This window comes from Pseudomonas sp. PS02302 (assembly GCF_029959585.1).
Classification (GTDB): domain Bacteria; phylum Pseudomonadota; class Gammaproteobacteria; order Pseudomonadales; family Pseudomonadaceae; genus Chryseomonas; species Chryseomonas aestiva.
The window spans coordinates 1-57,480 of sequence record NZ_JASCON010000024.1 but is presented as its reverse complement, the minus strand read 5'-3'; the positions used below and the strand labels follow the sequence as shown (position 1 = coordinate 57,480).

Sequence of the window (57,480 nt, the reverse complement as noted above, 5' to 3'; positions counted from 1 at the left end):
CACCCTGGAGCAGCGCCTGGCCAAGGACGGCGTCAAGGTGCAGTGGACCGAATTCCCCGGCGGCCCGCAGCTGCTGGAAGGCCTCAACGTCGGCAGCATCGACTTCGGCGTGACCGGGGAGACACCGCCGGTGTTCGCCCAGGCCGCCGGCGCCGATCTGGTCTATGTGGCCCATGAGCCGCCGGCGCCCACCAGCGAGGCCATCCTGGTGCCCAAGGATTCGCCGATCCGTTCGCTGGCCGATCTCAAGGGCAAGAAGATCGCCCTGAACAAGGGCTCCAACGTCCACTACCTGCTGCTGCAGGCACTGGCCAAGGCCGGCATCCCCTACCAGGACATCCAGCCGGTCTACCTGCCGCCCGCCGATGCCCGCGCCGCCTTCGAGCGCGGCGCGGTGGATGCCTGGGTGATCTGGGATCCCTACCAGGCCGCCGCCGAGACCCAGTTGCAGGCGCGCACCCTGACCGATGCCACCGGCCTGGCCGACAACCACCAGTTCTATCTGGCCACCCGCAGCTTCGCCAAGGCCCATCCCGAACAGGTCGGCGCCATCGTCGACGAGGTGCGCTCGGTGGGCGAGTGGGCCAAGGCCCACCCGGACCAGGTCGCCGCCCAGGTGGCGCCCCTGCTGAATCTGCCGCTGGACACCGCCGAGCGGGTGGTCAGGCGCCAGGGCTATGGCGCCCGCTTCATCAGTCCCGAGGTCGCCGCGCAACAGCAGAAGATCGCCGACGCCTTCACCGCCCTCAAGTTGATTCCCAAGCCGCTGACGATCCGTGACGTGGTGTGGACCCCGCCCGCCAGTCTGCAGACCGCTGCCGCCAAACCCTGATTTCGCCTGCTGGAGAAAGCCCCATGAGTCTCGATATCTTCTGGTTCCTGCCGACCCACGGCGATGGCCACTACCTGGGTACCGCCGAAGGCGCCCGCGCCGTCGACCACGGCTACCTGACCCAGGTCGCCCAGGCCGCCGACCGCCTGGGCTTCGGCGGGGTGCTGATCCCGACCGGCCGCAGTTGCGAGGATTCCTGGCTGGTGGCCGCCTCGCTGATCCCGGTCACCCAGAAACTCAAGTTCCTGGTGGCCCTGCGCCCCGGGATCATCTCGCCCACCGTGGCGGCGCGGCAGGCGGCCACCCTGGATCGCCTTTCCGGCGGCCGGGCGCTGTTCAACCTGGTCACCGGTGGCGATCCGGACGAACTGGCCGGTGACGGCCTGCACCTGTCCCACAGCGAAAGATACGAAGCCTCGGTGGAATTCACCCGCATCTGGCGTCGCGTGCTGGAAGGCGAGACGGTGGACTACGACGGCAAGCACATCCAGGTCAAGGGCGCCAAGCTGCTCTATCCGCCGCTGCAGCAACCGCGCCCGCCGCTGTATTTCGGCGGCTCCTCCGATGCCGCCCAGGACCTCGCCGCCGAGCAGGTGGAGCTCTACCTGACCTGGGGCGAACCCCTGAACGCGGTGCGCGAGAAGATCGAGGCGGTCAAGGCCAAGGCCGCCGCCCAGGGCCGCACGGTGCGCTTCGGCATCCGCCTGCACGTGATCGTCCGCGAGACCAATGAAGAGGCCTGGCGGGCCGCCGACCGGCTGATCGCCAACCTGGACGACGCCACCATCGAGAAGGCCCAGGCCGCCTTCGCCCGCTTCGACTCCGTCGGCCAGCAGCGCATGGCGGCCCTGCACGGGGGCCGTCGCGACAAGCTGGAGATCGCGCCCAACCTCTGGGCCGGTGTCGGCCTGGTGCGTGGCGGGGCCGGGACCGCGCTGGTCGGCGACGGTCCCACCGTGGCCGCGCGGGTCAAGGAATATGCCGCCCTGGGCATCGACACCTTCATCTTCTCCGGCTATCCGCACCTCGAAGAATCCTATCGGGTGGCCGAACTGCTGTTCCCGCACCTGCCGGTCAAGCGGCCGACCCAGGTCGAAGGCGCCAACTACGTGAGTCCCTTCGGCGAGATGGTGGCCAACGACATCCTGCCGCAGAAAGCGGCGCAGAGCTGAGGGAGGCGGGCATGAACAGCACGATCGAACGTCAACTGCAGCGCCTGGCGCCCTGGGTGGTGCCGGTGGCCCTGATCGTCGCCTGGCAGCTGGCGGTCAGCAGCGGCCTGCTGTCCAGTCGCATCCTGCCGTCGCCGGCGGCGGTGCTGGCAGCGGGCTGGAGTCTGGTCAAGAGCGGCGAGCTCTGGCAACACCTGGCCATCAGCGGCTGGCGCGCCGGCATCGGCTTCGCCATCGGCGGCAGCATCGGCCTGGCGCTGGGCTTCATCACCGGGCTGTCGAAATGGGGCGAGCGGCTGCTCGACAGCACCCTGCAGATGGTGCGCAACGTGCCGCACCTGGCGCTGATCCCGCTGGTGATCCTCTGGTTCGGCATCGACGAGTCGGCCAAGTTGTTCCTGGTGGCCCTGGGGGTGTTCTTTCCCATCTACCTCAACACCTACCACGGCATCCGCAACGTCGATCCGGCGCTGGTGGAGATGGCCCGCAGCTACGGCCTCTCCGGGGCACGGCTGTTCTGGCACGTGGTACTGCCGGGCGCCTTGCCGGCCATCCTGGTGGGGGTGCGCTTCGCCCTCGGCCTGATGTGGCTGACGCTGATCGTCGCCGAGACCATTTCCGCCAGCTCCGGTATCGGCTACCTGGCGATGAACGCCCGGGAATTCCTGCAAACCGACATCGTGGTGCTGGCCATCCTGCTCTACGCCATCCTCGGCAAGCTGGCGGATCTCGCCGCCCGCGGCCTGGAACGTGCCTGGCTGCGCTGGCACCCGGCCTATCAGAAGGGAGCCCACGCATGACCAGTCTGCAAGCCGTTCCGCCGCTCTCGCGCGGCATCGCCCTCAAGCTGCAACAGGTGGTCAAGACCTTTGGCGAGCGCACCGTGCTCCATGGGATCGACCTGCAGATCCCGGCTGGCCAGTTCGTCGCCGTGGTGGGCCGCAGTGGCTGCGGCAAGAGCACCCTGCTGCGCCTGGTGGCCGGTCTCGACCGCGCCAGTGGCGGCACCCTGCTGGGGCAGGACGAGCCCCTGGCGGAGCACCGCGAAGACACCCGGCTGATGTTCCAGGACGCGCGCCTGCTGCCCTGGAAACGCATCATCGATAACGTCGGCCTGGGCCTCAGGGGCGACTGGAAGCCGCGCGCCCTGGAAGCCCTGGCGGCGGTCGGCCTGGCCGATCGCGCCCACGAATGGCCCTCGGCGCTCTCCGGCGGCCAGAAGCAGCGCGTGGCCCTGGCCCGCGCCCTGATCCATCAACCGCGCCTGCTGCTGCTGGACGAGCCACTGGGTGCCCTGGATGCCCTGACCCGCATCGAGATGCAGCAACTCATCGAAGGCCTCTGGCAGCGCCACGGCTTCACCGTGCTGCTGGTCACCCACGACGTGGGCGAGGCGGTGGCCCTGGCCGACCGGGTGGTGCTCATCGAAGACGGCCACGTCGGCCTGGATCTCGACGTCAACCTGGCGCGCCCCCGGGCCGCCGGCGATGCCCAGCTGGCCCGGCTGGAAGCCGAGGTGCTGGCCCGGGTGCTGCAGCAGCCGCTCAATCCCGATCTACCCGAAATCGTGCAACCCCTGCCCACGCAACTGCGCTGGGCCTACTGATCGCTCATCCGAGGAGTTCTGCCATGACCATCAAGGCCATCAACGTTCGCAACCAGTTCAAGGGCACCATCAAGGAAATCATCGAGGGCTCGGTGCTCTCCGAGATCGACGTCCAGACCGCCGCCGGTATCGTCACCTCCGTCATCACCACTCGCTCGGTCAAGGAGCTGGAACTGGTGGTGGGCAGCGAGGTGATCGCCTTCGTCAAATCCACCGAGGTGTCCATCGCCAAGCTGTGATGCGGCTTTGGTGGTGAGGAAACCCGCCCTGGTGGCGGGTTTTTTCGTTGTCTGTTGGGCTGCGCTGCGCTTAGCCCAACCTACGGGGTGTCACGTGGGGCGTAGGTTGGGTTGAGCGCAGCGAAGCCCGACGTTTTCCAGGCTCGAGAAGGTAAGCCGCTGCCCAGGGCAAAAACGCCAACGCCCCGGCTGAGCCAGGGAAGCGCCTGGGACCGGGGCATTGTGAAAGATTTGGAAGGGCAGGGATCAGGCCACCCGGAGGCCCTGGGCGGTCCCCAACTTGGTCAAGTGCAGCAGACCTTCTTCCCACTGCCGATGCCCGGAGCGGGTGTTGATATGGCCGGCACCCGGGAGGATGTCCAGGTCGCTGCCCCAGGCCTGGGCCAGGGCTTCGGCCCGGGCGAGACTGATGGCGTGATCGTTGTCTGAGGTCACTATCCTGGAAGGGAAGGGCAGTGGCTGCCGCGGCAAGGGCGCGAAACCCTGGAGTTCCGCCGGACAATCCGGGCGCTCGACGTCGGCCGGCGCCACCAGCAAGGCCGCCAGCACCCGCTGCCGGCGGGCCACCGGGGCACTGGCCGCCCAACGGGCGACGGTCACGCAGCCCAGGCTATGGGCGATCAGCACCACCGGGGCACTGGCTTGGACGATGGCTCTGTCGAGCGCGGCGATCCAGTGCTGCGGATCGGGGCGCTGCCAGTCGTCCTGCTCGACGCGATGGGCGTCAGGCAGCAGCCGCTGCCAGTGGGTCTGCCAGTGATCGGGGCCGGAACCTTGCCAGCCAGGAAGGATGAGATAGCGGGTCATGGCGGAGCTCCGCGGACGAAAGGGAGAGCCGATAGTGCCGATGGATGATCCGCAGGAGAAAGAATAAAAGGCGCTTTGGTTATGCCTGGAGCTTGGGTCGCGGGTTGGCCGCGGTAGAGCGGTAGGTTGGGCTGAGACGGCTCCACCGTCGAAGCCCAACAGGGCCAATGTCGAAGTGCTGTTGGGCTTCGCTGGCGCTCAACCCAACCTACCAAGGCTGGACTATTCGTTCCGCCCCAACCGCTCCACTTCCTGCAACCAGCGCAGCCGCTGTTCCTCGTCCGCCGCTCGCACCGGCGAGTACTCGTGGACCTGCAGCACCTGGATGCCGCAGGCTTCGAGGCCTTCCTGGATGCCCTGGCGATGGGGCGCCTGGTTACGCAGGCGCTGCCAGGGGGAGGGTGGGGTGTCGGAGGTGACCAGCAACTCGGCGCTGCGCCCGGTCAGCAGGGGCTCGCCGCCCCAGGTCTGGTCACGCTGGGCGAAGGCGAAGCCCGGTTGCAGGACGCGTTCGAGAAAACCCGCCAGTACCGCCGGCAGGCCGTTCCACCACACCGGATAGATGAACACCAGGTGCTCGGCCCAGTGGATCTGCCGCTGGGCTTCCAGCAGATCCGGCTCCAGGGGCTGCGAGAGGTCGTAGCCTTCCCGCAGCACTGGATCGAACTGGGCCTCGGCCAGCTTCAGCTGGCGCACCACCTGGCCAGTGGCCTGGGCGCCCTGGACGTAGGCGTCGGCCAGCGACTGGCAGAAACTGGTGCGCTTGGGATTGCCCTGGATGACCAGCAGGCGCCGGCCATCCCCTTCCAGCGGCGTGGCGCCGCGAGCCTCAGCCACGGCCACCGGCTTCCAGCATGGTTTCCGGACGGACCCACTCGTCGAACTGCGCATCGGTCAGATAGCCGAGCTCCAGCGCGGCGGCGCGCAGGGTCTTGTTCTCGCCGTAGGCCTTCTTGGCGATCTCGGCGGCCTTGTCGTAGCCGATGTGTGGATTGAGCGCCGTCACCAGCATCAGCCCCTGTTCCAGATGTTCGGCCATCTTGTGCTCGTCCGGCTCCATGCCGGTGACGCAATGGGTGTTGAAGTTGCGACTGCCATCGGCCAGCAGACGGATGGATTCCAGCACGTTGTGGGCGATCACCGGCTTGTAGACATTGAGCTGCAGATGGCCTTGGCTGGCGGCGAAACCGACGGTGACGTCATTGCCGATCACCTGGCAGGCCAGCATCGACAGCGCCTCGCACTGGGTCGGGTTGACCTTGCCCGGCATGATGGAACTGCCCGGCTCGTTGGCCGGCAGCTTTACCTCGGCGAAGCCCGCGCGCGGGCCGGAACCCAGCAGGCGCAGGTCGTTGGCGATCTTCATCAGCGCCACGGCCAGGGTCTTGAGACCGCCGTGCAGGGCCACCAGCGGTTCATGGCCGGCGAGGGCGGCGAACTTGTTCGGCGCGGTAACGAAGGGCAGGCCGGTAAGTTCGGCGATTTCCTTGGCGATGGCTTCGTCGAAGCCCTTGGGCGCATTGAGGCCGGTGCCCACGGCGGTGCCGCCCTGGGCCAGTTCCAGGACCGCCGGCAGGGCATTGCGGATGGCGCGCTCGGCCAGGTCCAGCTGGGCGACAAAGGCCGACAGCTCCTGGCCGAAGGTCACCGGGGTGGCGTCCATCATATGGGTGCGGCCGGTCTTGACCAGGTTCTGGTAGCGCGCCGATTGCAGCGCCAGGCCGCCGGACAGCTCGGCGATGGCCGGCAGCAGGTCGTTCTGCACTGCCAGGGCGGTGGCGATGTGCATGGCGGTGGGGAAGCAGTCGTTGGAGCTCTGGCCACGATTGACGTGGTCATTGGGATGGACCGGCTGCTTGCCGCCCATGCCATTGCCGGCCAGTTCGTTGCTGCGTCCGGCGATGACCTCGTTGACGTTCATGTTGCTCTGGGTGCCGCTGCCGGTCTGCCAGACCACCAGGGGAAACTGGTCGTCGTGGAAGCCGTCGAGGATCTCGCTGCTGGCCTTTTCGATCAGGGTGGCGACGTCTTCCGGCAACTCGCCAAGACGCAGGTTGACCCGCGCGGCCGCCTTCTTCACCGTCGCCAGGGCATGCACCACCGCCAGCGGCATCTGCTGGTTGCCGATGGCGAAGTTTTCCAGCGACCTCTGGGTCTGGGCGCCCCAGTAGACGTCGTCGGCTACTTCGATGGGGCCGATGCTATCGGTTTCGGTACGGCTCATGGCGGTCTCCGCTTATAAGGTGTGGGTCCAATCAAGTTGGGCAGCAGGTTAGCGCCAGGGTTCCCAAATGGGAAGTGTTCTCAAGTAGTCGACCGTCTTCGATAAGTTCAGGCCAGGTTCAGCCGCTCTGTGGCACACTCGCCGTCCATTTTCAGTCTCCTGAAGGATGCCCATGAAGAAGACCCTCCGTACGCTTGGCGCCGTCGTTGTGCTCGCCAGCGCCAGCAGCTTCGCCCTGGCCGATGCCAAGAGCCACGCGGCCGACGCGGAGCGCTTTCTCAAGCTGGCCAACGCCGACAAGCTGACCACGCCGGTCTACGCCCAGGTCCAGCAGCTCTTCGCCCAGCACTTCGAGCAGGCCAAGTCGCCGGCCAAGAAAGCCGTGCTGGAAAGCTACACCGCCCGCGCCAACCAGGCGCTGGACAGCACCATCGGCTGGGAAAAGATCAAGCCCGAGATGGTCAAGCTGTACACCGACAACTTCACCGAAGACGAGCTGGAAGGCCTGATCAAGTTCTACCAGTCCGATCTGGGCAAGAAGATGATCGCGACCCTGCCGCGCCTGTCGGCGCAGTCCGCCCAGCTGACCCAGGCCAAGCTGGAGCAGGCGGTACCCAAGGTCAACGGCATCCTCGCCGAGATGGACAAGGAGCTGGGCGTGAAGCCGCCGGCCGGTGCCGAGAACGCACCGCCGCCCGCCAAGCGCTGACTCCAGCCTTTGCCACGAAGCCCGGACTTGTTCCGGGCTTCGTCGTTGGTGGGCCGACCGGAATGATTCCGAGCCGGGCGCCAGCCCGTTAGACTAGGGGTTCTCACAGTCGAGGTATCCCCATGAGCATGCGCGAACGTATCCAGTCCAGCCTGGGCCTGTTGCAACCCGAGCACCTGGAGGTGCTGGACGAAAGCCACATGCACAGCCGCGGCCAGGAGACTCACTACAAGGCTGTGGTGGTCAGCGAACATTTCGCCGGCCTCAACGCGGTGAAGCGCCACCAGAAGGTCTACGGCACCCTGGGCGAACTCATGGGGCAGTTCCATGCCCTGGCGTTGCACACCTATACCCCCGAAGAGTGGGCGGCCCAGGGCCAGGCACCGGATTCGCCCACCTGCCGCGGCGGCAGCACGCACGACCTGGCGGGTTGACCCCGGCGAGCCCTGTTCAGCGGCAGTCCGTATTGGTTAAAATTTGATCGGCGCCGGCATCCTTGCCGGCTTTTTCGTCAAAGAACCTGTTTCACGACCTCGCGAGCTAGAGACAAACAAAGCGAAAAGGGCTGAGGAAGCGGATCGGACTCGCGCTCGAGTTTACGAGTGGTAAATGAGCATTCCGACGGGGCTGGCCTTCCAGGACCTTTTCAACGCAGTTTGGCCGACGCGCAGCAGGTTATGAACAGGTTCTAACCGGTCCGCCCTTTGCGAGGGCGACCCCTGGGAACCCGAAGATGACCGACAAGATTGTCGTGGCGGCCTTGTACAAGTTCGTCACCCTGGACGACTACGTTCAATTGCGTGAACCCCTGCTGCAGATCCTGCTGGCGAACGACGTCAGGGGCACCCTGCTGCTGGCCGAGGAAGGCATCAATGGCACCGTCTCCGGTAGCCGCGAAGGCATCGATGCGGTACTGGCCTGGCTGCGCGCCGATGCGCGCCTGGTGGACATCGACCACAAGGAATCCTACTGCGCCGAGCAGCCCTTCTATCGCACCAAGGTCAAGCTGAAGAAGGAGATCGTCACCCTGGGCGTACCCGGCGTCGATCCCAACCATCGCGTGGGTACCTATGTCGAACCCCGGGACTGGAACGCCCTGGTGGACGATCCCGAGGTGCTGGTGATCGACACCCGCAACGACTACGAGGTGGGCATCGGCAGCTTCAAGGGTGCCATCGATCCCCAGACCAAGAGCTTTCGGGATTTCCCGGCCTATATCCGCGAGCACTTCGATCCGGCTCGGCACAGGAAGGTCGCCATGTTCTGCACCGGCGGCATCCGCTGCGAGAAGGCGTCGAGCTTCATGCTGCAGGAAGGCTTTCCCGAGGTCTTCCACCTCAAGGGCGGCATCCTCAAGTACCTCGAAGAGGTGCCCGCGGCCGAGTCGCGCTGGGAAGGCGAGTGCTTCGTCTTCGACAACCGGGTGACCGTGACCCATGATCTCGCCGAAGGGGTCTACGACCAGTGCCATGCCTGCCGCACGCCGGTCTCGCCGGAAGACATGCAGTCAGCGCATTACAGCCCCGGCATCAGCTGCCCGCACTGCTGGGATTCGCTGTCGGAAAAGACCCGCGCCGGCGCCCGCGAGCGGCAGAAGCAGATCGAGCTGGCGCGCCTGCGCAACGAACCCCATCCCATCGGCCGCGATCCGCGGCTGAACGCCATGCCCAACCCCGAGGAGGTCTAGGATGCCCGGTCGCCTGCTCTATGTGATGGACCCCATGTGCTCCTGGTGCTGGGGCTTCGCGCCGGTGGTCGAGCGCCTGGCCGAGCGGGCGGCCGCCCAGGGCATTCCGCTGCATCTGGTGGTGGGCGGCCTGCGTCGCGAGCGGGTGGCCCAGGACACCGCCAGCCGGGTGCGCACCCTGGCCTACTGGCAGGCGGTGCAGGAGACCACCGGCCAGCCCTTCGCCCTGGACCAGGGCCCGCCGGAAGGCCTGGTGTACGACACCGAGCCCGCCTGCCGTGCCCTGGTCGCCGCCCGCCAGCTCGACGAGGAAGCCGTCTGGCCACTGGCCAAGCGTATCCAGCGGGCCTTCTATATCGAGGCCCGCGACGTTACCCAGCCGGCGCTGCTGGTGGAGCTGGCCGAAGCCTGTGGCCTGCCGCGCATCGAATTCGCGCCGCTGTTCGACGGCGAGCCGGCGCACCAGGCGACCCAGGCCGACTTCGACTGGGCCTTGAATCTGGGTATCGCCGGCTTCCCCACGCTGCTGGCCGAGCGTGATGGTCAGCTGGCGCTGGTCACCAACGGCTACCAGCCGCTGGCCGAACTGGAACCGCTGCTGGACGCCTGGCTCAGCCGCGGCGCGCACCTGGCGTGAGTCTGGTCATCGACGAGCGTCTGACGCTGCCCGAGCAGGAAATCCAGCTCACCGCGGTTCGCGCCCAGGGTGCGGGTGGGCAGAACGTCAACAAGGTCTCCAGCGCCGTCCACCTGAGATTCGACATCCAGGCGTCGTCGCTGCCGGAAGCGCTCAAGGAGCGGCTGCTGGCCCTGCGCGACGGGCGCATCAGCCGCGACGGCGTAGTGGTGATCAAGGCGCAGCAATACCGCACCCAGGAGCAGAATCGCGCCGATGCCCTGGAGCGCCTGGCCACGCTGATCGCCACGGCCAATGTCCAGGAAAAGCCGCGGCGTCCGACCAAGCCCACCTATGGCTCCAAGCAGCGCCGCCTGGAAGGCAAGTCGCGCCGCAGCGGCCTCAAGGCCAGTCGCGGGCGGGTGGATTTCTAGGCGGCGCATGGCCTGGGCTAGCGCACCACGATCAGCGCGCTGCCGGCGGCTTCGAGCATGTTGCGGGTGTTGCTGCCCATGAAGAAGTGGCGCAGGCGCGAGTGGCCGAAGGCACCCATCACCACCAGCTCCAGGCCGTGCTGCTTGCGATAGCGCTCCAGGCCCAGTTCCACATCGCCGTCGGTGATGGCGGTGGTGACCGCGCGGCCCCGGGCCCTGAGTTCGTCGGCGGCGCGGGCGAGGGCGGCGCGGCGTTCTTCGCGGTCGCGGCCGACGGTCACCAGGTGGCAGGCCAGGCCGTCGAACAGCCGGCAGTTAGCGACCCAGGTCACCGCCTTGCGCGCGCTGTTGCTGTCGTCATAGGCCAGCAGCACGCCACCGGGTTTGACGAACAGGTGGCCGGCCACCAGCAGCGGGCGATGCAGGAGGCGGATGGCGCTTTCCAGGTGGCGGCCGATCAGCCGCTTGGGCGGGCTGTCCTCGCCCTGGCGGCCCAGCACGATGAGGTCGAAATCCTCCTGCAGACTTTCCAGCGAACCTATCAGGTCACCGTGCTGCAGCACGGCCCCGGCGCAGCGCGCCTGTTGCTCCTCCACCCGCAGCTGGGCCGCATCGAGCAACAGCCGACCCTGGTCTTCCGCCAGGGTGCCGCGCTGGGCATCCAGGGCCGCCAGCTCGGTCAGCAGGTGTTCGCGGTTGACCAGCAGGGGCGATGTAGCCTGGCCCGGCCGTGGAAAGCGGCGCTGATCCAGCACATGCAGCAGGGTGAGCGGGGCATCCAGGGTGGTGCCGGCCCAGGCGGCGAAGTCGCAGACGGCGGCGCTGACGGCCGAGCCGTCGAGGCAGGCGAGGATCTTGGACATGGCCGCGGGTCTCCAGGAGCAGGACATTGCTGGGAGAGACCCGGGCGCGCCGTTGCGGGTTCAATCGCCGAGGGCGAGGTCGTCCGTCATGCCGCCGCGACGCAGCAGCTGCTTGCAGCGTTGGGACAGGTGCAGCACCCGTACCCGCTTGCCGGCCTTGGCATAGCGTTCGTGCAGGGTATGCAGCGCGGCCACGGCGGAGTAGTCGACGAAGCTCAGATGACGGCAGTCCACCACGACCCTGGCGGGGTCGCCGGCCGGATCGAACTGGTTCAAAAAGGTGGCGGTGGAGGCGAAGAACAGGGTGCCGTGCACCTGGTACCTCTTGCTGCCGTCGGCTTCCAGATGGCTGTCGGCGTAAAGGCGCCGGGCGTGCTGCCAGGCGAAGTTGAGCGCGGCGAGGACGATGCCGCAGAGCACCGCGGTGGCCAGGTCGGCGAAGACGGTGATCACGGTGACGGCAATGATCATCAGCATGTCGCTGCGCGGCACCCGGTGCAGCACCCGCAACGAGGCCCAGGCGAAGGTCTGCTGGGCGACCACGAACATGGTGCCCACCAGGGCCGCCAGCGGAATGCGCTCGATCAGCGGCGAGAGAAACAGCACGAACAGCAGCATCAGCACGCCGGCGACCACCCCCGACAGCCGGCCACGGCCACCCGAGCTCAGGTTGATCATGGTCTGGCCGATCATGGCGCAACCGCCCATGCCGCCGAACAGTCCCGAGGCCAGGTTGGCCGCGCCCAGGGCCACGCACTCGCGATTGGGCAGGCCGCGGGTCTCGGTGATCTCGTCGGTGAGATTCAGGGTCAGCAGGGTCTCCAGCAGGCCGACCAGGGCCATCAGCACCGCATAGGGCAGGATGATCTGCAGCGTTTCCAGACTCCAGGGGATGTCGGGCAGCGCCAGTTGCGGCAGGCCGCCGGCGATGTGGGCCATGTCGCCCAGGGTGCGGGTGGGCAGGTCGAGGAAATGCACCGCCAAGCCCACGCCGAGAATGGCGGCCAGGGCCGGCGGCACGGCGCGGGTCAGTCGCGGCAGCAGCCAGATGATGGCCATGGTCGCGGCGGTCAGGCCGATCATCAGGTACAGCGAGGTACCGCTGAGCCAGGTCTCGCCCTGCTTGAAGTGCTCCAGCTGGGCCAGGGCGATGACGATGGCCAGGCCGTTGACGAACCCCAGCATGACCGGGTGCGGCACCATGCGGATCAGCTTGCCCAGGCGCAAGAGGCCGAAGCCGATCATCAGCAGGCCGCCGAGCACCACCGTGGCCAGCAGGTACTGCACGCCGTGCTGCACCACCAGGGCGATGATGACCACCGCCATGGAGCCGGCGGCGCCGGAGACCATGCCGGGGCGGCCACCGAAGAGGGCGGTAAGGGTACAGATGAAGAAGGCGCCATACAGCCCCATCAGCGGATTGAGATGGGCAACCAGGGCGAAGGCGATGCATTCGGGCACCAGCGCGAAGGACGTGGTGAGACCGGCCAGGATGTCGGCGCGGGGAGAGACACTTTTCATGGCGTATCCAGAACGGGCGACAGCGCGGCGGGGGCGCGATCGCGAAGAGACGACAAGCAGCAGGAGACGGGTACTGGCCGCAGGGGCGGTTACCAGGGGAGGGGTGGTGCTATGGCGGCGTTGGCAGGCGCTTGGACATAATGAGGGGGTCCGCAGGCATCGCGAGGAAAGTTAGCGAGCTTAGCATGACTTTTCGGTGCTGCCGAATCGACAGGCTCGCCGGACCGCTCTACTGGATACCTTTCGCCAGGTCCTGGCCTTGCGTGCCCGCTGGCTGAGCGGCGGCTGGCCGGCGATGATCCGCTGCCAACGGGAGGGTACCCGGTGGAGCGAGATCCCAGGCCATTCCTCAGGCCGCCTCGGATCAGGGGACGGAAGGCCGACTTCCATTGATCGGCGACAACAGCCGAGCGCTCGATAAGTCGGAAGGTTGGGTTACTCTCTGTGCAGGGTTCGGCCATGTACCGGACCCAGCCTGAACGAGGATAAGAATCGTGGATATGAACCGTCGGCAATTCTTCAAGGTCGCTGGAGTCGGCCTTGCGGGATCCAGCCTGGCGGCGTTAGGCATGGCTCCCACAGCCGCCTTTGCCGACCAGGTGCGCCATTTCAAACTGGCGCACACCGTGGAAACCCGTAATACCTGTCCCTATTGCTCGGTCGGCTGCGGCCTGATCATGTACAGCATGGGCGACCGGGCCAAGAACGTGGCCCAGAACATCATTCACATCGAGGGCGACGCCGACCATCCGGTCAACCGCGGCACCCTCTGCCCCAAGGGCGCCGGCCTGCTGGATTTCATCCACAGCCCCAATCGCCTCAAGTACCCTGAAGTCCGCAAGCCCGGCAGCAACGAGTGGACCCGCATCAGCTGGGACGAGGCGCTCGGGCGCATCGCCACCCTGATGAAGGAAGACCGCGACGCCAACTTCATCGCCACCAACGATCAGGGCCAGACGGTCAATCGCTGGTTGACCACGGGCTTCCTGGCCGCCTCGGCGTCCTCCAATGAAACCGGTTATCTGACGCAGAAGATCGCACGGAGTCTGGGCCTGCTGGCCTTCGACAACCAGGCGCGCGTCTGACACGGCCCGACGGTGGCAGGTCTTGCCCCGACGTTTGGCCGTGGTGCGATGACGAATCATTGGAGCGACATCAAGAACGCCAATCTCGTCCTCATCATGGGCGGCAATGCCGCTGAAGCCCATCCGTGCGGCTTCAAATGGGTCACCGAGGCCAAGGCGCACAACAACGCCCGGCTGATCGTGGTCGATCCGCGTTTCACCCGTTCCGCCTCGGTCGCCGACTATTACGCGCCGATCCGGACCGGCAGCGACATCGCCTTCCTCGGCGGGCTGATCAACTACCTGATCACCCACGACAAGATCCAGCAGGAGTACGTCCGCAACTACACCGACGCCGGCTTCCTGGTGAAGGAAGGCTTTACCTTCGAGGACGGCCTGTACAACGGCTATGACGCCGAGAAGCGCACCTACACCGACAAGGTGAACTGGGGCTATCAGATCGGTGACGACGGCTTCGTCAAGATCGATCCGACCCTGCAGGATCCGCGTTGCGTCTTCCAGTTGATGAAGCAGCACTACAGCCGCTACACCCTGGAAGTGGCCAGCCAGACCTGTGGCACGCCGACCGACGCGATCCAGAAGGTCTGGGCCGAGATCGCCGAGACCTCGGCGCCCGGTCGCGTCATGACCATCCTCTATGCCCTGGGCTGGACCCAGCACTCCATCGGGGCGCAGATCATCCGCTGCGGCGCCATGGTTCAGCTGCTGCTGGGCAACATCGGCCTGCCGGGTGGCGGCATGAACGCCCTGCGCGGTCACTCCAACATCCAGGGCCTCACCGACCTGGGCCTGCTGTCGATCCAGCTGCCCGGCTACCTGACCATCGGCGGCGACGGCGAGCAGGACTACAACGCCTTCATCGCCCGCCGCGCCAGCAAACCGCTGCGTCCGGGGCAGATGAGCTACTGGCAGAACTACGGCAAGTTTCACGTCAGCCTGATGAAGGCCTGGTACGGCGACAAGGCCACCAAGGACAACGACTGGTGCTATCACTGGTTGCCCAAGGTCGATGTCACCGGCGCCGGCTACGACGTGCTGCGCTACTTCGACATGATGGGCAAGGGCCAGGTCAACGGCTATGTCTGCCAGGGCTTCAACCCCATCGCCGCCTTCCCCAACAAGGGCAAGATCCTGCGTGGGCTGTCCAAGCTCAAGTGGCTGGTGATCATGGACCCGCTGGCCACCGAGACCTCCGAATTCTGGCGCAACCATGGCGATCACAACGATGTGAACACCGCCGAGATCCAGACCGAGGTGTTCCGCCTGCCCACCACCTGCTTCGCCGAGGAAGACGGCTCCCTGGTCAACTCCAGCCGCTGGCTGCAGTGGCACTACAAGGGCGCCGAGGCACCCGGCGAAGGGCGCAGCGACATCGCCATCATGTCCGAGCTGTTCCTCAAGCTGCGCGAGGCCTATGCGAAGGAGGGCGGGGCCTTCCCCGATCCGATCCTGGGGCTGTCCTGGCCCTACGCCAAGCCGGAGGAGCCGGCCCCCGAGGAGCTGGCCAAGGAGTACAACGGCTACGCGGTCACCGATGTCCTGGATGCCAAGGGCGCGGTCTCGGCCAAGGCCGGTCAGCAACTCGCCGGTTTCGGCCAGCTGATGGACGACGGCAGCACGGCGTCGGGTTGCTGGATCTTCTGCGGTGCCTGGACCGAGCAGGGCAACCAGATGGCGCGGCGCGACAACAGCGATCCCTTCCACATGGGGCAGACCCTGGGTTGGGCCTGGTCGTGGCCGAACAACAGACGCATCCTCTACAACCGCGCCTCCTCGGATCTCCAGGGCAAGCCCTGGGACCCGAGCAAGAAGCTGGTGTGGTGGAACGACAAGGCGCAGAAGTGGGGCGGCACCGATGTGCCCGACTTCAAGATCGACGCCAAGCCGGCCGACGGCATGAGTCCCTTCATCATGAACCCGGAGGGGGTGGCGCGCTTCTTCGCCCTGGACAAGATGGCCGAGGGGCCCTTCCCGGAACACTACGAGCCGTTCGAGACGCCCATCGGTGTCAACCCGCTGCACCCCAACAACCGCAAGGCGCTCAACAGCCCGGCAGCGCGGGTGCTCAAGGACGACTGGGCGGACTTCGGCGATCGCAAGGACTTCCCCTATGCGGCCACCACCTACCGCCTGACCGAGCACTTCCACTACTGGAGCAAGCACTGCCGCCTCAACGCCATCATCCAGCCGGAGCAGTTCGTCGAGATCGGCGAGGTGCTGGCCAAGCAGAAGGGTATCGCCGCGGGTGATCTGGTGCGCGTCACCTCCAAGCGCGGCCACATCGTCTGTAAGGCGGTGGTGACCAAGCGGATCCGTCCGCTGCAGGTCAACGGCGAGACGGTGCACCACGTCGGCATCCCCATCCACTGGGGGTTCTCCGGTGTGGCGCGGATGGGTTATCTGGCCAACACCCTGACCCCTTTCGTGGGTGACGGGAACACCCAGACGCCTGAGTTCAAGTCGTTCCTCGTCAACGTGGAGAAAGCGTGATGGCAAGCCAAGATATCTATGCCCGCTCCGCGACCACCACGGCTTACACCTCGGTGCGCACCCAGGCGGAAGTGGCCAAGCTGATCGATGTGTCCAAGTGCATCGGCTGCAAGGCCTGCCAGGTCGCCTGTTCGGAATGGAACGAGTTGCGCGATGAGGTGGGCCACACCCACGGTACCTACGACAACCCGGCGGATCTCACCGCGGACTCCTGGACGCTGATGCGTTTCACCGAGCACGAGGACGAGGCCGGCAAGCTGGAGTGGCTGATCCGCAAGGACGGCTGCATGCACTGCGCCGAGCCGGGTTGCCTGAAGGCCTGTCCGAGTCCGGGGGCGATCGTCAAGTACGCCAACGGCATCGTCGACTTCAACCAGGACCACTGCATCGGTTGCGGCTACTGCATCGCCGGTTGCCCCTTCGATATCCCGCGGATCTCGAAGAAGGACAACAAGGCCTACAAGTGCTCGCTGTGTTCGGACCGGGTCGGGGTCGGCCTGGAGCCGGCCTGCGTGAAGACCTGCCCGACCGGCGCCATCGTCTTCGGCACCAAGGACGCCATGAAGGAGCACGCCGCCGAGCGCATCGTCGATCTCAAGAGCCGCGGCTACGAGAACGCCGGTCTGTACGACCCGGTTGGGGTAGGGGGCACCCACGTCATGTACGTGCTGCACCATGCCGACCAGCCGCAGCTGTATAACCACCTGCCCAAGGACCCGACCATCAGCCCCACCGTGGGCCTCTGGAAGGGCTTCACCAAACCCCTGGCGCTGTTCGCCATGGGCGCGGCGGTGCTGGCCGGCTTCTTCCACTACGTGCGCGTCGGCCCGAACCGGACCGATGACGACGACGAGGTGGTCGAGGCGCCGCCTCGTCCCGAGGGCGATGCGCCCAGGGGCGAGGTCAAGCAGCTGAGTCCGTCCGTGCAGATCTTCGATCCGCACGACAAGCAGCCCTAGCAGGGGTACGCCCCCGGTTTGGCCGGGGGCGTCCTGGGAGATCGAGATGAAACCTGAAATCCAGCGTTACAACGCCAACGAGCGGACCAACCACTGGATCGTGGCGATCCTGTTCTTCATGGCCGGGCTGTCGGGACTGGCGCTGTTCCACCCCGCGCTGTTCCCCCTGTCGAACCTGTTCGGCGGCGGCACCTGGACGCGTATCCTGCATCCCTTCATGGGCGTGGCGATGTTCCTGTTCTTCGCCTTTCTGGTGATCCGCTTCTGGCGGCACAACAAGATCGGTCGCGAAGACGCCCAGTGGCTCAAGCAGATCAACGACGTGCTGAACAACCGCGAGGAAAAGCTGCCGCCGATCGACAAGTACAACCCCGGGCAGAAGATCCTGTTCTGGGTGCTGCTGGCCTGCATGCTGGTCCTGCTGGTCAGTGGCGTGATCATCTGGCGACAGTACTTCGCCCACCTGTTCCCCATCCCGGTGATCCGCCTGGGCGCCCTTGCCCATGCCGTGGCCGCCTTCGTGCTGGTGCTGTCGATCATCGTGCACATCTATGCCGGGATCTGGATCAAGGGCTCGGTGACCGCCATGATGACCGGCTGGGTCAGTCGCGCCTGGGCCAAGAAGCACCACTCGCTGTGGTACGAAAAGGTCACCCGCGAGAAGAAGTGAGGCTGTTGTTGGCCTTCGCTGCGTTCAACCCAACCTACGGCTGAGGGGCACGGCATTTTGCCCCCTCTCCCTCCGGGAGAGGGTTGGGGTGAGGGCCGCGGAGGCCAACATCCCGACCCGCCCGCTATCCTGAATCCTCCATCTTCCACCGTTTTCCTAAGGAGCCCTGCCATGGCGGGCCAGATCCTCGAGCCCGGCGAAATCGAAGCCGCGGCCGTCAATCCCGATTTCATCCTCTTGCCTGGTGGCGAGCTGTTCGGCTATCGCGCCGACCGCCTGCGGCTGCTGGCCACCGGCAATGCGCTGAGTGACTACCTGCTGCTGATGGCCGAGCTCTGCGAGGCGCAGCAAGGGGTTTTCGACCAGCTGGCGCCCCTGCCGCTGGACGAGGCGCGCAGCGCCCAGAGTCTGCAGCATGGTCTGCCACCCCTGGGGCACGACACCCTGGTCCGCGAAGGCGACTGGCTGCCCGCGCTGGATGCCCTGCTGGAGATCCTCACGCTTGAGCAACCGCCGGTGCAGGCCGCCCTGGACGAATTGCGCCAGGCCGATGCCGGCCAGCGCAAGGCCTGGGCCATCGCCTTGCTGGCCGGCAGCTACGAACTGGTGCCAGCCGGCGTCGTGCCCTTCCTCGGCGCCGCCCTGCAGGTGGCCTGGACCCACTGGCTGCAACGCAGCGACTTGACCGCCCTGCGTGAACAGGGCAGCCAGACGTCCTGCCCCTGCTGCGGCGCGCCACCCATGGCCGGCGTCATCCATCACCTGGGCAAGGCCAATGGCCTGAGATACCTCACCTGCTCGCTGTGTGCCTGCGAGTGGCACTTCGTGCGGGTCAAGTGCAGCCACTGCGAGACCGGCAAGGGCTTGGGCTATTACTCGCTGAGCACCGACGACGCCAACGCCCAGAAGGCCCCGCTGCGCGCCGAGACCTGCGCCCACTGCAAGACCTATCTCAAGCACCTCTATCGCGACTACGACGCCCGCAGCGAACCCCTGTCCGCCGACCTCGCCAGCCTGGCGCTGGACGTGCGCCTGGCGGAAGAAGGCTACGAGCGCCACGCGCCCAATCTGCTGTTCGCCCCGGGCTAGACCGGGCAGGGCGGTCGCCGCTTCCGTTTCCGCCTATGGCGGGCAGCCTCGTCCCGGCCGGTGCCGATGCGCGCACCCTGATTCCGCTTCGTGAAGCCGAGCCGCGCGAACCCTGGCGAAGCGGTCGCCAACGCTGCTTATCGCGCCAAGCGTAGGTCGGCAATGCCCTGTCACCGCGGGGTCATCTTGCAGAGCCAGTCTATCGAAGGGCACAAAACCTTCTATCACGCCGAGCGGCGAAGCCGTCTAGTATGGAGACTGCGCCGCTTCGTCGGTGTGCCCATCTGATGAGGGGATAACAATGACCGCAACGTCCGCTTCGCCCATGGTGGGGCTTCCCCCGGAGTCGGCTCGACGCCGGCCTCGGCGCCTGTCGAGCCCCTAGGCCGACGCGACCGGAACCACGCCTTCTGCAGGCCGTGCTGCTGTCGCGGCTGACAACCGGATGAACAAGACCCTGAGGTAGCCAAGAAGATGTCGACCGAATCCAAGTGCCCGTTCAATCACGCCGCCGGCGGCGGTACCACCAACAAGGATTGGTGGCCGAACCAGCTCAATCTCAACTTCCTGCACCAGCATTCCTCGCTTTCCGATCCCATGGGCGAGGCGTTCGACTACGCCAGCGAATTCAAGAGCCTCGACCTGGAGGCGGTAAAGGCCGACCTGCGCGCCGTGATGACCGATTCCCAGGACTGGTGGCCGGCCGACTTCGGCCATTACGGCCCGCTGTTCGTGCGCATGGCCTGGCACAGCGCCGGCACCTATCGCGTCGGTGATGGCCGTGGCGGCGCCGGTCAGGGTCAGCAGCGCTTCGCGCCGCTCAACAGCTGGCCGGACAACGTCAGCCTGGACAAGGCGCGCCGGCTGATCTGGCCGGTCAAGCAGAAGTATGGCCGCAAGATCTCCTGGGCCGACCTCATCGTCCTCACCGGCAACGTCGCCCTGGAATCCATGGGCTTCAAGACCTTCGGCTTTTCCGGCGGTCGCCAGGACGTCTGGGAACCGGACGACGCGGTGTTCTGGGGTTCGGAAACCGTCTGGCTGGGTGGCGACGTCCGCTATGGCGCGCACAAGCAGATGGAGCAGCCCGGTGATGGCGTGCTGACCGCACAGCCCGAGCAGCATCCGGTGGAGCACAGTCGCAACGACAATCCGCAACGCACCCTGGAAAATCCCCTGGGCGCGGTGCAGATGGGCCTGATCTACGTGAACCCCGAAGGTCCGGACGGCAATCCCGATCCGGTGGCCTCGGCCCATGACATCCGCGAAACCTTTGGCCGCATGGCCATGAACGACGAGGAAACCGTCGCCCTGATCGCCGGCGGCCACGCCTTCGGCAAGACCCACGGCGCGGGCCCGGCGACCAACGTCGGCGCCGAGCCGGAAGCGGCCGACCTGGAACAGCAGGGCTTCGGCTGGCAGAACAGCTACGGCACCGGCAAGGGCGCCGATACCATCACCAGCGGCCTCGAAGTGACCTGGACCTCCACGCCCACCCGCTGGAGCAACGAATACTTCGAGAACATGTTCAAGTTCGAGTGGGAGCTGTTCAAGAGTCCGGCCGGTGCCCACCAGTGGCGGCCGAAAGACGGCGCCGGCGCCAATGCCGTGCCCGATGCCCACGATCCCAGCAAGCGTCACCAGCCGACCATGCTGACCTCCGACCTGGCACTGCGCTTCGATCCGGCCTACGAGAAGATCTCCCGCCGCTTCCTGGAAAACCCGGACCAGCTGGCCGATGCCTTCGCCCGTGCCTGGTTCAAGTTGACCCACAGGGACATGGGTCCCCTGGCCCGCTACCTGGGCCCGGAAACCCCCACCGAAGAACTGCTGTGGCAGGACCCGCTGCCCAAGGCCGCAGGCGCGCCCCTGGGCGAGGCCGAGGTCAAGGCGCTCAAGGACAAGCTGGCCGCGTCCGGCCTGAGCGTGTCCGAACTGGTCGGCACCGCCTGGGCGGCGGCCTCCACCTTCCGCGGTTCCGACAAGCGCGGCGGGGCCAATGGCGGCCGTCTGCGCCTGGCGCCGCAAAAGGACTGGGAGGTCAACCAGCCGGCGCAACTGGCCAAGGTGCTGGGCGTGCTGGAAGGCATCCAGCGTGACTTCAACAGCCAGGGCAAGCAGGTCTCCATCGCCGACCTGATCGTGCTGGCCGGCAGTGTCGGGGTGGAAAAGGCCGCCCAGGCGGCGGGCCATTCGGTCAGCGTGCCCTTCACCCCGGGTCGCGTGGATGCCTCCCAGGAGCAGACCGATGTCCATTCCTTCGGGCACCTGGAGCCCTGGGCCGATGGCTTCCGCAACTACGTGGGCGGGGAATTCAAGGTCAAGCCGGAATTCCTGCTGGTGGACAAGGCGCACCTGCTGAACCTGACCGCGCCGGAACTGACGGTGCTGCTGGGCGGCCTGCGCGTGCTGGACATCAACGTGGGCGGCGCCAAGCACGGCGTCTTCACCCAGCGGCCGCAGACCCTGACCAACGACTTCTTCGTCAACCTGCTGGACATGGCCACCGAATGGAAGGCCACCGGTCCGGACAAGGCCACCTTCGAAGGTCGCGATCGCAAGACCGGTGCGGTGAAGTGGACCGGCACCCGGGTCGACCTGGTGTTCGGCTCCCACGCCCAGCTGCGGGCGCTGAGCGAGGTCTATGGCAGTGCCGACGCCCAGGAGAAGTTCGTCAAGGACTTCGTCAAGGTCTGGACCAAGGTGATGGAGCTGGATCGTTTCGATCTGCGCTGATCACTGAGCGGTAACTGAAAACGCCTCCTTCGGGAGGCGTTTTTTTTTGGCCTCGCCAGCGCACCGCCGTCCATCGCCGATCGATGGCGGATCGCTGGAAAGGCGCATTTTAGAGCGGTTCCGGCGTCCGTACGCTGCAGTCTTCCAACCCTTAAGCAAACCCTAAGCGCCCCTTAAGGAGCGCGTAACCCGGGAGATACACACTGCGCCAAACACCCAGAGGCTGTCCCCATGGAAGCGCTTGCCGAACTCTCCCTCAGTCTGGTCGAAGGCCCCATCCGCCCCGATCTGTGCCGCGATGAAGTCCTCGCCGATCTGTTCGAGGCCACCGCGGCGCGGGCGCCGGAGCGGCCCGCCCTGCTCGAAGGCGAGCGCAGCCTGAGCTACGGCGAATTGAACGCCTGGGCCGACCGCGCCGCTTCGCGACTGCTGGCGGCTGGTGCCGGGCCTGGCCGCGTGGTCGGCCTCTGGCTGCCGCGCGGTATCGAGCTGCTGGTGATGCAGCTGGCCATCGCCAAGACCGGCGCCGCCTGGCTGCCCTGCGATGCCGAAACCCCGGCCGATCGCGTGGCCCTCTGCCTGGAAGATGCCCAGGCGGTGGGCGTGATCACCGGGGCGCCCTTCGCCGATCTGCTGGCGCGTCCCGGGCTTGGCTGCTGGACCCCCGACGAGCTTGGCGTTGCCCTGGCACAGGGCGAGGTTCTGCGCCGGCGTGGCCAGGTCTCGCCGGACCACCTGGCCTACCTGATCTACACCTCCGGCTCCACCGGCAAGCCCAAGGGCATCGGCATCCGCCAGGACAGCATCTGCCACTTCCTGCGCAGCGAGAATTCGCTGCTCGGTATCGAGGCCGGCGACCGGGTCTACCAGGGTTTCTCGGTGGCCTTCGACATGTCCTTCGAAGAGATCTGGATCAGCTACCTGGTGGGCGCCACCCTCTGGCTGGCGCCGCGCGAGATCACCGCCGATCCCGAGGCGCTGGCCCGCGCCCTGAGCGCCAATCGCATCAGCGTGCTGCACGTGGTGCCGACCCTGCTGGCGCTGTTGCCGGAAGACGTCCCCAGCCTGCGCCTGATCAACCTCGGCGGCGAGATGTGCTCCGAGCCCCTGGTGGCGCGCTGGAGTCGGCCGCAGCGGCGGCTGTTCAACACCTATGGCCCGAGTGAGGCCACTGTCTCGGCGAGTCTGGCGCAACTGCAACCGGGCGAGCCGGTGACCATTGGCCGGCCGCTGCCCAACTACAGCCTGCTGGTGGTGCACGCCGATGCCAGCCTGCCGCTGGCACTGCTGCCACGCGATCAGGTGGGTGAACTCTGCATCACCGGTCCCGGCGTGGCCGATGGCTACCTGGGGCGGCCGGAACTGACTGCCGAGAAATTCCTGGCCAATCCCTGGAGCACCGGCAGCCACGACCTCAAGCTCTATCGAACCGGTGACCTGGCACGGGTCGACGAACATGGCCAGGTGCATTGCCTGGGCCGGGTCGACGACCAGGTGAAGATCCGCGGCTATCGCGTCGAGCTGGGCGAGATCGAAGCCACCCTGGCGCGGCAACCCGGCGTCGGGACCGTGGCCGTGGTGCTGCGCGAAGAAGGCGGCGTGGAGCAGCTGGTGGCCTTCCTGGTCGGCGATGGCGGTCCGCTGCCGCGCAGCGACCTGCTGCGGACCGAGCTGGCCGGCTGCCTGCCGCTGTACATGGTGCCCAGTCGCTTCGAGTGGCTCGGCGAGATGCCGCGGCTGAACTCCGGCAAGATCGACCGCAAGCAACTGCGAGCCCGGCCCCTGGCCATTGCCGTGGTGGCGCCGGTCACTCCGGCCAGTGGCGCCCTGGGTGCGCTGCTGGCGGCCACCGCCGAGCTGTTTCCCGGTCAGCCCCTGCACGCCGAGATGGATTTCTTCGACGACCTGGGCGGGCACTCGCTGTTCGCCGCCCGCCTGGTCTCGCGCCTGCGCCAGGACCCGCGCTATGCCAGCGCCACGGTCAAGGCGGTCTATGCCGGCCGCACCCTGGGCGCCATTGCCGAGGCCCTGGAGGCGGATGCCGCCGAGGCGGGCACGGCGACGGCTACCGAGGCCTGGACGCCGCCCAGCCGCTGGCGACGCTGGCGCTGTGGCCTGGCCCAGGCGGTGGCCCTGCCGCCGCTGCTGACCCTGCGCCTGGGCCGCTGGCTGGCACCCTTCCTGGCCTTTCCGCTGCTGATCCATTCCGGTACCGCGCTGCCCTTGGCCATGCTGACCGCCCTGAGTCTGTTCGTCCTGGCCATCGGCCTGGAATTCGCCGTGGCCCTGCTGGGCAAGCGTCTGACCGGTCGCCTGCAGCCCGGTCGCTATCCGCTGTGGGGCCTGACCTATTATCGCTGGTGGCTGGGTGAGCGCTTCCTCGCCCTGGCGCCGGCCTACCTGCTCAGCGGTTCGCCCCTGGCCCGTGGCTGGCTACGGCTGCTGGGCGCCCAGGTCGGCGCCGAGGCCTTCGTCGGCACCCTGACCCTGCGCGTCCCCGAGTTGCTGACCCTGGGGCAGGGCGCCAGCCTGGGCAACGGCGTCAACTTCGAAAACGCCCGGGTGCTGCGCGGCGAACTGCTGCTCGGCGCCGTGACCCTGGGTCGCGAAGCCCAGGTCGGCTCCTATGCCATCCTCGAAGGCGACACCGCCCTCGGCGACGGAGCGCGCCTGCAGGCCCAATCCGCCCTGCGCAGCGGCCAGCGCATCCCGGCCGGACGCAACTGGGGCGGCGCGCCGGCCCATGACCAGGGCGCCGCCGGTGCCCGCGTCCTGCCGCCGGCTCCGGTATCCCGTGCCCAGCGTGCCGTGCTGAAAGGGCTCTATGCCCTCAGTGGCCTGGTGGTCTCGGTGCTGTTCTTCATGCCGCTGTTTCCCCTGGCGCTGCTGATCGACGAACTGGAAAGCTTCGGTGGACTGCCCTGGTGGCACACCTCTTCGCTGCTGCTCGATGCCCTGCAATACGGGGTGCTGGCGCTGCCGCTGGGCGTGGTCAGCGTCGCCCTGACCCTGCTTGGCTGCGCCCTGGCACGGCGGTTGATCCTGCCGCGGCTGGAAGAAGGCCAGTGGTCGATCGACAGCCTCTTCTACTGGCGCAAGTGGCTGGCCAACCTGATCCAGGAGTCGGCGCTGCAGAGTCTGCAGGGCCTCTATGCCACCGTTTATTCGGCGCTCTGGTATCGCCTGCTGGGTGCCCGGGTCGGCCGTGATGCCGAGATCTCCACCGCCCAGGGCCCGGTCTCCTCGCTGCTGGAACTGGGCGCCGAGACCTTTATCGCCGATGCCGTGATGCTCGGTGACGAACAGGTGGCCCAGGGCTGGATGACCCTCAGACGCACCTCCATCGCCCGCCGCAGTTTCGTCGGCAACGGCGCCTATGTCGCCGACGGCTGCCACCTCCCCGAAGACGCCCTGATCGGTGTCCTGGGGCGGCTCGACGAAGGCGTGCCCCTGCGCCAGGGCGAAACCTGGCTCGGCTCGCCGGCGGTCCGGCTGCCGGCGCGGGAGACCCTGACCGGCTACCCGGAAAGCCTGACCTTCCGCCCGGCACCCTGGCGCCGGGTGGCGCGTGGCCTGATCGAGGCCCTGCGCATCGTGCTGCCCACCGGCTTCACCGTCGCCGCCGGCTGCGCCATCGCCGAAGCCCTGGTGCCCCTGTGGCAGGCCGGCGCCTGGCTGCAACTGCTCGGCGAGACCCTGCTGGCCGGCAGCGCCTTCGCCCTGGCCAGCTTCCTGGTGGTGCTGGGGCTCAAGTGGCTGGTGGTCGGTCGTTATCGCCCGCGCTCGGCGCCCATGTGGACCTTTTTCGTCTGGCGCAGCGAAGCCATCACCAGCCTCTACGAAACCCTGGCGGTGCCCAATCTGCTCGGCACCCTGCGCGGTACGCCCTGGCTGCCGCTGGCGCTGCGCCTGCTCGGCGCCCGCCTGGGGCGCGGCACCTACCTGGATACCACCGACCTCACCGAATTCGACTGCGTGCGCCTCGGTGACCATGGCGAACTCAATGCATTGGCCGGGCCCCAGACCCACCTGTTCGAAGACCGGGTGATGAAGGTGGGCGAAGTCGAGCTGGGAGCCGGGGTCAACCTGGGGCCGCGCAGCGTGGTGCTCTATGGCGCCCGCGTCGGCGACGACGTGGAACTGGGTCCGCTGTCGCTGGTGATGAAGGGCGAAACCCTGCCGGGTCGCTCGCGCTGGGAGGGCAACCCCGTTCAGCCCCGGCGCTAGGACTGTCACACAACCATAAAGACAGCCCCGGATACTCCGCCCCGTACAACAATGACGGGGCAAGGCGATGACGGCGTGGGTACGACGGATCAGGATTGGACGGACCGGCTGGCTGCTGGCCCTGGCGCTGCTGCTGGCACTGGGGGTGACCCAGGGCCTGCGCAGCAGCCATCTGGATAGCCAATTGCTGTTCTGGCTCAGCCAGCAGTGGCAGAGCGAACCCCGAACCTCCCTGGAACTCGGTCGCTACCGGGTGGCGGTGGAAGGCAAGCCGGTGGCCGGCGTCACCGAGAATCTGTCCGACCTCAGCTATGACCCGGAGCGGGATCGCCTCTGGGCGGTGGTCAACAATCCGCCGGAGTTGCTGGCCCTGAGCCGGGACGGCGAGCTGCTGCAACGCCATCGCCTGGAGGGCTTCGACGACGTCGAAGGCGTGACCTATGTGGGAGACGACCGCCTGCTGCTGGCGGAAGAGGGCGCCAACGCCCTGACCCTGGTAGGCATCCCAGAGGGCGACGACGTGCTCCTGCGCAAGGACTATCGCAGCCTGACCCTGGACCTCTTCCCCCGCGCCAACCAGGGCTTCGAGGGGCTGGACTACGATGCCGCCCGCGATCGCCTGTTCGTGGTCAAGGAGCACTCGCCGCGCAAGCTCTATGAAATCCGTGGCCTGCTCAGGAGCTTCGACGGCGACTTCGCCCTGCGCATCATCGATCGCCAGGCCTGGCTGGACCAGGCACCCAGCACCGGTGACCTGTCCGCGGTCCATGTCGATCGCCGCACCGGCCACCTGCTGCTGCTAAGCGACGAGTCGCGGGTGCTGATCGAACTCGACGACCAGGGCCATACCCTGGATACCCGTTCCCTGGTGGCGCCCTTTGGTGGCCTGTCACGGCGGATCCGCCAGCCCGAAGGCGTCACCCTGGATACCGCCGGCAACCTCTATGTGGTCAGCGAACCCAACCTGTTCTATCGCTACCAGAAACGCTGATCAGACGCCGCCCAGCCGCTCCAGCACGGCGGGGGTATCCTTGGCGCCCATGGCGCGGGCCACGCTCAGCGCCGTGTTGCCGGCGGCGTCTCGGGCCTTGGGATCGGCGCCCCGGGCGACCAGCAGTTCCACCATCTGCACGTGATTGAACATGGCCGCCATCATCAGCGCGGTCTTGCCGTCGGGCATGGCGCCCTCCACGGCGGCGCCGTGCTCCAGCAGCAGTTCGGCCATGGGCAGGTTGTTCTTGAAGGCCGCGCCGGCCAGGGGCGACTGGCCCATGTCGTTGGCCAGATTCGCATCGGCCCGGTGCTCCAGCAGGACGCGACTGGCCTCCAGGTGACCGTGATAGCTGGCCAGCATCAGCAGGCTGTCGCCCTTGTGGTTGCGCAGATTGGGCGTCAGCCCCTTCTCCAGCACCAGGGCCAGCACCTCGGCATTGCCGGTGCGCGCGAGGTTGAACACCTCGGTGGCGAATTCCTGGGCTTCTTCATCGGTCATGCGCTGGGGACCGTCTGCGGTCATGGTGCTCTCCTGGACTAAGGCGGGCGGGACCCTCGGGATCCCGGGCGATAGGAGGGCAGACCCGAACGGCAGGGGGGAGTTCTCTCGCGGCGGCGAAACAAGGCCGCCGCAAAAGCGCGAGTCGGTTATAAAACGTCGCGAGCGGTTGTCAGACAGGTGTGTGCGGCGCGCAGGAACCGGAGTGTACGAGTAGTACATGAGGATTCCGAGCACCGCACGTGCCTGTATGGCGGACGCGCAGTAGTTTTATAAGCAGCTCTCAGCCGAAGGTCGCGTGGGTCTCGGCGAAGGCCTGCAACTCCGCCACGCTGTAGTTGCCGACCATCAGCACCGGGCCATGGGCCGTACCGATCTGCGCGGGCAGGGTGTCGAGAAAACCCCCGGTAGGGGTCACCCCGAGGTTGGTGTATTCGGCGGCCGGCAGATGGAATTCGGCGATCAGGCGCGCCGCTTCGGCAATCCCGGCGGTCACGCTGACTGGATGCAGGGCGGCCCCCAGCGGATTGACGTGGCCACCGTTGTCGCCGTTGAACAGGTGGCCGACCTTGGCTGCCGCCTGGGTCAGGTCGTGCTGGTCGGCCTGGGCGCCGATCAGGAACAGCGAGCCATAGTGCGGCAGGCTGCCGCCGCCCTCGGCCTGGCTGACGAAGCTGGGCGCGAAGGGCTGCTCGCCGCGGATGTCGGAGCTGTAGTTGGCCACCGGATCGCCGAGGGTGACCACATTGACGAAATTGCCTCCCTGGCCCGCCGCGTGCGCATCGCGGGGAATGCCCGAGGCCTCGAAACTGATGCCGCCGAGACCGGTCTGCTGGGCGACGTAGGCCGCCGAGATGCCGCCCAGGGAGTGGCCGGTGACGAAGATGTCCTGGGTGCCATAGCCCTGCTTGGCCGCCGCCTCGATCACCTGGTGGGCGAAGTCCAGCGACTGGCGCTGGGCGCTGGAGACCTGCTGGCCGAGGATCTGCAGATCGCTCAGCAGACCACCGGCGGTGGACAGGGGGTCGATCAGCAGATTCTCGCCGCGGGTCGTGCCGGCATAGCTGATGAGCACCTGGTTCTCGGCGGTGATCCAGGTGTGGGCCGTCGCGCCGTTGAGCGAGTTGTGCAGCGTCAGCTGCTGGCCATCGACCAGGAACGGCCGCATGCCGTCGGGCGTGCCACCCAGCACGTACTCGCTGATGGCGCCGTTGAGGAATTCGCTGACGGTGGGGGTGCTGGCCGAGCTGGTCTGCGCCAGCGGCGTGACCGCGGCGCTCTTCAGCGTGTGCAGGTAGGTGAAGTTGCCGAGGCTGACGATGTCGCTGTTGTCGAGCAGGCCATCGCTGGCCCAGGGGGAGGTTTTCTTGGACATGACGGCACCTTTGTTATTGTCGTGAGGTGGACGTGGTGGCCAGGGCTTTCCACGCCAGGCCCGCGGTGGGCGCCTGGGAAAAGCCCGCGAAAACCATCCTAGGACGGGCTCTGGCACGCGGCAAACCGGGAACCCGGGGGTCATTTCCGGACGCCCCGGGTCCGGGTTCGGGCCACCCCACGCCGGGACGGGCAAGGTCCGCGGCAGCGCGGCGCGCCCTGGTCGACCCGCCGCGGGTTCGGGCTACACTGGGGGTCGAATCGATCCAAGAGGCTCCCATGACCGCCATTCGCCTGCCGTCCATCGACCGCCTGCTGCGCCATCCCGCTTCGCGTCCGCTGGAGGAGCGCCACGGTCGCGAGCTGGTCCTTGGCGGTTATCGTTCGCTGCTGGACGACCTGCGCGATGCCCTGAGAGCCGGCACCCTGACCGCCGTGGAGGTGGAGGAGGGCGTGCTGGCCGGTCGCCTGGGCGAGCGCCTGGCGTTGCACAGCCAGCCGCGGGTGCGGCGGGTGTTCAATCTGACCGGTACGGTGCTGCACACCAACCTGGGACGGGCGCTGCTGGCGGAAGAAGCGATCGCCGCGGTGACCGAGGCCGCGCGCCAGCCGATGAATCTGGAATTCGACCTGGCCACCGGCAAGCGCGGCGATCGTGACGACCTGGTCGCCGACCTGGTGCGCGAACTCACCGGCGCCGAGGCGGTGACCGTGGTCAACAACAACGCCGCGGCGGTCCTGCTGGCCCTGCATGCCATAGGCGCACGCAAGGAAGGGGTGCTGTCCCGCGGCGAGCTGATCGAGATCGGCGGTGCCTTCCGCATCCCCGACATCATGGCCCGCGCCGGGGTCAAGCTGGTGGAGGTGGGCACCACCAACCGCACCCATGCCCGCGACTACGAAGCCGCCATCGGCCCGCGCACCGCGCTGCTGATGCGGGTGCACACCAGCAACTACAGCGTCCAGGGCTTTACCGCCAGCGTGGCCACGGCGGAGCTGGCCGCCATCGCCCGCGCCCACGACGTCCCCCTGCTGGAAGACCTCGGCAGCGGCACCCTGGTGGACCTGACCCGTTGGGGGCTGCCCGCCGAGCCCACGGTGCAACAGGCGCTGCGCGATGGCGCGGACCTGGTGACCTTCAGTGGGGACAAGCTGCTCGGCGGCCCCCAGTGCGGCCTCATCGTCGGTCGCCGTGACCTCATCGAGCGGATCAAGAAGAATCCGCTCAAGCGGGCGTTGCGGGTCGACAAGCTGACCCTGGCCGCCCTGGAAGCGACCCTGGCGCTCTATCGCGATCCGGATCGACTGGCCGAACGGCTGCCCAGCCTGCGCCTGCTATCCCGCCCGGCCGAGGCCATCACCACCCAGGCCGAGCGGCTGCTGCCGGCCTTCGCCGCCGCACTGGGCGCGACCTATGCGGTCAGCGTGGAGCCGGCGCTGGGCATGATCGGCAGTGGCGCCCAGCCGGTGGCACGCCTGCCCGGGGCGGCGCTGTGCTGTCGCCCCCAGGTCAGCAAGCGCCTGCGTGGGCGCGCCCTGCGGCAATTGGAAGAGGGCCTGCGCCAGCTACCCATTCCGGTGGTGGGGCGCATCGACGCCGATGCGCTGTGGCTGGATCTGCGTCAGCTCGACGACGAAGCCGCCTTCCTGGCGCAGTTGCCAGCGCTGCTGCTGCCGGAGATTCGCTAAGAGCCTGTTCAAAGGCTCGCGAGCTAGAGCCAAACAAGGCGAAAAAACCTGAGGAAGCGGACCGGGCTCGCGAACGAGTTTACGAGTAGTAAATGAGCATTCCGACCGGGCTGGCGACCCAGGGTCTTTTCAACGCCGTTTGGCCGAAGCGCAGCAGCCTTTGAATAGGCTCTAACGAACGACCCAGCGCTGCCGGGCCCAGTTACTCAGCAGATCCACGCCCAGCACCAGTACCAGCATGCCGAGGATCACGGTGGCGGCCTGGGCCTGCTGAAACAGGCTCAGGCTGAAGTACAGCTGCTGCCCCAGGCCGCCGGCGCCGACGAAGCCGAGGATGCTGGCCATGCGGATGTTGTTTTCCCAGCGATAGAGCAGGTAGGCCAGCAACTGCGGCCAGACCGCCGGCAGGGTGCCGTAGAGAAAGGCCGCCAGCGCGCCACCGCCGGCCAGGCGAATGGCCTCGGCGGGCGCCTTGGGGGTGTTTTCCAGGGCTTCGGCGAACAGCCGGCCGAGTACCCCGGCGGTATGCAGGGCCAGGGCCAGGGTCCCGGCGTTGGGTCCCAGGCCGGCGGCCAGCACCATCAGCGCCGCCCAGACCAGTTCCGGCACGGCGCGCAGGGCATTGAGCAGCAGCCGCGCCAGCGCCAGGGCGCCCAGGCCCAGGCGACCGGCCGCCGGCAGCGCCAGCAGGATGCCGAGCAGCCCGGCGAGCAGGGTGCCCAGCGCCGACATGGCCAGGGTCTCCACCGCGCCGTGGGCCACGGCCGATAGCTGGGTAACGGAGAAGTCCGGCTTGAGAAAATCGGCCAGGAAGCTGCCCATCTGCGCCAGGGCGCGAACGCTCAGCAATTCGCCGAAGGCGGTGCCCAGGTAGCTGGCGGACGCCACCAGGGCGGCGCCCATGGCCAGCACGGTCAGAGCGCCGCGGCCCCGACCCTGACCGCGCTCCACCTGGCGCAGCAGGCGACTGAGCACATCGGCCAGCAGCACCAGCACCAGGAAGGTCAGCAGCAGGCTGGCCACCTCGCCACCGGCGAACATGCGCAGCGACAGATCGACCTGCTGGCCGAGACCGCCGGCACCGACGAAGCCCATCACCACCGAGGCGCGGATGGCGCACTCCCAGCGGTAGACGCTGTAGGAAATCATCTCGCCCGCGGCATTGGGCAGCACGCCATAGCCGAAGGCCTGCAGGCGACCGGCGCCCTGCAGCAGCAGGGCCCGCGCCGGGCGGGGATCGACTGATTCGAAGATCTCCGCATAGACCTTGCCCAGCATGCCCCCGTAGGTGATGGCGATGGCCAGCACCCCGGCGGTGGGACCCAGGCCCACGGCACGGACGAACAGCAGCGCCCAGACGATCTCCGGCACGCTGCGCAGGACGATCAGTACCCCGCGGACCAGTCCGCGGAGCAGGCGTGGCAAGCGGTCTGGACGTCCGCCGCGGGGCAGGGCGGAGATCGACAGCACGCGAGTGGCGAGCAGGGCGGCGGGCAGGGCGATCAGCGCCGCCAGGGCCATGCCCAGGGTGGCGATGGCCAGGGTTTCCAGGGTGGCGCGCCCGAGCACGGCGAGAAAATCGGCGTCATGGGCGGGCGGCCAGAAGCCGGCGAGAAAGTTGCCCATGGTGCGGGCATTGTCGCCGGTGAAGAGTCCGAAGAGATCGAACTCCGCCAGGCGCAGCGTCGGCCAGGCCAGCAGCAGGGCCAGCAGGGTGAGCAGCAGACGAGGCCGCGCGGCCGGGTCCTGGCGGGGCGACGTCAGCATCGCGGCAGGTCGAGCGGTGTCTCGGCCGGGGCCGGTGCGGCGGGCGCCAGTGTGGCGCTCAGCCCCTCGTTGGCATAGAGCTCGGCGAGATCGGCCGCGGTGACGGCGCTCGCGGGTTTGTCCCACAGCAGCCGACCGGCCCGCAGGCCGAGGATGCGTGGAAAGCGCTGCAGCGCCAGCTCCACATTGTGCAGGCTGGTGACCAGGGTGCTGCCCTGGCGCGCCGCGGCGTCGCTCAGCACCTCCAGGGTATGGCCGGCCAGCACCGGGTCCATGGCCGACACGGGTTCGTCGGCGAGCAGAAGCTGCGGCTGCTGATAGAGCGCCCGGGCGATGCCGATGCGCTGCAGCTGGCCACCGGAGAGCTGATCGCAGGAGGAATAGAGGCGATCGGCGAGATCCAGCGGCGCCAGGGAGGCGGCGGCGCCGTCACGATCCAGGGGATGCACCAGGCTGACCAGGCTGCGCGCCAGCGACCACTGGCCGAGGCGTCCGGCCAGTACCGCGGTGATCACGCGCTGGCGCGCCGGCAAGGGCGGCGCCTGATGGATGAGGCCGATGCGGGCGCGCAACTGGCGCCGCGCCCGGTTGCCCAGGCTCCAGGGCTCCTGGCCGAGCAGCTCCAGCTGACCCGCGACCGGTCGCAGCCCGGTGGCCAGCAGGCGCAACAGGCTGGTCTTGCCCGCCCCGGACGGGCCGATCAGCGCGACCTGCTCACCCTGTTGCAGGCTGAGGTCGAGATCGGCCAGGGCGGGCGAGCCGTCGGCGTGTACCAGCGTCACGTCCCTGAGGGCGAGACTCACTTGAGCAGGCCGGCTGCCAGGGCGGAAGCCTCGATGCTCTTGTAGTTGTCCGGCGAGGTCGGCACGAAGCGGCTTGCCGCCTGCAGGTCGAGGATCGCCTTGTCGGCCGGCTTGGCCGGATCCAGGTCGAGGAAGGCCTGCTTGATCTTGGCCGCCAGTTGCGGATCCAGACTGCCGCGCACCGTCCAGTTGTAGTCGTAGTAGGGCGGGGTGGTGGAGATGACCCGGACCTTGCTGGTATCGACCTTGCCGGCGTCGACCAGCTTCTTCCACACCGAGGCGTTGAGCACGCCGGCATCGGCCTTGCCCGCGGCGACCCAGGCGACGGTGGCGTCATGGGCGCCGGAATAGGCCACCCGCGAGAAGAACTGCTCGGGGACGATGCCTTCCTGCTGCATGAAGTAGCGTGGCATCAGGCTGCCCGAGGTGGAAGAGACCGAACCGAAGGCGAAGGTCTTGCCCTTGAGGTCCTGCAGGGTCTTCACCGCCGGGTCGGCAGTGATGAACTTGCTGGTGAACTTCTGATCTTCTTCGCGCTGCACCAGGGGGGTCATCGGCGCCTTGCGCTGCGCCTGGACGAAGGTGAAGCCGCCGAACCAGGCCAGGTCCAGGCGATCCGAGGCCATGGCTTCCACCACGCCGGCATAGTCGGACACCGGGACGAACTTCACCGGCATGCCCAGGCGCTGCTCCAGGTATTCACCCAGCGGCTTGAACTTGCGGATCAGCTCGGTGGGCGCCTCGTCGGGAATGGCCGAGACGCGCAATTCGGCGGCGGCGTGGGAGAGCAGGGACGTCAGGGACAGGGCCAGGCCTGCTGCCAGGGCCAGCGAACGCTTGAGCATGGGTTTCTCCGGTTCAATAGCGGAAAAAAAGGGGCTGCAGTATAGGGGGTGGCGCTGTTTTGCGCAGCTGTCACGGGGCCTCAGGCCTGGCAGGATGCTGCCGTCGGGTGCCGCAGGGGCTCTAGGCAGTCACTGTGCAGCGGACACGAACAGGCGTCCGAGTCCGCTGCGGTGGTATCAGGACGGGCCGGCGAGCGCTCAGGTCTCGTCGAAGAAGCGCTCGTTCCAGTCGACCAGGGGTTGCGGCGCATTGAGCTTCTGGCCGTAGATTACTGCGTAGGCCAGCACGTTCTGCACGTATTGCCGCGTCTCATCGAAGGGAATGGTTTCCACCCAGACGTCGAAGGCCAGGTGGCGAGCGCCCGTCAGCCAGCGCTTCACCCGCCCCGGGCCGGCGTTGTAGGCCGCCGAGGCCAATACCCGGTTGCCGTTGAACTGGGCATGGACCATCGACAGATAGGCGGTCCCCAGTTGGATGTTCTTTTCCGGGGTCAGCGCCTGCTGCGGCGAGGCCAGGGGAATGGCGAACTTGCTGGCGGTATGACTGGCGGTGGCCGGCATCAGCTGCATCAGGCCCATGGCGCCCACGCCGGAGCGCGCATCGGCCATGAAGCCGCTTTCCTGGCGGGTGATGGCGAACACCCAGCTGCTGTGCAGACCGCGGGTCTGGGCCTCGCGCACGAAGCTCTCGCGATAGGCGATGGGGAAACGAATATCCAGGTCGTCCCAGTACTTGGCCAGGCTGATGGTGCGGATTGCCGGGAAATACCATTGCATGTCATAGGCCATGCGCGCCTGGGCCACCAGTTCGTCGCGGTTGAAGTGGCGGCTGACATAGAACCACTCGCGGCGGGCGTTGATCGGTTCGCCGCGGGCGATGAATTCCAGGGCGCGCTGCACGCCAGGGGTATTGCGCACCTTGCGCTTGAGGGCGTCGCTGAGCATCAGCGGCTTGTTGTTGAGCTGATAGGGCGCCTTGCTGCGGTCGGCGGCAAGGAAACCGTAGTAGTCGCGCTCGCGACTGACCTCGGCGTATTCGCGCAGCACCGCCGGACTCTGCGGCTGCATCAGCTCCAGGGTGCGGGCCCGCCAGTATTCCCAGCGATTGGCCTTGGCCAGACTCGGCGGAAAGCGTTCGATCAGGGCGTGGGCATCGCTCCAGCGACCCAGGCGCAGGAGCAGCCGGGCACGCCATTCGCTGACGTCGTCGTCCCGCAGTTCGGGGTCATAGCGCTCCATCAGCGGCAGCGCGCGCGGATCGAAATTCTTCGCCAGGGTCAGGCCGATCTGGCGGGCGATGGCGACCTTTTCATCGCGGGTGAAGGGCATGCGCTGGCTGTAGACGTCGAGCAGGCCCATGGCCTGTTCCGGGTCCTGGCGCGCCAGCTTGCGCAGGCCCAGGCCGACCACGTCGGCGAGGCTCTCGCTGGCCGGGGCGAAGGCCTGGACATTGGCGATCTGCTGCGGCTTCTGGGCCACGTCGATCAGCCGCTGGGCCTGGCCGGAGAGCGTCGGCAACTGGGCGGACAGGGTGCGCACCAGGCCGTATTCACCCTTGTCGGCGGCCAGCTTGGCGCGCTCCCAGACCCGCTCCTCGGTGAGCTGGCCGCGCGCTGCCCAGGCCTGGAACAGGCCGTCGCAGGTGGTCGGCTGGGCCTTGCCCACCAGCCAGTATTTCTCCGCCAGCTTGAAGCCCTCGCTGGCATTGCCCTGGGCGATCAGGTACTGGCCGTGCAGACAGTCCAGTTCGGTGAAGTTGAAGTCCGGCGAATAGTATTTCTCGAAGCGATTCCAGTCGCCGCGATCGGCGAGGCTGCGCAGCCAGCGCAGGCGCAGCCAGTTGGACTGCGGCAGATCGCCATGCTCGGCGAGAAAGCCCTCGATCTCGGCATCGCTGGCACCGGGGACGCGCTTGATCAGCTCGTCGTAGGCCAGGTAGGGCTCCAGCGGATAGGTCCGCAATTCGCCGCGATTGGCCAGGTAGACGCTGGCATCACCGCGGTCCAGCGCCGCCTTGGCCTGGTCGTAGAGTTGCCGCTGCTGCTCCAGGGGAGCGGCTTGCGAGGTGGTGGAGCCGATCAGGGGAGCGAGGAGCAGGGGCAGGATGACGAACAGGCGACCGCGCATGGGAATTCCGTAAAAGCTGGATGCGGAGGGGGCGGCGCGCCAGGCTCAGGGCAGGCGGCCGACCGTCACGGGGCAGTCTAGCTTACGTGCCGGCGGCAGGTGGCGAAAGCGTCGGCCATGGCCTGCCGTCGGGCGGTCCGGGCGTTTCGCCGGCTCGCACCGACCGGCGCCGGGGTAGGCGTCTCTGCTAGACTGGCTGGCCTTTTTCGCGGAGAAACCCATGGCGCTGCTCAAGTTCACCAACGTATCCCTGGCCTTTGGCGTCACCCCCTTGCTGGACGGGGTGTCCTGGCAGATCGAACGGGGCGAGCGGGTATGCATCATCGGCCGCAACGGCACCGGCAAATCCAGCCTGCTGCGCATCGTCAAGGGCGAGCAACAGGCGGACGACGGCGAGGTCTGGCGCGCCCCGGCGATCAAGATCGGCGAACTGCCGCAGGAATTGCCCCGCGCCGACGACCGCTCGGTGTTCGACGTGGTGGCCGCCGGTCTGGCCGGTGTCGGCGAATTGCTCGCCGAGTACCACCACCTGACCCAGGACACCAGCGGCGAACTGGACATGGAGCGCCTCATGCACGTCCAACAGGAGATCGAGGCCCGCGATGGCTGGCGCCTGCAGCAACTGGTGGACAGCACCCTGAGCCGGCTGCAGCTGCCGGCGGAAAAGACCCTCGCCGAACTCTCCGGCGGCTGGCGGCGGCGCGTACTGCTGGCCCAGGCGCTGGTGGCCGAGCCGGATCTGCTGCTGCTGGACGAACCCACCAACCACCTGGACATCGGCGCGATCGCCTGGCTGGAAGACGCCCTGCGCGGCTATCCCGGCGCCGTGCTGTTCATCACCCACGACCGCGCCTTCCTGCAGGCCCTGGCCACTCGCATCCTCGAACTGGATCGCGGCAACCTGATCGACTGGCAGGGCGACTACGCCAGCTTCCTCGCACACAAGGAGCAGCAGCTGGCGGCGGAAGAGACCGCCAACGCCCTGTTCGACAAGCGCCTGGCCCAGGAAGAAGTCTGGATCCGCCAGGGCATCAAGGCCCGCCGTACCCGCAACGAAGGCCGGGTCCGCGCGCTCAAGGCCATGCGTAACGAGCGCAGCGAGCGCCGTGAGCGCCAGGGCAAGGCCAACCTCCTGCTGGAGACGGCCGACAAGTCCGGCAAGCAGGTCATCCTCGCCGAGCACATGAGCTATGCCCATCCCGGTGGCGAACCCCTGATCCGCGACCTGACCCTGCTGATCCAGCGCGGCGATCGCATCGGCCTGCTCGGCCCCAACGGCTCCGGCAAGACCACCCTGCTCAAGCTGCTGCTGGGCGACCTGCAGCCGACCACCGGCAAGATCCAGTACGGCACCAAGCTGGAAATCGCCTACTTCGACCAGCTGCGCCTGCAACTGGAGCCGGAAAAGACGGTGATCGACAACCTCGCCGAAGGTCGTGAATTCATCACCATCAACGGCCAGGATCGCCATGTGCTGAGCTACCTGGGCGACTTCCTGTTCAGCCCCCAGCGGGCCCGTACCCCGGTCAAGGCGCTGTCCGGTGGCGAGCGCGCGCGCCTGCTGCTGGCCAAGCTGTTCAGCAAGCCGGCCAACCTGCTGGTGCTGGACGAACCCACCAACGACCTCGACGTCGAGACCCTGGAGCTGCTGGAAGAGGTGCTGCTGAGTTTCGAGGGCACCGTGCTGATGGTCAGCCACGACCGGGCCTTCCTCGACAACGTGGTGACCAGCACCCTGGTGTTCGAAGGAGAAGGGCGGGTACGGGAATACGTCGGCGGCTACCAGGACTGGTTGCGCCAGGGCGGCTCGCCGCGCCTGCTCGGCGTGCAGACCCGCGAGGACGGCAAGGCTGCGCCAGTGGCTGCCAAGACCGAGCCCGCACCCGCGGCGGCCCCGGTCGCTGCTGCAGCCGCACCGGCCAAGCGCAAGCTCAGCTACAAGGAGCAGCGCGAGCTGGACGCCCTGCCAGGCACCATCGAAACCGCGGAAATCGAGCTGGAAGCCCTGCAGACCGCCATCGCCGATCCCGGCTTCTACCAGCTGCCGGGCGAAGTCACCCAGGCCAAGCTCGCCCGCATGGACGCGCTGCAGGCCGAGCTGGATCGGCTGATCGAGCGCTGGGCCGAACTGGAGTAATCCAGCCCGGCCGCTGGATCAGGCCTTGTCTTTCTTCAAAGCCACGGCCAGGGTATCGCAGGGCGCGCCGTGCAACAGGTCGTTGGACGTCGAGCCCAGCAGCAGCGCCAGACCGTGACGACCATGGCTGCCGACCACGATCAGGTCGCAGCCCTGCTCCTTGGCCATGCGGTGGATCTCCTGGCGCGGCTGCCCATAGGCCAGCACGCAATTGCCGGCCAGTTCGGCGTACTGGGTAGTGAAGCCATCCAGTCGCTCGCGCGCCTGCTCGATCTGCTGCTGCTGCAGCGACGACAGATCCATGGGCACATCGCCGCCAAAGGCCATGGCCATGGGTTCGACCACGTGCACCAGCGACACCTTGCTGCCACAGCACTGACCCATGGCCACGGCGCGACGGATCACCGGTTGGCAATCTTCGGTCAGGTCGACGGCAACCAATATGTGTTGGTAGGCCATACACATCTCTCCTTCATGATGGGGCGCCAGACCGTACCGTGGCTGGCGCTCGATTCGCAGGCTTCAGGTGCTGGCCGGACAGAACCGGCTGTCGCTCGGCAACTGTTCAGGCAGACGCTTGCCCACTTGTAGTTTCGACTCCAGGAGTCGGGGATAGCTCCACGGCTATCTTGCACAGAAGCGCGCCAAGCTCAAGCTCTCACCACTCGAACCCCCGACCACGCTTTCCCCGTGCGTCCCAATTGACAAGCGCCCGCTTTTGCCAGAAGGTTGTGCGAACCGTTCAAACGGTTGTATGAATTTTCGCCCCGGCCCGGCCGGTGCCCTCCACAGAACAATATCGGGGCTGGCGATTTTCGGCTTCCATCCGAAGCTGCCGCCCGCCTTGCGACCAGGACTCAAGGGAGACCCGCTGATGATTTTCGAAGGCAAAGCCCTTTCGGTGCGCGACGTGGAGGACGGCATCGCCGAACTTCGCTTCGACCTCCAAGGCGAATCGGTCAACAAGTTCAGCGCCATCACCCTGCGTGAATTCCGCCAGGCCGTGGATGCCCTGAAAGCCCACGCCGGTCTGCGTGGCGTCATCGTCACCAGCGGCAAGGACGTCTTCATCGTCGGCGCCGACATCACCGAATTCGTCGAGATGTTCGGCCGGCCGACCGAAGAGTTGCAGGCCGGCATCGCCGAGATCAACCGCATCTTCAACGACTTCGAAGACCTGCCGGTGCCCACCGTGGCCGCCGTGGGCGGCATCGCCCTGGGTGGTGGTTGCGAGATGACCCTGGCCGCCGACTACCGGGTGCTGAGCACCGCGGCGCGCATCGGCCTGCCGGAAGTCAAGCTGGGCATCTATCCGGGCTGGGGCGGCACCGTCCGCCTGCCACGCCTGATCGGCAGCGACAACGCCATCGAGTGGATCGCCTCCGGCAAGGAAAACGACGCCGCCACCGCCCTCAAGGTCGGCGTGGCCGATGCCGTGGTCGCCCCCGAGCACCTGTTCGACGCCGCCCTGGACCTGGTTCGCCGCGCCGCCGCCGGCGAGCTGGACTACCGTGCCAAGCGCAAGCCCAAGCTGGAAAAGCTGCAGCTCAATGCCATCGAGGCCATGATGGCCTTCGAATCGGCCAAGGGCTTCGTCGCCAGCCAGGCCGGTCCGCACTATCCGGCGCCGCTGGAAGCCATCAAGGCCATCCAGAAGTCCGCCAACTACGGCCGCGACAAGGCCCTGGAAGTCGAAGGCGCCGGTTTCGCCAAGATGGCCCAGACCTCGGTCTCCGCCAGCCTGGTCGGCCTGTTCCTCAATGACCAGGCGCTCAAGCGCAAGGCCAAGGTGCTGGAAAAGCAGGCCGCGCCGGTCAAGCTGACCAGCGTGCTGGGCGCCGGCATCATGGGGGGCGGCATCGCCTACCAGTCCGCGCTCAAGGGCACCCCGATCCTAATGAAGGACATTCGCGACGAAGCCCTGGAACTGGGGCTGAGCGAAGCCAGCAAGCTGCTCAACAAGCGCGTCGAGAAGGGCCGCCTGGAGCCGGCGAAGATGGCCGAGGCGCTCAATCGCATCCGGCCGACCCTGTCCTATGGCGATTTCAAGAGCGTCGACCTGGTGGTCGAGGCGGTGGTCGAGAATCCCAAGGTCAAGCAGGGCGTGCTGGCGGAAGTGGAAGGCCAGGTGCGCGAAGACGCCATCCTCACCTCCAACACCTCCACCATCTCCATCAGCCTGCTGGCCCAGGCGCTCAAGCGTCCGGAAAACTTCTGCGGCATGCACTTCTTCAACCCGGTGCACATGATGCCCCTGGTCGAGGTGATCCGTGGCGAGAAGACCAGCGAAAGGGCCATCGCCACCACCGTGGCCTACGCCCGCCAGATGGGCAAGAATCCCATCGTGGTCAACGATTGCCCCGGCTTCCTGGTCAACCGCATCCTCTTTCCGTACTTCGGCGGCTTCGCCGCGCTGCTGGCCCAGGGCGCCGACTTCCAGCGCGTCGATCGGCTGATGGAAAAATTCGGCTGGCCCATGGGCCCGGCCTACCTGATGGACGTGGTCGGCATGGACACCGCCCACCACGCCCGCGACGTCATGGCCGAGGGCTTCCCCGAGCGCATGAAGGAAAGCCGCAAGACCGCGGTGGACGCCCTTTACGAAGCCCAGCGCTTCGGCCAGAAGAACGGCAAGGGCTTCTATGTCTACGAGACCGACAAGAAGGGCAAGCCGAAGAAGGTCGCCGACCCGGCCGTGGCCGAGGTACTGGCACCGGTCACCTACGAACAGCGTGAATTCACCGACGAGCAGATCGTCGAGCGGATGATGGTGCCGCTGTGCCTGGAAGCCGTGCGCTGCCTGGAAGACGGTATCGTCGACAGCGCCGCCGAGGCCGACATGGGCCTGATCTACGGCATCGGCTTCCCCCCCTTCCGGGGCGGTGCGCTGCGCTACATCGACAGCCTGGGCGTGGCCGAATTCGTCGCCATGGCCGACCAGTACGCCGACCTCGGGCCGCTGTATCACCCGACCCCCAAACTCCGCGAAATGGCCGCCGCTGGCCAACGCTTCTTCGGTTGAGCCTGGAGTAAAGAAATGAGTCTGAATCCGAGAGACGTCGTCATCGTCGACTTCGCCCGCACGCCCATGGGCCGTTCCAAGGGCGGCATGCACCGTAACACTCGCGCCGAGACCCTGTCGGCGCGGCTGATCGACGCGGTCCTCGACCGCAATCCCCAGGTCAATCCGGCCGAGGTGGAAGACGTGATCTGGGGCTGCGTCAACCAGACCCTGGAGCAGGGCTGGAACATCGCCCGCATGGCGTCGCTGCTGACCCGCATTCCCCACACCAGCGGTGCCCAGACGGTGAGCCGCCTGTGCGGTTCCTCCATGAGCGCCCTGCACACCGCTGCCCAGGCGATCCAGACCGGCAACGGCGACGTCTTCGTCGTCGGCGGCGTGGAGCACATGGGCCACGTCGGCATGATGCACGGCGTCGACCCGAATCCCCAGCTGTCGCTGCACGCCGCCAAGGCCTCCGGCATGATGGGCCTGACCGCCGAAATGCTCGGCAAGATGCACGGCATCACCCGCGAGGCCCAGGACCAGTTCGGCTACCGCTCGCACCAGCTGGCCTGGAAGGCCACCCAGGAAGGCAAGTTCAAGGACGAGATCATTCCCCTGGAAGGTCACGACGAGAATGGCTTCCTCAAGGTCTTCAGCCAGGACGAGACCATCCGTCCGGAAACCACCCTCGAAGGCCTGGCGGCGCTGAAGCCGGCGTTCAACCCCAAGGGTGGTACCGTGACCGCCGGCACCTCCTCGCAGATCACCGACGGTGCCTCCTGCATGCTGGTCATGTCGGCCCAGCGCGCCCAGGACCTGGGCCTGCAGCCGTTGGCCAGGATCCGCTCCATGGCCGTCGCCGGGGTGGATCCGGCGATCATGGGCTACGGTCCGGTCCCGGCTTCGCAGAAGGCGCTCAAACGCGCGGGCCTGACCATCGCCGACATCGATTTCATCGAGCTCAACGAAGCCTTCGCCGCCCAGGCCCTGCCGGTGCTCAAGGACCTCAAGGTGCTCGACAAGATGGAGGAAAAGGTCAATTTGCACGGGGGCGCCATCGCCCTGGGTCACCCCTTCGGTTGCTCTGGCGCCAGAATTTCAGGCACGCTGTTAAATGTCATGAAACAGAATGACGGCACCTTCGGCCTGGCCACCATGTGTGTGGGGCTCGGCCAGGGCATCACCACGGTGTTCGAACGCCTGCGCTGATCCGCCGCAGCGTGCGTCATCCGACCGGGGCGCCCCCAGGGCTGCCCCGGTTTTCTTTTTTCGAGGTGGAACATGGCATTGCAGACGGGACTCTACCGGCACTACAAGGGTCAGCAGTATCGGGTGCTGGGTCTGGCCCGGCATTCCGAGACCGAAGAAGAGCTGGTCATCTATCAGGCGTTGTATGGTGAATATGGTCTCTGGGCACGTCCCTTGAGCATGTTTCGCGAGAGCGTCCAGGTGGATGGCGAGCAGGTGCCGCGCTTCGCGCTGATCAGTGTCGAAGCCGCTCCCTTGGGTCTGGATGCCACGCCGCAGCCTTGACCTTGCCGACATCGCCACTATATATAGCGTTGCCGCGTTGGCCGACCGCCCCCGGCGCACCAGACTGAAATCGGTCTGGTCCTCCATCCGCCGTTCCGGCGCTCGCCTTTCGCTCGCTCACCGCCTTCAAGCAGGAATCTGACTCTCCCATGGGTAAATCGCTGGTCATCGTGGAATCCCCGGCCAAGGCCAAGACCATCAACAAGTACCTGGGCAACCAGTACGTGGTGAAGTCGAGCATCGGCCACATCCGCGACCTTCCCACCAGCGGCGCCGGCACCGCCAAGGAGCCCGCCGCCAAGACGCGCAAGACCGCCGCCGAGGCGCCCGCGCTGTCACCCAAGGAAAAGGCCCGGCGTCAGCTGTTCGCCCGCATGGGTGTCGATCCGGAGCACGGCTGGAAGGCGCACTACGAGATCCTGCCCGGCAAGGAAAAGGTGATCGAAGAGCTGCGCCGCCTGGCCAAGGACGCTGACACCGTCTATCTCGCAACCGACTTGGACCGCGAAGGGGAGGCCATCGCCTGGCACCTGCGGGAAGCCATCGGCGGCGACGACTCGCGCTACAAGCGCGTGGTCTTCAACGAGATCACCAAGAAGGCCATCCAGGAGGCCTTCTCCCAGCCCGGCGAGCTGGACATCAATCGTGTCAACGCCCAGCAGGCGCGCCGCTTCCTCGACCGCGTGGTCGGCTACATGGTCTCGCCGTTGTTGTGGTCGAAGATCGCCCGCGGCCTGTCCGCCGGTCGGGTGCAGTCCGTCGCGGTCAAGCTGGTGGTGGAGCGTGAGCGCGAGATCCGCGCCTTCGTCCCCGAGGAATACTGGGAAATCCACGCCGACCTGGCCACGCCGAAAAAGGCCCAGGTGCGCTTCGAAGTGGTGCGCGAGAAGGGTGAAGCCTTCAAGCCGCTGAACGAAGCCCAGGCCAAGGCCGCCCTGACCAAGCTGGAGAAGGCTGCCTATCGCATCGCCAAGCGCGAAGACAAACCGACCAGCAGCCGGCCCTCGGCACCCTTCATCACCTCGACCCTGCAGCAGGCCGCGAGCAATCGCCTGGGCTTCGGCGTGAAGAAGACCATGATGATGGCCCAGCGTCTCTATGAGGCCGGCTACATCACCTACATGCGTACCGACTCGACCAACCTGTCGGGCGATGCCATCGCCATGGCCCGCGGTTACATCGAGAGCGAATTCGGCAAGCAGTACCTGCCGGAAAAAGCCAATGTCTACGGCAGTCGCGAAGGCGCCCAGGAAGCGCACGAGGCCATCCGCCCGTCCGACATCACCGTCAAGCCCAACAGCCTGTCGGGCATGGAGCGCGACGCCGAGCGCCTGTACGAACTGATCTGGCGTCAATTCCTGGCCTGCCAGATGCCGCCGGCCGAATACCTGTCCACTACGGTGACCGCCGCGGCGGGTGACTTCGAGCTGCGTGCCCGCGGCCGCATCCTCAAGTTCGACGGCTATACCCGGGTCCTGCCGCAGCAGAGCAAGCCGGGCGACGATGATGTCCTGCCCGAGATGAAGCAAGGCGAGGACCTCGGCCTGGTCAAGCTCGATCCGAGCCAGCACTTCACCAAGCCGCCGGCTCGCTTCTCCGAAGCCAGCCTGGTCAAGGAGCTGGAGAAGCGCGGCATCGGCCGGCCGTCGACCTATGCCGCCATCATTTCCACCATCCAGGATCGCGGCTACGTGACGGTGCACAATCGCCGGTTCTATGCCGAGAAGATGGGCGACATCGTTACCGACCGGTTGAACGAAAGCTTCGCCAATCTGATGGACTTCAGCTTCACCGCCAACATGGAAGGCAATCTGGACAACGTCGCCCAGGGCGAACGGGACTGGAAGAATCTGCTCGACGAATTCTATGGGGATTTCAAGCAGAAGCTGGAATACGCCGAAGCGGGCGAGAAGGGCATGCGAGCCAATCAGCCGACCCTGACGGACATTCCCTGCCAGCTCTGCGGTCGGCCGATGATGATCCGCACCGCTTCCACTGGCGTCTTCCTGGGCTGCTCCGGTTACGCCCTGCCGCCCAAGGAACGCTGCAAGGCCACCATCAACCTGGTGCCGGGCGACGAGATCGCCGAAGACGACGAGGGTGAATCCGAGTCCCTGGTCCTGCGCGGCAAGCACCGGTGCCCGATCTGCAGTACCGCGATGGATGCCTATCTGATCGACGAGCACCGCAAGCTGCACGTCTGCGGCAACAACCCGGACTGCCCGGGATACGAGATCGAGGAGGGCAGCTATCGCATCAAGGGCTACGAAGGCCCGTCGCTGGAATGCGACAAGTGCGGCAGCGAGATGCAGCTCAAGACCGGCCGCTTCGGCAAGTTCTTCGGCTGTACCAACCCGGCCTGCAAGAACACCCGCAAGCTGCTCAAGAACGGTGAGCCGGCGCCGCCGAAGATGGACGCCGTGCCCATGCCGGAGCTGCGTTGCGAAAAGGTCGACGACACCTATGTGCTGCGTGATGGCGCTTCGGGTCTGTTCCTGGCGGCCAGCGGCTTCCCGAAGAATCGCGAAACCCGTGCGCCGTTGGTCAGCGAACTGCTGCCCCATCGCGACGAGATCGATCCCAAGTACCATTATCTGCTCAATGCCCCGGTGAAGGATTCCGAAGGTCGCCCGGCGGTGATCCGCTTCAGCCGCAAGACCAAGGAGCAGTACGTGCAGACCGAGGTCGAGGGCAAGCCCACCGGCTGGAAGGCCTTCTACGACGGCAAGAAGTGGCAGGTGGAAGAGAAGCGCTAGGGCCTCTGGTTCCGGCGCGAGACAGGCGGTCGGCGTGAGTCGACCCGAGGAGAAGGGCATGGCCAACGAGCGTTACACCCGCACCAACCAGAAGCTCTATTTCGCTGGTCTGGCCCTGGAAAGCTGGCGCTCGGCTCAGGCGGTGCCTTCGGCGCAAAGCCAGGGGCGCATCATGGCCGAGCGCGAGGCCTGTCTGTTCCATCTGCATGGCGCCCTGCTGGGCCTCTGTCAGGAGGTGGCGGGCTTCTATCGCCACCCGACCATGGAGGCCACGTCGCTCGCCGTCCTGCTCTCACCCGAAGCCCTGAACGAGGCGCCTAGTCCGGAAATGGGTGAGCTGGTGGAGCTGGCTGGCAATTCGGAGACCTGGCTGGCACGGCTGATCGCCGAATACCAGCGGCTGCTGCAGCCGCCCCAGGCGATACGACGGCCCAAGCAGGACCCGACGCTGGCCTTGATCGAGGCAGTCAGCCTGGAGCCGGCGGAGCCGGAACTGGGTCTTGAAGAAGTGGACGCCTGGCGCGAAAGCCTCAAGCAGACGGCGCTCAGATTCCGCGGTGCCATGACCGAATGGTAGACCTGTTCCACTAGCAACTCATCCGAGGCCGTCAGGATGCTGGCCTTGCAGACCGTCGAAAAAGGCTCAGGCAAGTCAGCCTCTCAGACCCCACGCTGTTACACTATCCGCTTAGCTGTGGAGATACTGAATGACTACTGCCTACCTGGAAATCGTTGAACTCTCCGATGGTCGCATCGTGTTGCGCCGTGCGGACGACGAGGAAGCCCTCGTTACCCTTGAGTTTTCCAGCGATGCCAAGGATTTCCTGCATGGACAGCAGATAGAGGTGGCCAAGGCCATGTTCAATCTGGGCGTGCAGATGGCGGGTCGCCTGGCCGAAGGCGACAGCCTCCAGCGTGATGATCAACCGCGCGTCCTGCACTGATACTTCTCTCGATCCGGCATTCCACGCTGGAATGCCGCCACTACAGGCCCTGTTGGCGCCTGCTTCCTACGCGAACCTGACGTTCAGACTCTGGCTGTTGCCCTGAGCCGCGGCGCGTGCCAGTTGCTGCTTGCCCGCATCGCTCAGGTCGTGCAGCCAGCTGATCACCGTATGACTCTGCCCCTTGCGCAACACCTCGCAGGCCAGTTGCAGGGTCTTGGCAGCGCTCGGCGTCTGCAGCAACAGCACGCGTTCCGGATTCAGATGGGTACTGCGCAGCCAGGCGTTGCTGAGCAGCGACGGCGGCGTGACCAGGGTCAGCCAGCGGGCATCGTCCTTGTCGCTCAGTTGGCGCAGGATGGGGGCGAGCAGTTGCAGGCACTGCTCCTGGCTACCGTGCAGGGACATCTCGCTGAAGGTATCCGGCAGCGGCGCGGCTGGCAGCTCCCGTGCCGGCTTGCCCGGCTTGGGCAGAAAGGCGGTCAGCTCCTGCAGCAGGAGCTCGGGTGCCAGATCCAGCTCTTGAACGGACGAGCGCGGTGCATCGAACATCAGGGGAAATTGCATGGCGACCTCCTGGAGGCGACTCGATCAAATCCACTTGAGGTCATGTACCACGGATACATGACGTCACTGTGCTCAGCCTGGTCTTGAACGCTTTCCGGAGCGCGAACAGATATCCCCGATCAAGACTTCGGCGTAAGGCAAAAGGCGTGATAACGGCTGGCCCGAGGGCCAGCCCTAGACGTTAGCGGCGGATAACGCCAACGCTTAACCCTTCGATGGCGAATTCCTGGGTGGAAAGATCGACTTCGATAGGGGCGAACTCGGGATTCTCTGCCAGCAGGGTGACCTGATTACCCGAGCGCTTGAATCTCTTCACGGTGACCTCGTCGCCCACCCGGGCCACGACGATCTGGCCATTGTGCACCTCACGGGTCACATGGACGGCCAGGAGGTCGCCATCGAGGATGCCGACGTCTCTCATGCTCATGCCCTTGACCCTGAGCAGGTAGTCGGCACGGGGCTGGAAGAAGGCCGGGTTGATGGCGCAGTTCTCTTCGACGTTCTGTTCGGCCAGGATGGGCGCGCCTGCGGCGACCCGACCGATGACCGGCAGGCTCTCGTCGGCTTTGCGCGTGGCATCCAGACCCGGGATGCGGATGCCCCGGGAGGCGCCCGGCGTCATCTCGATGGCGCCCTTGCGCGCCAGGGCCTTGAGATGCTCCTCGGCCGCGTTCGGCGATTTGAAACCAAGCTCCTGCGCGATCTCCGCGCGGGTAGGCGGAAAGCCATTGGCTTCGAGGCAACGCTTGATGAAGGCCAGGATCTCGGCTTGTCGCGGTGTCAGTTTCAGCATGATGCACGTCGCGTCGTCTAATGATGCTGTGATTATATACAGTAACTCCGGGTGGTAGGCAAGACCGCCGGCCAAGCCGTCGGACGACAGGCCGGATTCACCGCAATCTGGCTCCCGGCGTGGATCGCCGGGCCTTTCACGCCCTTCTGCAGACCCCCTCGAGTCCAGCTCACGATTGACTTGGATAGCGTTTGAAACATATGTTTCAAACGGAATTCATCTATCGAGGAAGGTCATGGCGCAGTCGGATACCGTGGAGCGCATTCTGGATGCGGCCGAGCAGCTGTTCGCCGAGCGCGGCTTTGCCGAAACCTCGTTGCGACTCATTACCACCCGAGCCGGGGTCAACCTGGCTGCGGTCAACTATCACTTCGGTTCGAAGAAGGCGCTGATCCAGGCGGTGTTCTCGCGCTTTCTCGATCCCTTCTGCTTCAACCTGGAGCGGGACCTCGATCAGCGGCAGCCGAAGCATGGCGAGGACGTGAGCCTGGAGGCGCTGTTGAATCTGCTGGTGGATCACTCCCTGGCCATCAAGCCACGGCATGGCAATGACCTCTCGGTGTTCATGCGGCTGTTGGGCCTGGCCTTCAGCCAGAGCCAGGGCCACCTACGCAAGTATCTGGAACAGACCTACGGCCGCGCCTTCCGCCGCTTCCTGCTGCTGGTGAATCGTGCCGTGCCCGAGATCCCGCCGCTGGAGCTGTTCTGGCGCGCCCACTTCATGCTGGGCGCGGCGGTGTTCAGCATGTCCGGCATCAAGGCGCTGCGGGCGATCGGCGAAAACGACTTCGGCGTCGATACCCATACCGATCAGGTATTGCGACTGATGGTGCCCTTCCTCGCCAGCGGGATGCGCGCGCCCACGGCGATGCACGCGCCGGAGCTGGCTCAGGCGCAGTATCGGCCACGGCGGCCGGTGGTCGCGGAGACGGCCGAGAGCTACTAGGCTGCGAGGCCGGCGGTGCCTGGGGTAAGCTTGCGTCCCTTTCACGGCGCCGTGCGCCGGAGCATTCGGACGAGGTACCCATGCAAGGCTCTCTGATGGTCGATATCGCTGGCACCTGGCTCACCGCCGAGGATCGCCAGCTGCTGCGCCAGCCGGAGGTGGGCGGACTGATCCTGTTCGCCCGCAACATCGAAACCCCGGGGCAGGTAAGGGAGCTGTGCCGTGCCATTCGCGCGGTGCGCCCGGAGCTGTTGCTGGCCGTGGACCAGGAAGGCGGTCGCGTGCAACGTCTGCGCCGCGACGTGGTGCGGCTGCCGGCCATGGGTCAGCTGGGCGGGCGCGCGGACAGCGCGGAACTGGCCCGCCTCTGCGGCTGGCTGATGGCGACCGAGATCCTGGCAGTGGGGCTGGACTTCAGTTTCGCCCCGGTGCTGGACATCGACCATGGGCGCAGCCAGGTCATCGGTGCCCGTTCCTTCGGTAGTGCCGACCAGGTGATCGAGCTGGGCAGCGCCTTTATCGCCGGCATGGGCGACGCCGGTATGGCCGCCACCGGCAAGCACTTTCCCGGCCATGGCTGGGCCGAAGCCGACTCCCACTATGCCATTCCCACCGACGAGCGCGATCTGGACACCCTGCTGCGCACCGACCTGCGCCCGTTCCAGGCTCTCTTGCCGAGCCTGGGCGCGGTGATGCCCGCTCATGTCATCTATCCCGCGGTGGATCCCCAGCCGGCCGGCTTTTCCCGCCGCTGGCTGCAGGACATCCTGCGCGTCGAGCTGGATTACCAGGGCGTGATCTTCAGCGACGACCTGTCGATGGCGGGTGCCCACGTCGCGGGCGATGCCGGCCAGCGCGTCGAGGCGGCGCTCTCCGCCGGCTGCGACATGGGGCTGGTGTGCAATGACCGCGCAGCGGCCGAGCTGGCCCTGATCCGGGTGCAGCAGCTGGGCGTCTCGCCCGCGCCACGCTTGGCCAGCATGAGAGCCCGCCGTCTCGTCGATCTGGATTACCGCCAGCAACCGCAGTGGAGTCTTGCCCTGCGGCAATTGCGCCAGGCTGAACTTATTTAAAGGACGTATCCATGACTACCTACGCCATCATCGGCGGTACCGGCCTCACCGCGCTCGCCGGTCTGGAGTTGGACCAGGCCCAGACCTTCGCGACCCCCTGGGGGGCGCCCTCGGCGCCCGTGCAGCGCGGCCACTATGCCGGCCGCCCGGTGCTGTTCCTGGCCCGCCACGGCCATCCGCACCGTATTCCGCCGCACCAGGTCAACTACCGCGCCAATCTCTGGGCACTCAAGGAAGCCGGCGCCGAGGCCATCATCGCGGTGAATGCCGTGGGTGGCATCCACGCCGCCATGGGCAGTGGCCATCTGTGCGTGCCCCATCAGCTGGTGGACTACACCTGGGGGCGTGGCCATACCTTCTTCGAAGGCGCCGACCTTGCGCATGTCACCCACATCGACTTCAGCTTTCCCTATGACGAGTCCCTGCGTCAGCGGCTGCTGAATGCCCTGCGCAAGCTGCAGCTGCGGCACAGCGACCGTGGGGTCTATGCCGCCACCCAGGGGCCGCGGTTGGAGACCGCAGGGGAGATCGTCCGGCTGGAGCGTGATGGCTGCGATATCGTCGGCATGACCGGGATGCCGGAAGCGGCCCTGGCGCGCGAACTCGCTCTGCCCTACGCCTGCCTGGCGCTGGTGGTGAATCCGGCGGCCGGCAAGGTGCAGCGGGAAATCACCATGGCCGAGATCGAAGCGGTCCTGGCCAGCGGCATCGACGAGGTGCGGCAGGTGCTGGCCGAGGTGCTGACGGGCTGATAGCGACCGAGCCGCTCCCGGGGATACCCGGCGAGCGGCTCTTCGATCAGCTGGCGGCGGGCGTCAGGCGATCGAACAGGGCTTCCAGGACGGTGAAGCGCTCTTCCGCCCGCTCCATCGGTACCTGGAACTTGAACAGGGTCGCGCCTTCCAGCCGGTATTTCTTCGGCTGCGCCTGGATCATCTTCACCAGCACCAGCGGATCCACCTGGGTATCGGCGGCGAATTCCAGCCGCCCGCCCTGGGGGCCCGCATCCACCTTGACGATGCCCAGGCCTTCCGCGCGCAGCTTGAGCAGCGTCAGGCGTACCAGATTCTTGGTCGGTTCCGGCAAGAGACCGAAGCGGTCGATCATCTCCACCTGCAGCTCCTTCAGCGCGTCTTCGTCCGGCGCCGAGGCGATGCGCTTGTAGAGGATCAATCGGGCATGGACATCGGGCAGGTAGTCTTCCGGAATCAGCGCGGGAACGCGCATGTTGATGTCCGGACCGCCCCCCAGGGGCTTCTCGAGGTTCGGCTGCTCGCCCTTGCGGATGGCCTTGACCGCCCGCTCCAGCATTTCCATGTAGAGGGTGAAACCCACCGCCTGGATCTGCCCGCTCTGGCCTTCGCCGAGCAGCTCGCCGGCGCCACGGATTTCCAGGTCGTGAGTCGCCAGGATGAAGCCGGCCCCCAGGTCCTGGGCGCCGGCGATGGCTTCCAGGCGCTTTTCGGCATCCGGCGTCATGCCCTTGCGGGGCGGCGTGAGCAGATAGGCGTAGGCCTGGTGGTGACTGCGCCCGACCCGGCCGCGCAACTGGTGCAGCTGGGCCAGGCCGAACTTGTCCGCGCGCTCGATGATGATGGTGTTGGCATTGGGCACGTCGATGCCGGTCTCGATGATGGTCGAGGCCACCAGCACGTTGAATCTCTTGTGGTAGAAATCGCTCATCACCTGTTCGAGATCGCGTTCGCGCATCTGCCCGTGACCGATGCCGACGCGGGCCTCGGGCACCAGCTCGGCCAGTTCGCGGGCGCGCTTCTCGATGGTCTTGACCTCGTTGTGCAGGAAGTACACCTGACCGCCGCGCAGGAGTTCGCGCAGCAGGGCTTCCTTGATCACCGCGTTCTGCTCTTCCATGACGAAGGTGCGCACCGAAAGCCGGCGGGCCGGGGGCGTGGCGATGATGGACAGATCACGCATGCCGGCCACGGCCATGTTCAGGGTGCGCGGAATCGGCGTGGCGGTGAGGGTGAGGATGTCCACCTCGCTGCGCAGCGACTTCAGCTGTTCCTTCTGACGCACCCCGAAGCGGTGTTCCTCGTCGATGATGGCCAGGCCCAGGTCCTTGAACTTCACATCGCCCTGCAGCAGCTTGTGGGTGCCGATTATGATGTCGATCTTGCCATCGGCCAGCTCGCGCGCGGCGGCGGCGACTTCCTGAGTCGACTTGAAGCGGCTCATCACCTCGACGCGCACCGGCCAGTCGGCGAAGCGGTCGCGGAAGCTGTTGTAGTGCTGCTGGGCGAGGAGGGTGGTGGGGACCAGCACCGCCACCTGGCGGCCGCCGTGCACGGCGATGAAGGCCGCGCGCATGGCCACCTCGGTCTTGCCGAAGCCCACGTCGCCGCAGACCAGGCGATCCATGGGCGTGCCCGCCAGCATGTCCTTGTGCACCGCCTCGATGGCGGCCTGCTGGTCCGGCGTCTCCTCGAAGGGGAAGCCGGCGGAGAAGGTGGCGTAGTCGACGGCCGGGTCCCTGAAGGCATAGCCCTTGCGCGCGGCACGGCGGGCATAGATGTCGAGCAGTTCGGCGGCCACGTCGCGCACCTGTTCGGCCGCCTTGCGCTTGGCCTTCTGCCAGGTCTCGGAACCCAGCTTGTGCAGTGGCGCCAGGGCATCGTCGGTGCCTGAATAGCGGGCGATCAGGTGCAGGCTGGCCACCGGCACATAGAGCTTGGCGTCGTCGGCGTATTCGAGCAGCAGGAATTCCTGGGGCTGGTCGTCCAGCTCCAGGGTGATCAGGCCCATGTAGCGACCGACGCCATGGTCGATGTGCACCACCGGCGCGCCTTCGCGCAACTCGGTGAGATTCTTGATGACGTTCTCGCCGGCATCGCGACCCTTCTCGCGGCGGCGGCGCTGCATGATGCGCTGGCCGAACAGCGGATTTTCCGGGATCAGGGCGACGCCGGCGTCATCCAGCACCAGGCCTTCGTCCAGCGGCGCCAGGGCGATGGCGATGCGCTCGGCGCTGGCCTGGAAGGCCGCCCAGCCCTCGACCTGACCGGGGCGCAGATTCAGGCGGGCCAGCAACTCCAGCAGCACTTCGCGGCGGCCGGCGCTTTCCGCGGTGAACAGCACCCGGCCGGGGAAGTCGGTGATGAAGTGCTCCAGGGCCGCCAGCGGCTGGCTGGCCTTGGCATCGATGGCCAGGTCCGGCAGGGCGCGGGCGCCGAAGCGCTCACGGCCTACACCCGACTCCAGATCGTCCGCGCCGATGACCACCCGCGGCCAGTTCTTCAGGCGGGCGAAGCAGTCTTCCACCGGCAGGAAGACATCGGCCGGCGGCAGCAGCGGCCGCTCTGGATCGACCCGGCGGTCTTCGTAGCGATTGCGGACATCGGCCCAGAATTGCTCGGCGGCCTGCTCGATGCCGGGCAGGGAAAACACCTGGGTGTTGGCCGGCAGATAGTCGAAGAGCGTCGAGGTCTCGTCGAAGAACAGCGGCAGGTAGTACTCGATGCCCGCGGGCGTGATGCCGCTGGCCAGGTCCTGATAGATGGGGCAACGACGATAGTCCACGTCGAAGCGCTCGCGGAATCGCGCGCGAAAGCCGGTCACGGCTTCTTTATGCAGCGGAAATTCCCGCGCCGGCAGCAGGCGGATGCTGTCGACCTTGTCGATGGATCGCTGCGTTTCCGGATCAAAGGTACGCAGCGTCTCGATCTCGTCGTCGAACAGGTCTATGCGGTAGGGCAGGTTGCTGCCCATGGGGAAGAGATCGATCAGGGCGCCACGCACGGCGAACTCGCCATGTTCGTACACCGTGTCCACATATCTATAGCCGGCTGCTTCCAGCCGTCCGCGGGTGGCTTCCACGTCCAGCCGCTGGCCGACGTCCAGCACCAGGCTGCTGCCGAGCAGGAAACGGGTGGGTGCCAGGCGGTGTAGGGCGGTCGCCAAAGGGACTACCAAAATACCGTGGGAGAGCTCCGGCAACCTATAAAGAGTCGCGACGCGCTGGGAGATGATGTCCTGGTGCGGCGAGAAGACATCGTAGGGCAGCGTCTCCCAATCGGGAAAATTCAGCACTGGCAGCTCGGGCGCGAAGAAGCGCAGTTCCTGCTCCAGGCGATCAGCGGTCTGGCTGTCCTGGGTGATCAGCAGGGTGAAGCGGCGTGTCGCGGCCTTGGCGGCTTCAGCGATGGCGAGGGCTAGCGCGGCGCCGGGCAGATTGCCCCACTGCTGGCGGCCGGCGGTTTCAGGAATTGACGGGGTACGCAAAACTGACACGCGTGCGGAACTCCGGTGGATTTCGGGAGGGTTGGGATTGTAACGACCGGGCTTTCGCGCTGTCAGTGCAGCGACGCGCGTAGATTGCCTGGGAGAGGCAGCGCGGTCATAATGTAGTTCCTTTTTTCAGCTCCTACATAGGGAAGGATTTGTCGTGAGTCAGAAGCCTGAGCAGTGCCTTGAAGAATGGATCGATCGCGAAGCGCTCGCCGAGGCCATGATTCCCCTGATTGGTCAGCTGTACCGTAATAACAATGTTGTGACCTCGATTTACGGTCGCGGTTTGGTCAACCGTTCGGTGATCTCCATTCTCAAGGCCCACCGGTTCGCCCGCCAGATCGACAACGTCGAGCTGTCCGTGCAGGACACCTATCCGCTGGTGAAGGCTCTGAGCGAGCTGGAACTGGGCGCCGCCTCCATCGACCTGGCCCGCCTGAGCCTGAAGTTCAAGGCCGAAGCGGCCGGTCGCGACCTCAAGGACTTCCTGCGCAGCGAGCTGTCCGCCGTGGTCGGCAAGCAGGGCGTCGAGCAGCGCAAGGGCAAGGACGTCGTCCTCTACGGCTTCGGTCGTATCGGCCGGCTGCTGGCGCGCATCCTCGTCGAGCACCAGGGTAGCGGCGACGGCCTGCGTCTGCGCGCCATCGTCGTGCGCAAGGGCGCCGACAACGACCTGGTCAAGCGTGCCAGCCTGCTGCGTCGCGATTCCGTGCACGGTTCCTTCGACGGCACCATCACCGTCGACGAAGCCAACAGCACCCTGTGCGCCAACGGCACCCTGATCAAGGTGATCTACTCCAACGATCCCACCACCGTCGACTACACCGCGTACGGCATCCAGGATGCCATCGTGGTCGACAACACCGGCAGATGGCGCGATGCCGAAGGCCTGGGCCAGCACCTCAAGTGCAAGGGCGTCTCCCGCGTGGTGCTGACCGCACCCGGCAAGGGCAGCCTGAAGAACATCGTGCATGGTATCAACCATGACACCATCACCGCCGAAGACACCATCGTCACCGCGGCCTCCTGCACCACCAACGCCATCGTGCCGATCCTCAAGGCGGTCAACGACAAGTACGGCATCGTCAACGGTCACGTCGAGACCGTGCACTCTTACACCAACGACCAGAACCTGATCGACAACTTCCACAAGGGCGACCGCCGTGGCCGCAGCGCCGCGCTGAACATGGTGATCACCGAGACCGGCGCCGCCAAGGCCGTGGCCAAAGCCCTGCCGGAACTGGCTGGCAAGCTGACCGGCAACGCCATCCGCGTGCCGACGCCCAACGTTTCCATGGCGATCCTCAACCTGAACCTGGAAAACGGCACCAGCAAGGAAGAGATCAACGAGTACCTGCGCGAAATGGCGCTGCACTCGCCGCTGCACAAGCAGATCGATTTCGTGAACTCGCCGGAAGTGGTCTCCAGCGACTTCGTCGGCTCCCGTCATGCGGGCGTGGTCGATGCCGGTGCCACCATCGTCAGCGACAACCGTGTCGTTCTCTATGTCTGGTACGACAACGAGTTCGGTTACAGCTGCCAGGTCGTGCGGGTGCTGGAAGAGATGGCGGGGGTCAATCCGCCGGCCTTCCCGGCCTGAGTCTTGCGCGCTAGGCAAGGCTGACTTGCAAGAAAAAACGGGAGCCCTGGTGGCTCCCGTTTTCGTTTTGACCGGGTTTTGCGCCACAATAGCGGCCCGTGACAAGAGGTCGCAGCCCCCTGGGGGCGATCTCGCGTCGGATCCGGCCTCGCATGAGGCGGTCCGGCTCCAGCCGTCGCCTGCGGACGGCTAACCTTCTGAGGAGAAAGCATGGCGGTCTATAGCTACGACGTGGTGGTACTGGGTTCGGGACCGGCCGGTGAGGGCGCGGCGATGAACGCCGCCAAGAATGGCCGCCGCGTGGCGGTGGTGGACAATCGCCAGGTGGTCGGCGGCAACTGCACCCACCTGGGCACCATTCCCTCCAAGGCCCTGCGCCATTCGGTCAAGCAGATCATCCAGTTCAACACCAACGAGATGTTCCGCTCCATCGGCGAACCGCGCTGGTTCTCCTTTCCCGACGTGCTGCGCAGCGCCGAGCGGGTAATCGCCCGGCAGGTGTCGTCCCGTACCGGCTACTATGCGCGCAACCGGGTCGACCTGTTCTTCGGCACCGCCAGCTTCGCCGACGACAATACCATCGAGATCGTCAACCTGCGCGGTGACCTGGAGCGCCTGGTTGCCAAGCAGGTCGTCATCGCCACCGGCTCGCGTCCCTATCGCCCGGTGGACGTGGACTTCAGCCATCCGCGCATCTACGACAGCGACACCATCCTGTCGCTGACCCATACCCCACGCCGGCTGATCATCTACGGCGCCGGGGTGATCGGCAGCGAATACGCGTCCATCTTCAGCGGCCTCGGCGTGCTGGTGGACCTGATCGACAACCGCGACCAGCTGCTCAGCTTCCTCGACGACGAAATCTCCGACGCCCTGAGTTATCACCTGCAGAACAACAATGTGCTCATTCGCCACAACGAGGAATACGAGCGCATCGAAGGCCAGGAAAACGGCGTCGTCCTGCATCTGAAATCCGGCAAGAAGCTGCGTGCCGATGCCCTGCTGTGGTGTAACGGCCGGACCGGCAACACCGACCAGCTGGGCTTGCAGAACGTGGGCCTCTCGGTCAACAGCCGGGGCCAGGTTACCGTCGACGAGAACTACCGGACCTCGGTCGCCACCATCTATGCGGCGGGCGACGTCATCGGCTGGCCGAGTCTGGCCAGCGCCGCCTACGACCAGGGGCGTTCGGCGTCGGACAACATCCTGCACGACAACAATGGGCGGGTGGTCAACGACATCCCCACCGGCATCTACACCATTCCCGAGATCAGTTCGCTGGGCAAGACCGAGCGCGAGCTGACCCAGGAAAAGGTGCCCTACGAGGTCGGCAAGGCCTTCTTCAAGAGCATGGCGCGGGCGCAGATCTCCGGCGAGCCGGTGGGCATGCTGAAGATCCTCTTCCACCGCGAGACCCTGCAGGTGCTGGGCGTGCACTGCTTCGGCGACCAGGCGTCGGAGATCCTGCACATCGGCCAGGCGATCATGAACCAGGAAGGGGCAGCGAACAGCATCCGCTATTTCGTCAACACCACCTTCAACTACCCGACCATGGCCGAGGCCTACCGGGTGGCGGCCTTCGATGGGTTGAATCGGCTGTTCTGAGTCGGCCTAGGTTGGGCGGACGGAGGCAAATGTCCGCTCGGCTAGCCCCCTCTCCCCTCTGGAGAGGGCTGGGGTGAGGGTACCCCCGTAGCAGCCTCCAGTGGAAAAGGCTGCGCCGTTTTCCACGCTACGGTTCTGCGTCGGCTTATATCGCGGCCATGGCGGTCCGCCGATGCGGCCGCTCCTGCGGTAACGTTCGTGCCTGTAGGAG

Annotated in this window: 45 protein-coding genes, 1 other RNA gene and 1 pseudogene (1 of these 47 only partly in view); 30 read left to right on the top strand and 17 right to left on the bottom strand. The window is 66.5% G+C overall.

Annotated features, from left to right (window positions below):
• The 5 genes in view from QMX82_RS10560 to QMX82_RS10540 are tightly spaced (at most 23 nt apart) and all read left to right on the top strand, a layout consistent with a single transcriptional unit that may run on beyond the window.
• On the top strand, nt 1-832 hold the 3' portion of the coding sequence (locus QMX82_RS10560) for a sulfonate ABC transporter substrate-binding protein (RefSeq protein WP_282283130.1). The gene continues 134 nt to the left of window position 1, outside the view; the window shows 832 of its 966 coding nt (coding positions 135-966); its start codon lies beyond the left edge, outside the window; the stop codon is at nt 830-832.
• Between the two features lie 23 nt (nt 833-855).
• Entirely contained in the window at nt 856-2,004 is a 1,149-nt protein-coding gene (ssuD, locus tag QMX82_RS10555; RefSeq protein WP_282283128.1) for an FMNH2-dependent alkanesulfonate monooxygenase, read from the top strand.
• Between the two features lie 11 nt (nt 2,005-2,015).
• The gene (gene ssuC / locus QMX82_RS10550) at nt 2,016-2,804 is read left to right on the top strand and encodes an aliphatic sulfonate ABC transporter permease SsuC (protein WP_133862827.1); all 789 of its coding nucleotides are present in this window, start codon (nt 2,016-2,018) and stop codon (nt 2,802-2,804) included.
• Complete coding sequence (gene ssuB / locus QMX82_RS10545; RefSeq protein ID WP_282283125.1) at nt 2,801-3,610, top strand: aliphatic sulfonates ABC transporter ATP-binding protein; 810 nt, start codon at nt 2,801-2,803, stop codon at nt 3,608-3,610. Before ssuC ends, ssuB begins: the two co-directional genes overlap by 4 nt.
• Nucleotides 3,611-3,633: 23 nt before the next feature.
• Nucleotides 3,634-3,849: a TOBE domain-containing protein gene (locus tag QMX82_RS10540; protein WP_010795839.1), complete on the top strand. Its 216-nt coding sequence runs from the start codon at nt 3,634-3,636 to the stop codon at nt 3,847-3,849.
• Nucleotides 3,850-4,095: 246 nt separating this feature from the next.
• On the opposite strand, the gene QMX82_RS10535 is transcribed toward QMX82_RS10540, so the two are convergent.
• From QMX82_RS10535 to QMX82_RS10525, 3 genes are all read right to left on the bottom strand, one after another.
• Nucleotides 4,096-4,656: an RBBP9/YdeN family alpha/beta hydrolase gene (locus QMX82_RS10535; protein WP_282283098.1), complete on the bottom strand. Its 561-nt coding sequence runs from the start codon at nt 4,654-4,656 to the stop codon at nt 4,096-4,098.
• A gap of 222 nt (nt 4,657-4,878) precedes the next feature.
• Nucleotides 4,879-5,499 carry an NAD(P)H-dependent oxidoreductase gene (locus QMX82_RS10530; RefSeq protein ID WP_208692335.1) on the bottom strand — a complete coding sequence of 207 codons (621 nt, stop codon included), beginning with the start codon at nt 5,497-5,499 and terminating at the stop codon, nt 4,879-4,881.
• Nucleotides 5,486-6,880, bottom strand: coding sequence for a class II fumarate hydratase (locus QMX82_RS10525; RefSeq protein ID WP_133862823.1), 1,395 nt, complete (start codon nt 6,878-6,880; stop codon nt 5,486-5,488). The genes QMX82_RS10530 and QMX82_RS10525 overlap by 14 nt, the downstream gene beginning before the upstream one ends.
• 172 nt (nt 6,881-7,052) lie before the next feature.
• Between QMX82_RS10525 and QMX82_RS10520 the strand changes: the two genes are divergently transcribed.
• The 5 genes from QMX82_RS10520 (at nt 7,053) to arfB (ending at nt 10,326) form a co-directional block, all read left to right on the top strand.
• The gene (locus QMX82_RS10520; protein WP_133862822.1) at nt 7,053-7,589 is read left to right on the top strand and encodes a DUF2059 domain-containing protein; all 537 of its coding nucleotides are present in this window, start codon (nt 7,053-7,055) and stop codon (nt 7,587-7,589) included.
• 122 nt (nt 7,590-7,711) lie between these two features.
• On the top strand, nt 7,712-8,023 hold the full coding sequence (locus tag QMX82_RS10515; RefSeq protein WP_282283092.1) for a BolA family protein: 312 nt from the start codon (nt 7,712-7,714) through the stop codon (nt 8,021-8,023).
• A 299-nt stretch (nt 8,024-8,322) separates the two neighbouring features.
• Nucleotides 8,323-9,276, top strand: coding sequence for an oxygen-dependent tRNA uridine(34) hydroxylase TrhO (gene trhO / locus QMX82_RS10510; protein WP_282283090.1), 954 nt, complete (start codon nt 8,323-8,325; stop codon nt 9,274-9,276).
• Nucleotide 9,277: 1 nt separating this feature from the next.
• Nucleotides 9,278-9,913, top strand: coding sequence for a DsbA family protein (locus QMX82_RS10505; RefSeq protein WP_282283088.1), 636 nt, complete (start codon nt 9,278-9,280; stop codon nt 9,911-9,913).
• A 2-nt stretch (nt 9,914-9,915) separates the two neighbouring features.
• Nucleotides 9,916-10,326, top strand: a complete 411-nt coding sequence (gene arfB, locus QMX82_RS10500; RefSeq protein WP_133862845.1) for an alternative ribosome rescue aminoacyl-tRNA hydrolase ArfB — start codon at nt 9,916-9,918, stop codon at nt 10,324-10,326.
• A 17-nt stretch (nt 10,327-10,343) separates the two neighbouring features.
• On the opposite strand, the gene QMX82_RS10495 is transcribed toward arfB, so the two are convergent.
• Both QMX82_RS10495 and QMX82_RS10490 read right to left on the bottom strand, forming a co-directional pair.
• Entirely contained in the window at nt 10,344-11,189 is an 846-nt protein-coding gene (locus QMX82_RS10495) for a universal stress protein (RefSeq protein WP_208692331.1), read from the bottom strand.
• A 60-nt stretch (nt 11,190-11,249) separates the two neighbouring features.
• The gene (locus QMX82_RS10490) at nt 11,250-12,710 is read right to left on the bottom strand and encodes a SulP family inorganic anion transporter (RefSeq protein WP_208692330.1); all 1,461 of its coding nucleotides are present in this window, start codon (nt 12,708-12,710) and stop codon (nt 11,250-11,252) included.
• A gap of 494 nt (nt 12,711-13,204) precedes the next feature.
• Between QMX82_RS10490 and fdnG the strand changes: the two genes are divergently transcribed.
• The 7 genes from fdnG (at nt 13,205) to QMX82_RS10455 (ending at nt 26,957) form a co-directional block, all read left to right on the top strand.
• Complete coding sequence (gene fdnG / locus QMX82_RS10485; RefSeq protein WP_208692329.1) at nt 13,205-16,285, top strand: formate dehydrogenase-N subunit alpha; 3,081 nt, start codon at nt 13,205-13,207, stop codon at nt 16,283-16,285.
• The gene (gene fdxH, locus QMX82_RS10480; protein WP_133862816.1) at nt 16,285-17,244 is read left to right on the top strand and encodes a formate dehydrogenase subunit beta; all 960 of its coding nucleotides are present in this window, start codon (nt 16,285-16,287) and stop codon (nt 17,242-17,244) included. Before fdnG ends, fdxH begins: the two co-directional genes overlap by 1 nt.
• Before the next feature lie 46 nt (nt 17,245-17,290).
• On the top strand, nt 17,291-17,914 hold the full coding sequence (locus QMX82_RS10475; RefSeq protein WP_282283081.1) for a formate dehydrogenase subunit gamma: 624 nt from the start codon (nt 17,291-17,293) through the stop codon (nt 17,912-17,914).
• Nucleotides 17,915-18,085: 171 nt separating this feature from the next.
• The gene (gene fdhE / locus QMX82_RS10470) at nt 18,086-19,003 is read left to right on the top strand and encodes a formate dehydrogenase accessory protein FdhE (RefSeq protein WP_208692327.1); all 918 of its coding nucleotides are present in this window, start codon (nt 18,086-18,088) and stop codon (nt 19,001-19,003) included.
• A gap of 474 nt (nt 19,004-19,477) precedes the next feature.
• The gene (gene katG / locus QMX82_RS10465; protein ID WP_282283078.1) at nt 19,478-21,739 is read left to right on the top strand and encodes a catalase/peroxidase HPI; all 2,262 of its coding nucleotides are present in this window, start codon (nt 19,478-19,480) and stop codon (nt 21,737-21,739) included.
• Nucleotides 21,740-21,970: 231 nt separating this feature from the next.
• Nucleotides 21,971-25,966, top strand: coding sequence for a Pls/PosA family non-ribosomal peptide synthetase (locus QMX82_RS10460; RefSeq protein ID WP_282283076.1), 3,996 nt, complete (start codon nt 21,971-21,973; stop codon nt 25,964-25,966).
• A 67-nt stretch (nt 25,967-26,033) separates the two neighbouring features.
• Nucleotides 26,034-26,957, top strand: coding sequence for an SdiA-regulated domain-containing protein (locus QMX82_RS10455; protein WP_282283072.1), 924 nt, complete (start codon nt 26,034-26,036; stop codon nt 26,955-26,957).
• On the opposite strand, the gene QMX82_RS10450 is transcribed toward QMX82_RS10455, so the two are convergent.
• From QMX82_RS10450 to QMX82_RS10440, 3 genes are all read right to left on the bottom strand, one after another.
• Entirely contained in the window at nt 26,958-27,482 is a 525-nt protein-coding gene (locus QMX82_RS10450) for an ankyrin repeat domain-containing protein (protein ID WP_158894123.1), read from the bottom strand.
• 123 nt (nt 27,483-27,605) lie between these two features.
• A non-coding RNA gene (locus QMX82_RS10445) (sX9 sRNA) lies at nt 27,606-27,680 on the bottom strand.
• 61 nt (nt 27,681-27,741) lie between these two features.
• Nucleotides 27,742-28,833, bottom strand: coding sequence for a hypothetical protein (locus QMX82_RS10440; protein ID WP_282283068.1), 1,092 nt, complete (start codon nt 28,831-28,833; stop codon nt 27,742-27,744).
• A 278-nt stretch (nt 28,834-29,111) separates the two neighbouring features.
• Between QMX82_RS10440 and selA the strand changes: the two genes are divergently transcribed.
• Entirely contained in the window at nt 29,112-30,521 is a 1,410-nt protein-coding gene (selA, locus tag QMX82_RS10435; protein WP_282283066.1) for an L-seryl-tRNA(Sec) selenium transferase, read from the top strand.
• Nucleotides 30,522-30,692: 171 nt separating this feature from the next.
• On the opposite strand, the gene phnE is transcribed toward selA, so the two are convergent.
• From phnE to QMX82_RS10410, 5 genes and pseudogenes are all read right to left on the bottom strand, one after another.
• Nucleotides 30,693-31,424 carry a phosphonate ABC transporter, permease protein PhnE gene (gene phnE, locus QMX82_RS10430; protein WP_261794025.1) on the bottom strand — a complete coding sequence of 244 codons (732 nt, stop codon included), beginning with the start codon at nt 31,422-31,424 and terminating at the stop codon, nt 30,693-30,695.
• 51 nt (nt 31,425-31,475) lie between these two features.
• Nucleotides 31,476-32,288: pseudogene (locus QMX82_RS10425) on the bottom strand (PhnE/PtxC family ABC transporter permease); the annotation flags it as partial.
• Complete coding sequence (locus tag QMX82_RS10420; RefSeq protein WP_282283064.1) at nt 32,282-33,091, bottom strand: phosphonate ABC transporter ATP-binding protein; 810 nt, start codon at nt 33,089-33,091, stop codon at nt 32,282-32,284. The gene QMX82_RS10420 and the pseudogene QMX82_RS10425, both read right to left, overlap by 7 nt.
• Nucleotides 33,088-33,936, bottom strand: coding sequence for a putative selenate ABC transporter substrate-binding protein (locus QMX82_RS10415; RefSeq protein WP_133862805.1), 849 nt, complete (start codon nt 33,934-33,936; stop codon nt 33,088-33,090). The genes QMX82_RS10420 and QMX82_RS10415 overlap by 4 nt, the downstream gene beginning before the upstream one ends.
• 198 nt (nt 33,937-34,134) lie before the next feature.
• Nucleotides 34,135-36,063, bottom strand: a complete 1,929-nt coding sequence (locus QMX82_RS10410; RefSeq protein ID WP_133862804.1) for a transglycosylase SLT domain-containing protein — start codon at nt 36,061-36,063, stop codon at nt 34,135-34,137.
• 220 nt (nt 36,064-36,283) lie between these two features.
• Between QMX82_RS10410 and QMX82_RS10405 the strand changes: the two genes are divergently transcribed.
• Nucleotides 36,284-38,200: an ATP-binding cassette domain-containing protein gene (locus QMX82_RS10405; RefSeq protein ID WP_282283061.1), complete on the top strand. Its 1,917-nt coding sequence runs from the start codon at nt 36,284-36,286 to the stop codon at nt 38,198-38,200.
• Nucleotides 38,201-38,218: 18 nt separating this feature from the next.
• Here QMX82_RS10405 and QMX82_RS10400 read toward each other — a convergent pair whose 3' ends face one another.
• Nucleotides 38,219-38,659 carry a universal stress protein gene (locus tag QMX82_RS10400; RefSeq protein WP_183628608.1) on the bottom strand — a complete coding sequence of 147 codons (441 nt, stop codon included), beginning with the start codon at nt 38,657-38,659 and terminating at the stop codon, nt 38,219-38,221.
• A gap of 415 nt (nt 38,660-39,074) precedes the next feature.
• On the opposite strand from QMX82_RS10400, the gene fadB reads away from it, so the two are divergent.
• The 6 genes from fadB to QMX82_RS10370 all read left to right on the top strand — a co-directional run bounded on the left by fadB (nt 39,075) and on the right by QMX82_RS10370 (nt 46,440).
• Nucleotides 39,075-41,222 (top strand): fatty acid oxidation complex subunit alpha FadB, encoded by a 2,148-nt coding sequence (gene fadB / locus QMX82_RS10395; protein WP_208692318.1) that lies wholly within the window; start codon nt 39,075-39,077, stop codon nt 41,220-41,222.
• A 15-nt stretch (nt 41,223-41,237) separates the two neighbouring features.
• Nucleotides 41,238-42,416, top strand: a complete 1,179-nt coding sequence (gene fadA / locus QMX82_RS10390; protein WP_133862801.1) for an acetyl-CoA C-acyltransferase FadA — start codon at nt 41,238-41,240, stop codon at nt 42,414-42,416.
• Between the two features lie 72 nt (nt 42,417-42,488).
• Nucleotides 42,489-42,740 carry a DUF1653 domain-containing protein gene (locus QMX82_RS10385; RefSeq protein WP_208692317.1) on the top strand — a complete coding sequence of 84 codons (252 nt, stop codon included), beginning with the start codon at nt 42,489-42,491 and terminating at the stop codon, nt 42,738-42,740.
• 149 nt (nt 42,741-42,889) lie between these two features.
• On the top strand, nt 42,890-45,496 hold the full coding sequence (gene topA, locus QMX82_RS10380) for a type I DNA topoisomerase (protein WP_282283052.1): 2,607 nt from the start codon (nt 42,890-42,892) through the stop codon (nt 45,494-45,496).
• A 58-nt stretch (nt 45,497-45,554) separates the two neighbouring features.
• Nucleotides 45,555-46,073 carry a DUF6586 family protein gene (locus QMX82_RS10375; RefSeq protein WP_282283149.1) on the top strand — a complete coding sequence of 173 codons (519 nt, stop codon included), beginning with the start codon at nt 45,555-45,557 and terminating at the stop codon, nt 46,071-46,073.
• A gap of 130 nt (nt 46,074-46,203) precedes the next feature.
• Nucleotides 46,204-46,440 (top strand): hypothetical protein, encoded by a 237-nt coding sequence (locus tag QMX82_RS10370; protein WP_007162387.1) that lies wholly within the window; start codon nt 46,204-46,206, stop codon nt 46,438-46,440.
• A 66-nt stretch (nt 46,441-46,506) separates the two neighbouring features.
• Here QMX82_RS10370 and sulA read toward each other — a convergent pair whose 3' ends face one another.
• Together sulA and lexA are read right to left on the bottom strand one after the other, a co-directional pair.
• Nucleotides 46,507-47,007, bottom strand: a complete 501-nt coding sequence (sulA, locus tag QMX82_RS10365) for an SOS-induced cell division inhibitor SulA (protein WP_261793891.1) — start codon at nt 47,005-47,007, stop codon at nt 46,507-46,509.
• A gap of 181 nt (nt 47,008-47,188) precedes the next feature.
• Nucleotides 47,189-47,800, bottom strand: a complete 612-nt coding sequence (lexA, locus tag QMX82_RS10360) for a transcriptional repressor LexA (protein WP_158894149.1) — start codon at nt 47,798-47,800, stop codon at nt 47,189-47,191.
• A gap of 235 nt (nt 47,801-48,035) precedes the next feature.
• Between lexA and QMX82_RS10355 the strand changes: the two genes are divergently transcribed.
• From QMX82_RS10355 to QMX82_RS10345, 3 genes are all read left to right on the top strand, one after another.
• Nucleotides 48,036-48,746 (top strand): TetR/AcrR family transcriptional regulator, encoded by a 711-nt coding sequence (locus QMX82_RS10355; protein WP_208692315.1) that lies wholly within the window; start codon nt 48,036-48,038, stop codon nt 48,744-48,746.
• Between the two features lie 80 nt (nt 48,747-48,826).
• The gene (nagZ, locus tag QMX82_RS10350) at nt 48,827-49,819 is read left to right on the top strand and encodes a beta-N-acetylhexosaminidase (protein WP_282283039.1); all 993 of its coding nucleotides are present in this window, start codon (nt 48,827-48,829) and stop codon (nt 49,817-49,819) included.
• Nucleotides 49,820-49,830: 11 nt separating this feature from the next.
• Nucleotides 49,831-50,571: an S-methyl-5'-thioinosine phosphorylase gene (locus QMX82_RS10345; RefSeq protein ID WP_282283037.1), complete on the top strand. Its 741-nt coding sequence runs from the start codon at nt 49,831-49,833 to the stop codon at nt 50,569-50,571.
• Nucleotides 50,572-50,617: 46 nt separating this feature from the next.
• On the opposite strand, the gene mfd is transcribed toward QMX82_RS10345, so the two are convergent.
• The gene (gene mfd / locus QMX82_RS10340; RefSeq protein WP_208692312.1) at nt 50,618-54,067 is read right to left on the bottom strand and encodes a transcription-repair coupling factor; all 3,450 of its coding nucleotides are present in this window, start codon (nt 54,065-54,067) and stop codon (nt 50,618-50,620) included.
• A gap of 154 nt (nt 54,068-54,221) precedes the next feature.
• On the opposite strand from mfd, the gene QMX82_RS10335 reads away from it, so the two are divergent.
• Complete coding sequence (locus QMX82_RS10335; protein ID WP_208692311.1) at nt 54,222-55,664, top strand: glyceraldehyde-3-phosphate dehydrogenase; 1,443 nt, start codon at nt 54,222-54,224, stop codon at nt 55,662-55,664.
• A gap of 210 nt (nt 55,665-55,874) precedes the next feature.
• On the top strand, nt 55,875-57,269 hold the full coding sequence (sthA, locus tag QMX82_RS10330) for a Si-specific NAD(P)(+) transhydrogenase (RefSeq protein WP_282283034.1): 1,395 nt from the start codon (nt 55,875-55,877) through the stop codon (nt 57,267-57,269).
• Nucleotides 57,270-57,480 lie beyond the last annotated feature (211 nt).

What these genes read in the sequence shown, in the direction of transcription:
- topA (WP_282283052.1), top strand. Translation starts at nt 42,890, where the DNA reads ATGGGTAAATCGCTGGTCATCGTGGAATCCCCGGCCAAGGCCAAGACC.
- QMX82_RS10495 (WP_208692331.1), bottom strand. Translation starts at nt 11,189, where the DNA reads ATGTCCAAGATCCTCGCCTGCCTCGACGGCTCGGCCGTCAGCGCCGCC.
- QMX82_RS10490 (WP_208692330.1), bottom strand. Translation starts at nt 12,710, where the DNA reads ATGAAAAGTGTCTCTCCCCGCGCCGACATCCTGGCCGGTCTCACCACG.
- QMX82_RS10345 (WP_282283037.1), top strand. Translation starts at nt 49,831, where the DNA reads ATGACTACCTACGCCATCATCGGCGGTACCGGCCTCACCGCGCTCGCC.
- phnE (WP_261794025.1), bottom strand. Translation starts at nt 31,424, where the DNA reads ATGGGCGCCGCCCTGGTGGCGTCCGCCAGCTACCTGGGCACCGCCTTC.
- QMX82_RS10405 (WP_282283061.1), top strand. Translation starts at nt 36,284, where the DNA reads ATGGCGCTGCTCAAGTTCACCAACGTATCCCTGGCCTTTGGCGTCACC.
- QMX82_RS10520 (WP_133862822.1), top strand. Translation starts at nt 7,053, where the DNA reads ATGAAGAAGACCCTCCGTACGCTTGGCGCCGTCGTTGTGCTCGCCAGC.
- QMX82_RS10460 (WP_282283076.1), top strand. Translation starts at nt 21,971, where the DNA reads ATGGAAGCGCTTGCCGAACTCTCCCTCAGTCTGGTCGAAGGCCCCATC.
- QMX82_RS10410 (WP_133862804.1), bottom strand. Translation starts at nt 36,063, where the DNA reads ATGCGCGGTCGCCTGTTCGTCATCCTGCCCCTGCTCCTCGCTCCCCTG.
- selA (WP_282283066.1), top strand. Translation starts at nt 29,112, where the DNA reads ATGACCGCCATTCGCCTGCCGTCCATCGACCGCCTGCTGCGCCATCCC.
- sthA (WP_282283034.1), top strand. Translation starts at nt 55,875, where the DNA reads ATGGCGGTCTATAGCTACGACGTGGTGGTACTGGGTTCGGGACCGGCC.
- katG (WP_282283078.1), top strand. Translation starts at nt 19,478, where the DNA reads ATGTCGACCGAATCCAAGTGCCCGTTCAATCACGCCGCCGGCGGCGGT.
- nagZ (WP_282283039.1), top strand. Translation starts at nt 48,827, where the DNA reads ATGCAAGGCTCTCTGATGGTCGATATCGCTGGCACCTGGCTCACCGCC.
- ssuB (WP_282283125.1), top strand. Translation starts at nt 2,801, where the DNA reads ATGACCAGTCTGCAAGCCGTTCCGCCGCTCTCGCGCGGCATCGCCCTC.
- ssuD (WP_282283128.1), top strand. Translation starts at nt 856, where the DNA reads ATGAGTCTCGATATCTTCTGGTTCCTGCCGACCCACGGCGATGGCCAC.
- QMX82_RS10540 (WP_010795839.1), top strand. Translation starts at nt 3,634, where the DNA reads ATGACCATCAAGGCCATCAACGTTCGCAACCAGTTCAAGGGCACCATC.
- QMX82_RS10355 (WP_208692315.1), top strand. Translation starts at nt 48,036, where the DNA reads ATGGCGCAGTCGGATACCGTGGAGCGCATTCTGGATGCGGCCGAGCAG.
- QMX82_RS10375 (WP_282283149.1), top strand. Translation starts at nt 45,555, where the DNA reads ATGGCCAACGAGCGTTACACCCGCACCAACCAGAAGCTCTATTTCGCT.
- QMX82_RS10515 (WP_282283092.1), top strand. Translation starts at nt 7,712, where the DNA reads ATGAGCATGCGCGAACGTATCCAGTCCAGCCTGGGCCTGTTGCAACCC.
- QMX82_RS10440 (WP_282283068.1), bottom strand. Translation starts at nt 28,833, where the DNA reads ATGTCCAAGAAAACCTCCCCCTGGGCCAGCGATGGCCTGCTCGACAAC.
- QMX82_RS10415 (WP_133862805.1), bottom strand. Translation starts at nt 33,936, where the DNA reads ATGCTCAAGCGTTCGCTGGCCCTGGCAGCAGGCCTGGCCCTGTCCCTG.
- ssuC (WP_133862827.1), top strand. Translation starts at nt 2,016, where the DNA reads ATGAACAGCACGATCGAACGTCAACTGCAGCGCCTGGCGCCCTGGGTG.
- QMX82_RS10385 (WP_208692317.1), top strand. Translation starts at nt 42,489, where the DNA reads ATGGCATTGCAGACGGGACTCTACCGGCACTACAAGGGTCAGCAGTAT.
- QMX82_RS10450 (WP_158894123.1), bottom strand. Translation starts at nt 27,482, where the DNA reads ATGACCGCAGACGGTCCCCAGCGCATGACCGATGAAGAAGCCCAGGAA.
- trhO (WP_282283090.1), top strand. Translation starts at nt 8,323, where the DNA reads ATGACCGACAAGATTGTCGTGGCGGCCTTGTACAAGTTCGTCACCCTG.
- fdhE (WP_208692327.1), top strand. Translation starts at nt 18,086, where the DNA reads ATGGCGGGCCAGATCCTCGAGCCCGGCGAAATCGAAGCCGCGGCCGTC.
- sulA (WP_261793891.1), bottom strand. Translation starts at nt 47,007, where the DNA reads ATGCAATTTCCCCTGATGTTCGATGCACCGCGCTCGTCCGTTCAAGAG.
- QMX82_RS10505 (WP_282283088.1), top strand. Translation starts at nt 9,278, where the DNA reads ATGCCCGGTCGCCTGCTCTATGTGATGGACCCCATGTGCTCCTGGTGC.
- QMX82_RS10370 (WP_007162387.1), top strand. Translation starts at nt 46,204, where the DNA reads ATGACTACTGCCTACCTGGAAATCGTTGAACTCTCCGATGGTCGCATC.
- QMX82_RS10535 (WP_282283098.1), bottom strand. Translation starts at nt 4,656, where the DNA reads ATGACCCGCTATCTCATCCTTCCTGGCTGGCAAGGTTCCGGCCCCGAT.
- fdxH (WP_133862816.1), top strand. Translation starts at nt 16,285, where the DNA reads ATGGCAAGCCAAGATATCTATGCCCGCTCCGCGACCACCACGGCTTAC.
- fadA (WP_133862801.1), top strand. Translation starts at nt 41,238, where the DNA reads ATGAGTCTGAATCCGAGAGACGTCGTCATCGTCGACTTCGCCCGCACG.
- QMX82_RS10475 (WP_282283081.1), top strand. Translation starts at nt 17,291, where the DNA reads ATGAAACCTGAAATCCAGCGTTACAACGCCAACGAGCGGACCAACCAC.
- fadB (WP_208692318.1), top strand. Translation starts at nt 39,075, where the DNA reads ATGATTTTCGAAGGCAAAGCCCTTTCGGTGCGCGACGTGGAGGACGGC.
- QMX82_RS10400 (WP_183628608.1), bottom strand. Translation starts at nt 38,659, where the DNA reads ATGGCCTACCAACACATATTGGTTGCCGTCGACCTGACCGAAGATTGC.
- QMX82_RS10525 (WP_133862823.1), bottom strand. Translation starts at nt 6,880, where the DNA reads ATGAGCCGTACCGAAACCGATAGCATCGGCCCCATCGAAGTAGCCGAC.
- QMX82_RS10455 (WP_282283072.1), top strand. Translation starts at nt 26,034, where the DNA reads ATGACGGCGTGGGTACGACGGATCAGGATTGGACGGACCGGCTGGCTG.
- lexA (WP_158894149.1), bottom strand. Translation starts at nt 47,800, where the DNA reads ATGCTGAAACTGACACCGCGACAAGCCGAGATCCTGGCCTTCATCAAG.